Source organism: Xanthomonas graminis pv. graminis (assembly GCF_030168915.1).
In the GTDB taxonomy this organism is placed as follows: domain Bacteria; phylum Pseudomonadota; class Gammaproteobacteria; order Xanthomonadales; family Xanthomonadaceae; genus Xanthomonas_A; species Xanthomonas_A translucens.
This window is the reverse complement of record NZ_CP076255.1, coordinates 1,199,108-1,256,778: the sequence shown is the minus strand read 5'-3', so window position 1 is coordinate 1,256,778 and position 57,671 is coordinate 1,199,108. Positions and strand designations below refer to the sequence as shown.

Annotated in this window: 42 protein-coding genes, 1 pseudogene and 1 riboswitch (2 of these 44 running past the window's edge); of the genes and pseudogenes, 19 read left to right on the top strand and 24 right to left on the bottom strand. The window is 67.6% G+C overall.

Going from position 1 to position 57,671, the window contains the following annotated elements; genetic code table 11:
- Positions 1-1,621: the 3' portion of a M2 family metallopeptidase gene (locus tag KHF85_RS05510; RefSeq protein ID WP_284568816.1), read on the top strand. It extends 383 nt beyond the left edge of the window; only the last 1,621 of its 2,004 coding nucleotides appear in the window; its start codon lies beyond the left edge, outside the window; the stop codon is at positions 1,619-1,621.
- Positions 1,622-1,653: 32 nt separating this feature from the next.
- Here KHF85_RS05510 and KHF85_RS05505 read toward each other — a convergent pair whose 3' ends face one another.
- From KHF85_RS05505 to raxST, 6 genes are all read right to left on the bottom strand, one after another.
- Positions 1,654-2,184: a GNAT family N-acetyltransferase gene (locus KHF85_RS05505; RefSeq protein ID WP_284568815.1), complete on the bottom strand. Its 531-nt coding sequence runs from the start codon at positions 2,182-2,184 to the stop codon at positions 1,654-1,656.
- A gap of 4 nt (positions 2,185-2,188) precedes the next feature.
- Positions 2,189-2,599 carry a hypothetical protein gene (locus tag KHF85_RS05500; protein ID WP_284568814.1) on the bottom strand — a complete coding sequence of 137 codons (411 nt, stop codon included), beginning with the start codon at positions 2,597-2,599 and terminating at the stop codon, positions 2,189-2,191.
- Positions 2,600-2,651: 52 nt separating this feature from the next.
- A complete protein-coding gene (locus KHF85_RS05495) occupies positions 2,652-3,902 on the bottom strand; it encodes a multidrug effflux MFS transporter (RefSeq protein ID WP_284568813.1) in 1,251 nt (416 codons plus the stop codon).
- A 222-nt stretch (positions 3,903-4,124) separates the two neighbouring features.
- Complete coding sequence (gene raxB, locus KHF85_RS05490; protein ID WP_284568812.1) at positions 4,125-6,293, bottom strand: peptidase domain-containing ABC transporter RaxB; 2,169 nt, start codon at positions 6,291-6,293, stop codon at positions 4,125-4,127.
- A complete protein-coding gene (locus KHF85_RS05485; protein ID WP_345782181.1) occupies positions 6,290-7,528 on the bottom strand; it encodes an HlyD family secretion protein in 1,239 nt (412 codons plus the stop codon). The genes raxB and KHF85_RS05485 overlap by 4 nt, the downstream gene beginning before the upstream one ends.
- A gap of 43 nt (positions 7,529-7,571) precedes the next feature.
- A complete protein-coding gene (gene raxST, locus KHF85_RS05480) occupies positions 7,572-8,375 on the bottom strand; it encodes a RiPP modification sulfotransferase RaxST (RefSeq protein ID WP_284568810.1) in 804 nt (267 codons plus the stop codon).
- 429 nt (positions 8,376-8,804) lie between these two features.
- On the opposite strand from raxST, the gene raxX reads away from it, so the two are divergent.
- The 4 genes from raxX (at position 8,805) to KHF85_RS05460 (ending at position 15,231) form a co-directional block, all read left to right on the top strand.
- The gene (raxX, locus tag KHF85_RS05475) at positions 8,805-8,975 is read left to right on the top strand and encodes a RaxX family RiPP (protein WP_284568809.1); all 171 of its coding nucleotides are present in this window, start codon (positions 8,805-8,807) and stop codon (positions 8,973-8,975) included.
- A gap of 257 nt (positions 8,976-9,232) precedes the next feature.
- Positions 9,233-9,347: riboswitch (glycine riboswitch) on the top strand.
- A gap of 93 nt (positions 9,348-9,440) precedes the next feature.
- A complete protein-coding gene (gene gcvP / locus KHF85_RS05470) occupies positions 9,441-12,314 on the top strand; it encodes an aminomethyl-transferring glycine dehydrogenase (RefSeq protein ID WP_284568808.1) in 2,874 nt (957 codons plus the stop codon).
- A 373-nt stretch (positions 12,315-12,687) separates the two neighbouring features.
- Entirely contained in the window at positions 12,688-14,790 is a 2,103-nt protein-coding gene (locus tag KHF85_RS05465; protein ID WP_284568807.1) for a catalase, read from the top strand.
- A 279-nt stretch (positions 14,791-15,069) separates the two neighbouring features.
- On the top strand, positions 15,070-15,231 hold the full coding sequence (locus KHF85_RS05460) for a hypothetical protein (protein WP_284568806.1): 162 nt from the start codon (positions 15,070-15,072) through the stop codon (positions 15,229-15,231).
- 218 nt (positions 15,232-15,449) lie between these two features.
- Here the strand turns inward: KHF85_RS05460 and KHF85_RS05455 are convergent, their stop codons facing one another.
- The 7 genes from KHF85_RS05455 to KHF85_RS05425 form a co-directional block, all read right to left on the bottom strand.
- Positions 15,450-16,148 (bottom strand): glycosyltransferase family 2 protein, encoded by a 699-nt coding sequence (locus KHF85_RS05455; RefSeq protein WP_284568805.1) that lies wholly within the window; start codon positions 16,146-16,148, stop codon positions 15,450-15,452.
- The gene (locus tag KHF85_RS05450) at positions 16,145-16,741 is read right to left on the bottom strand and encodes a class I SAM-dependent DNA methyltransferase (RefSeq protein ID WP_284568804.1); all 597 of its coding nucleotides are present in this window, start codon (positions 16,739-16,741) and stop codon (positions 16,145-16,147) included. The genes KHF85_RS05455 and KHF85_RS05450 overlap by 4 nt, the downstream gene beginning before the upstream one ends.
- The gene (locus KHF85_RS05445) at positions 16,738-17,499 is read right to left on the bottom strand and encodes a PIG-L deacetylase family protein (protein WP_284568803.1); all 762 of its coding nucleotides are present in this window, start codon (positions 17,497-17,499) and stop codon (positions 16,738-16,740) included. Before KHF85_RS05445 ends, KHF85_RS05450 begins: the two co-directional genes overlap by 4 nt.
- Entirely contained in the window at positions 17,487-18,467 is a 981-nt protein-coding gene (locus KHF85_RS05440) for an acyl-CoA dehydrogenase family protein (RefSeq protein ID WP_284568802.1), read from the bottom strand. Before KHF85_RS05440 ends, KHF85_RS05445 begins: the two co-directional genes overlap by 13 nt.
- Before the next feature lie 226 nt (positions 18,468-18,693).
- Positions 18,694-19,857: a zinc-dependent alcohol dehydrogenase gene (locus tag KHF85_RS05435; protein ID WP_284568801.1), complete on the bottom strand. Its 1,164-nt coding sequence runs from the start codon at positions 19,855-19,857 to the stop codon at positions 18,694-18,696.
- Positions 19,858-20,044: 187 nt separating this feature from the next.
- Complete coding sequence (locus KHF85_RS05430; protein WP_284568800.1) at positions 20,045-20,230, bottom strand: hypothetical protein; 186 nt, start codon at positions 20,228-20,230, stop codon at positions 20,045-20,047.
- Between the two features lie 35 nt (positions 20,231-20,265).
- On the bottom strand, positions 20,266-28,962 hold the full coding sequence (locus KHF85_RS05425) for a GH36-type glycosyl hydrolase domain-containing protein (RefSeq protein ID WP_284568799.1): 8,697 nt from the start codon (positions 28,960-28,962) through the stop codon (positions 20,266-20,268).
- A gap of 129 nt (positions 28,963-29,091) precedes the next feature.
- Between KHF85_RS05425 and KHF85_RS05420 the strand changes: the two genes are divergently transcribed.
- On the top strand, positions 29,092-29,517 hold the full coding sequence (locus KHF85_RS05420) for a hypothetical protein (protein WP_284568798.1): 426 nt from the start codon (positions 29,092-29,094) through the stop codon (positions 29,515-29,517).
- 165 nt (positions 29,518-29,682) lie between these two features.
- Positions 29,683-30,033 (top strand): nucleotide pyrophosphohydrolase, encoded by a 351-nt coding sequence (locus KHF85_RS05415; RefSeq protein WP_003465565.1) that lies wholly within the window; start codon positions 29,683-29,685, stop codon positions 30,031-30,033.
- Positions 30,034-30,326: 293 nt separating this feature from the next.
- Here the strand turns inward: KHF85_RS05415 and KHF85_RS05410 are convergent, their stop codons facing one another.
- The 3 genes from KHF85_RS05410 to KHF85_RS05400 form a co-directional block, all read right to left on the bottom strand.
- The gene (locus KHF85_RS05410) at positions 30,327-32,843 is read right to left on the bottom strand and encodes an excinuclease ABC subunit UvrA (protein ID WP_284568797.1); all 2,517 of its coding nucleotides are present in this window, start codon (positions 32,841-32,843) and stop codon (positions 30,327-30,329) included.
- Between the two features lie 385 nt (positions 32,844-33,228).
- On the bottom strand, positions 33,229-33,534 hold the full coding sequence (locus KHF85_RS05405; RefSeq protein ID WP_284568796.1) for a UBP-type zinc finger domain-containing protein: 306 nt from the start codon (positions 33,532-33,534) through the stop codon (positions 33,229-33,231).
- A complete protein-coding gene (locus KHF85_RS05400) occupies positions 33,531-35,240 on the bottom strand; it encodes an FAD-dependent oxidoreductase (protein WP_284568795.1) in 1,710 nt (569 codons plus the stop codon). Before KHF85_RS05400 ends, KHF85_RS05405 begins: the two co-directional genes overlap by 4 nt.
- Before the next feature lie 324 nt (positions 35,241-35,564).
- On the opposite strand from KHF85_RS05400, the gene KHF85_RS05395 reads away from it, so the two are divergent.
- Positions 35,565-36,095, top strand: a complete 531-nt coding sequence (locus tag KHF85_RS05395) for a DUF1993 domain-containing protein (protein WP_284568794.1) — start codon at positions 35,565-35,567, stop codon at positions 36,093-36,095.
- A gap of 122 nt (positions 36,096-36,217) precedes the next feature.
- Here the strand turns inward: KHF85_RS05395 and KHF85_RS05390 are convergent, their stop codons facing one another.
- Positions 36,218-36,868 (bottom strand): HD domain-containing protein, encoded by a 651-nt coding sequence (locus tag KHF85_RS05390; RefSeq protein ID WP_284568793.1) that lies wholly within the window; start codon positions 36,866-36,868, stop codon positions 36,218-36,220.
- Between the two features lie 66 nt (positions 36,869-36,934).
- Positions 36,935-37,526 (bottom strand): annotated as a pseudogene (locus KHF85_RS05385) (alpha-ketoglutarate-dependent dioxygenase AlkB).
- A 183-nt stretch (positions 37,527-37,709) separates the two neighbouring features.
- On the opposite strand from KHF85_RS05385, the gene KHF85_RS05380 reads away from it, so the two are divergent.
- Positions 37,710-38,021, top strand: a complete 312-nt coding sequence (locus KHF85_RS05380) for a hypothetical protein (RefSeq protein WP_284568792.1) — start codon at positions 37,710-37,712, stop codon at positions 38,019-38,021.
- Between the two features lie 215 nt (positions 38,022-38,236).
- Here the strand turns inward: KHF85_RS05380 and KHF85_RS05375 are convergent, their stop codons facing one another.
- A complete protein-coding gene (locus KHF85_RS05375) occupies positions 38,237-38,821 on the bottom strand; it encodes a hypothetical protein (protein ID WP_284568791.1) in 585 nt (194 codons plus the stop codon).
- Between the two features lie 6 nt (positions 38,822-38,827).
- Between KHF85_RS05375 and KHF85_RS05370 the strand changes: the two genes are divergently transcribed.
- The 4 genes from KHF85_RS05370 (at position 38,828) to KHF85_RS05355 (ending at position 41,923) form a co-directional block, all read left to right on the top strand.
- Positions 38,828-39,928, top strand: a complete 1,101-nt coding sequence (locus KHF85_RS05370) for a sensor histidine kinase (RefSeq protein WP_284568790.1) — start codon at positions 38,828-38,830, stop codon at positions 39,926-39,928.
- Entirely contained in the window at positions 39,925-40,692 is a 768-nt protein-coding gene (locus KHF85_RS05365; RefSeq protein ID WP_284568789.1) for a LytR/AlgR family response regulator transcription factor, read from the top strand. The genes KHF85_RS05370 and KHF85_RS05365 overlap by 4 nt, the downstream gene beginning before the upstream one ends.
- A gap of 142 nt (positions 40,693-40,834) precedes the next feature.
- Positions 40,835-41,257: a hypothetical protein gene (locus tag KHF85_RS05360; protein WP_284568788.1), complete on the top strand. Its 423-nt coding sequence runs from the start codon at positions 40,835-40,837 to the stop codon at positions 41,255-41,257.
- Between the two features lie 27 nt (positions 41,258-41,284).
- Positions 41,285-41,923, top strand: a complete 639-nt coding sequence (locus tag KHF85_RS05355; RefSeq protein ID WP_284568787.1) for a hypothetical protein — start codon at positions 41,285-41,287, stop codon at positions 41,921-41,923.
- A gap of 22 nt (positions 41,924-41,945) precedes the next feature.
- Here KHF85_RS05355 and KHF85_RS05350 read toward each other — a convergent pair whose 3' ends face one another.
- Positions 41,946-42,281 (bottom strand): XAC0095 family protein, encoded by a 336-nt coding sequence (locus KHF85_RS05350; protein WP_284568786.1) that lies wholly within the window; start codon positions 42,279-42,281, stop codon positions 41,946-41,948.
- A 519-nt stretch (positions 42,282-42,800) separates the two neighbouring features.
- Between KHF85_RS05350 and KHF85_RS05345 the strand changes: the two genes are divergently transcribed.
- From KHF85_RS05345 to KHF85_RS05330, 4 genes are read left to right on the top strand one after another with little or no spacing between them, the layout of a single operon-like run.
- On the top strand, positions 42,801-45,581 hold the full coding sequence (locus tag KHF85_RS05345; protein WP_284568785.1) for a type I restriction endonuclease subunit R: 2,781 nt from the start codon (positions 42,801-42,803) through the stop codon (positions 45,579-45,581).
- A complete protein-coding gene (locus KHF85_RS05340) occupies positions 45,578-47,146 on the top strand; it encodes a restriction endonuclease subunit S (RefSeq protein WP_284568784.1) in 1,569 nt (522 codons plus the stop codon). Before KHF85_RS05345 ends, KHF85_RS05340 begins: the two co-directional genes overlap by 4 nt.
- Entirely contained in the window at positions 47,143-48,174 is a 1,032-nt protein-coding gene (gene rhuM / locus KHF85_RS05335; protein ID WP_284568783.1) for a RhuM family protein, read from the top strand. Before KHF85_RS05340 ends, rhuM begins: the two co-directional genes overlap by 4 nt.
- Positions 48,175-48,189: 15 nt before the next feature.
- Positions 48,190-49,659, top strand: a complete 1,470-nt coding sequence (locus tag KHF85_RS05330) for a class I SAM-dependent DNA methyltransferase (RefSeq protein ID WP_284568782.1) — start codon at positions 48,190-48,192, stop codon at positions 49,657-49,659.
- Positions 49,660-49,830: 171 nt separating this feature from the next.
- On the opposite strand, the gene KHF85_RS05325 is transcribed toward KHF85_RS05330, so the two are convergent.
- Complete coding sequence (locus KHF85_RS05325; protein WP_284568781.1) at positions 49,831-50,721, bottom strand: restriction endonuclease; 891 nt, start codon at positions 50,719-50,721, stop codon at positions 49,831-49,833.
- A gap of 263 nt (positions 50,722-50,984) precedes the next feature.
- Here KHF85_RS05325 and KHF85_RS05320 point away from each other — a divergent pair, with 263 nt between their 5' ends.
- Complete coding sequence (locus KHF85_RS05320) at positions 50,985-51,518, top strand: hypothetical protein (RefSeq protein ID WP_284568780.1); 534 nt, start codon at positions 50,985-50,987, stop codon at positions 51,516-51,518.
- A gap of 116 nt (positions 51,519-51,634) precedes the next feature.
- Positions 51,635-53,218 (top strand): pre-peptidase C-terminal domain-containing protein, encoded by a 1,584-nt coding sequence (locus KHF85_RS05315; RefSeq protein ID WP_284568779.1) that lies wholly within the window; start codon positions 51,635-51,637, stop codon positions 53,216-53,218.
- A gap of 182 nt (positions 53,219-53,400) precedes the next feature.
- Here the strand turns inward: KHF85_RS05315 and KHF85_RS05310 are convergent, their stop codons facing one another.
- The 3 genes from KHF85_RS05310 to KHF85_RS05300 all read right to left on the bottom strand — a co-directional run.
- Positions 53,401-54,051 carry a transcriptional regulator gene (locus tag KHF85_RS05310; protein ID WP_284568778.1) on the bottom strand — a complete coding sequence of 217 codons (651 nt, stop codon included), beginning with the start codon at positions 54,049-54,051 and terminating at the stop codon, positions 53,401-53,403.
- A gap of 105 nt (positions 54,052-54,156) precedes the next feature.
- Entirely contained in the window at positions 54,157-56,826 is a 2,670-nt protein-coding gene (locus KHF85_RS05305) for a M1 family metallopeptidase (RefSeq protein WP_284568777.1), read from the bottom strand.
- 137 nt (positions 56,827-56,963) lie between these two features.
- Positions 56,964-57,671: the 3' portion of a DUF1444 domain-containing protein gene (locus KHF85_RS05300; RefSeq protein ID WP_284568776.1), read on the bottom strand. 519 nt of this gene lie beyond the right edge of the window; only the last 708 of its 1,227 coding nucleotides appear in the window; its start codon lies off the right edge, out of view — the gene reads right to left on this strand; it ends in the stop codon at positions 56,964-56,966.

Below are 57,671 nucleotides of genomic sequence, written 5' to 3'. Positions count from 1 at the left end.
CCCGGCCAAGCTGGCCGAACTGGCCACGCTGGCCTCGAAGATGGAAGGTGCCTACGGCGCGGCCGCCTATTGCAGCGGCGAAGGCGACGCGCGCCGCTGCCGGCAGCTGGGCGAACTGGAAGACGTGCTGCGCCGCAGCCGCGACTACGACCAGCAGCTCGACGCATGGCAGGGCTGGCACGGCACCGCGCAGCCGCTGCGCCAGGACTACCGGCGCTTCGTCGAACTGGTCAACGAAGGCGCGCGCGAGATGGGCTATGCCGATACCGGCGCGATGTGGCGCAGCGGCTACGACATGCCGCCGGCGCAGATCGCCGCCGAGACCGACCGGCTGTGGACCCAGGTCAAGCCGCTGTACGAGCAACTGCACTGCTACACCCGCGGCAAGCTCGACGCCGAATACGGCAAGGACAAGGGCGAGGTCGCCGGCGGCCTGCTGCCGGCGCACCTGCTCGGCAACATGTGGCAGCAGGACTGGAGCAACCTGTGGGATCTGCTGCAGCCCTACCCCGGCGCCGGCAGCCTGGACATCACCGACACGCTGGAAAAACAGTATCAGAGCAACCTCGCCGCGGCGCTGGCGCGACGCAATAATGATTCCTCGCCGGAAGCGCGTTTCATGGCCCAGCGCGACGCGCAGCTGCAGAGCGCCAAGCAGATGACCGAGCGCGCGCAGGATTTCTACACCTCGCTGGCGATGCCCAAGCTGCCCGACAGCTACTGGGCGCGCAGCCAGTTCATCAAGCCGCTGGAGCGCAACGTGGTCTGCCATGCCAGCGCGTGGGACATGGACATGGCCGGCGACGTACGCACCAAGATGTGCATCCAGCCGAACGAGGAAGACTTCACCACCATCTACCACGAGCTCGGCCACCTCTATTACGACCTGGCCTACAATCCGCTGCCGCCGCTGTTCCAGGGCGGTGCCAACGATGGTTTCCACGAGGCGATCGGCGACACCATCGTGCTGGCGATGACCCCGCAATACCTGCATTCGATCGGCCTGGTCGAAGCGCCTCAGCGCAGCCGCGAGGCGCTGATCAACGCGCAGATGCGCATGGCGCTGAGCAAGGTCGCGTTCCTGCCGTTCGGGCTGATGATCGACCGCTGGCGCTGGGGCGTGTTCGACGGCTCGATCGCGCCGGAGCACTACAACCAGGCCTGGTGGGAACTGAAGGCCAGGTACCAGGGCGTGGCCCCGCCGACGCCGCGCGGCGAGGACTTCTTCGACCCCGGCGCCAAGTACCACGTGCCCGGCAACACGCCGTACACGCGCTACTTCCTGTCACACATCCTGCAATTCCAGTTCTACAAGGGCCTGTGCGACGCGGCCGGCTACAAAGGCCCGCTGTACGAGTGCAGCTTCTACGGCAACAAGGAAGCCGGGCAGAAATTCTGGTCGATGCTGCAACGTGGCGGCAGCCAGCCGTGGCAACAGACGCTGAAGGAACTGACCGGCAACGACAAGCTCGACGCCGCCCCGCTGCTGGAATACTTCGCGCCGATGCAGGAGTGGCTCAAGCAGCAGAACCAGGGGCAGCTGTGCGGGTGGGAGGCGGCAAAGGCCACACAGGCCGGCGCCGCCGCGGCTCCCGTGACGCCTGCGCCCAGGCCGCAGTAAGCGCGCCGCGGCGCAACCGCCAGCGCGCCGCCTCAATCGTCCGCCAACCGCGCCCAACGCTCATGGTCGCGCCACACCCCGCCGATGCGCAGGTAGCGCGGCGAATAGCCTTCGTGGCGGAAACCGGCACGTTTGACCAGCGCCAGCGAGCGCGTGTTGTCCGGTTGGATGTTGGCCTCCACGCGGTGCAGGCCCAGTTCGGAAAACGCATAGGCCACGCACAGCCGCAGCGCGTGGGTCATCAGCCCTCGGCCTTCGCAGCCGGCCATCGCGTGGTAGCCCAGGTAGGCGCTCTGGAAGCAGCCGCCGACCACCTGGCTGAAGGTGAACAGGCCGGCAGGCTCGCCGCTGTCGCGCGCGCGCGCCAGCAGCGCGACGTTGCTGCCGTCCAGGGTCTGCGCGTACCAGGCGTTGAAGCCGGGCACGTCGGTGAACGGATACGTCCACGGATGATGCAGGGCGGTGCTGGCGCGGTGCGCCTGGATCAGCGCGAGACCGTCGCGGCGCCGCACCCGTGCCAGCGACACGGCGGCGTCGGCGGCCTGGCTCGCGCTCTGGCCCATGGTCTCAGCCCGGTAGCGCCGTGCTGCCGCCACGCTGCATGGCCTGCGCGTGGCGGTCCTTGAACTCGTCGAAACTCAGCCCCTGCGCCTGCGCATCGGCCTGCGCGGCGTCCTTCAGCGCATCCGAATACACCAGCCGCACCGGCGTGCCGGCGCGCTCGTGCAATTCCGCCGCCTGCATGATCAGCGACAGCACCTGCGCAGCGCTCTCGCTGTGTCCGGCGATGCGCCCGTCCATGCCCAGCACCCATTCGCCGTCGCGGCGCACGATGCCGGCCAGCAGCGTGCGCTGCTGGTCGCGCAACTCCGCGTGCGGTTCGATCGAGGCGGCGGCAGCGGCGGCCTCGCTGCGATGGCGCAGGCGTTCGGCAAGCTTCTTGCGCACGTCGCGGCGCTGCTTGGACTGGATGGACATGCGGTTTCCTCAACGATGACCCGGCGACGATAGCCCAACCGCGGCGTCGGCGTCACACCGGATCGGCCGGTTCCAGTTGCGGCACCTGGCTGCCGGGCCGCGGCAGGCGCTTGCCGCTGCGCCGCTCCCAGCGCCAGAAGCCCCAGCCGATCAGGAACAACGCGCCCGAGCCCAGCGCCAGATGCATCGGCCGGCCGCTGAGCAGCGGCGACAGCCCCCCGGCCACCACGGTGTTGAGGATCAGTTGGGTGAAGGCCTGCAGCGACGAGGCCAGCCCGCGCTGGCGCGGATACATGTCCAGCACCGCCAGCGCCAGGATCGGGAAGATCAGCGCCATGCCCAGGCCGGCCCCGAAGATCGGCAGCACCGCCCACGGCAGCGCGATCTGCGGCGCGATCGCGGTATAGCCGATGTTGCCGACCACCGACACGCCGCAGCAGATGAAGCCGATGCGCACCTGCCGCAGCGGCCCGATGCGCCCGGCCATGCGCCCGGACAGGAACGAGCCCAGGGTCATGCCGCCGATGGTCGGAATGAACAGCCAGGCGAAATCGCGCTCGCTGCGGTGCAGCAGGTCGAGGATGAACACCGGCGCCGAGGCGATGTACAGGAACACACCGGCGAAGTTGAACGCGCTGGCGGCGGCCAGACGCTGGAAGCGCGCGTTGAACGCGATCGCGATGTAGTCGCGCAGCAGCGTGCGCGGCGCCAGCGGGGTGCGCGCTTGCAACGGATGCGTCTCCGGCATCCAGCGCAGCGTGGCCACCAGCAGCAACAGCGAGAACCCGACCAGGAACCAGAAGATCAGCGGCCAGCCGGCGCCGGTGGCCAGCAGCCAGCCGCCGATGATCGGCGCGATCGCCGGGGCGATGCCGAAGATCATCGACACCTGGCTCATCAGCCGCTGCGCGTCGTGGCCCTGGTACAGGTCGCGGATCACCGCGCGGCCGACGATCATGCCCACCCCGGCGGAAAATCCCTGCAGCGCGCGGAACGCCAGCAGCGTGCCCAGGTCGCCCGACAGCGCGCAGCCGGCCGAGGCCAGCACGAACACCACCAGCCCGCCGACGATCACCGGCTTGCGGCCCCAGGCGTCGGACAGCGGCCCGTGCGCAAGACCCATCAGCGCATAGGCCAGCAGATAGACGCTGACCGTCTGCTGGATCGCCACCGGATCGGCGCGCAGGCGCTGCGCCAGCTGCGGGAACGCCGGGAAGATGGTGTCGATCGCGAACGGGCCGAACATCGCCAGGCCGGCGAGCAGCAGCGCCATGTAGCGGGTGGAGGGAACGGCCGGGGTCATGCGCGGCAATATCGCGGATTGCGTCCACGCACGCCACTGCGCCGGCTCCACAGGCCGACCCCGGCCACGGCATCGGCACCGGCGCAGCAGCGGCCGGCGGGCCGGGACAAGCGCGCCGTGCCACCGATTGCGCCATCGCGGACCGGCCGGCGCTGGAGCCGGCGCTCCTCGCCAGGCACCACGGCCGCCCTCGCCCCGCCATGCGGCGCGCCGAGCGCGCGCTCAGGAGGCCAGACCGTCCTCGACGGGCGCCCGCGCGGTGAGCCCCAGCCAGTCCTTGATCGGGTGGTCGCCGACCACGCGGCCGTGCTCCAGGGTGATGACCCGTGCCGCCATGCGCAGGGTTTCGCGGCGGTGCGCGACGATGATCCGGGTCAGTTGCAAGGCCTGGATCGCGGCATTGACGCGGCTTTCGTTCATCACGTCCAGGTGGCTGGTCGCCTCGTCCAGGACCAGGATCCGCGGCGATTTGTACAGCGCGCGCGCCAGCAGCAGGCGTTGCCGCTGTCCGCCGGACAGCCCGGCGCCGGCCTCGCTCAACGCCGAGTCGTAGCCGAGCGGCATTCGCTCCACGTCCTCGTGCACCGCTGCCATGCGCGCGCAATCGCGCATGCGTTCATGATCCGGCTCCGGATCGAAGAAGGTGATGTTGTCGGCCACCGATCCGGTGAACAGCATGTCGTCCTGCATCACCGTGCCGACGTTGGCGCGGTACTGCGCCAGCAGCGCGCCGGTCAGGGGCCGGCCGCCGATCCGGATCTCGCCCTCGGTCGGCTCGAGCAGGCCGAGGATCAGCTTGACCAGCGTGGTCTTGCCGCACCCGGACACGCCGGTGATCGCCACGCATTCGCCGGCGCGAATCTGCAGGTTCACCTGATCCAGCACCGGCGCCGCATCGTCCGCATAGCGGAAGCCAAGCCCCCGCAGCTCGATGCCGGTGTCGTGCCAGCGCCCCGGGTCGGCCTGTTGGTCAGCCTGTTCGCGCGGGTGATGGACGATATCGGCGACGCGCTCCAGGTGGATGCGCAGCAGACGGAATTCGGCAAGCCGGTCGATCAGCCCGCTCAGCCGCAGCGCGAACTGTTCGCGATAGGCAAGAAACGCCAGCAGCATCCCGAGCGAGAGCTGATTGCGCAGCACCACGAAGGCCGCCAGCCACACCACCAGCACGCGCTCGGCGCCGAACAGCAGCAGTTTCACCGACGCCAGCGAGACCTCGCCGCGATTCAGCCGCAAGTGCGCATTGGTCTGCTCGGCCAGCAGATGGGTCCAGTCCATCCGCCGCTGGTGCTGCCGCCCGAACAAGCGGATGGCCTGCACGCCGCGCACGCTTTCCAGGAAATGGGTGTGCTGGCGGGCATCCCACAGCAATTCCTCGGCCGCCGCATCGCGCAACCTGCCGAGCCATAGCGCGCGCATGCCCGCATAGGCGGCCACCGCCAGCAAGGTGATCGCGCTCAGGCCCGGGCTGTAGGCCAGCATCAGGCACAGCGTGCCGATCACCAGCACGCCATCGACCATGGTCTGCATGAACCCGGTGGTCAGGGTGCGCTGAATCTGCAGGATGGAGTCGAACCGCGACTGGATGCCGCCGAGGTGGCGTTTCTCGAAATACGCCAACGGCAGCGCGAGCAGATGCGCGAAGACCTGCCCCATCCATTGGAACGCGAGTTGCGCCGAAAACGTGGTGATCAACCAGCCGCGCAACAGGCCGATCGCGGCCTGCAGCAGCACCAGCAGCAAAAACCCGATCCCCAGCGCGTCGATCAAGCCGATATCGGCCGATGGCAATGCCTGGTCCACGATCCATTGCAACTGGAACGGCATGCCCAGGCTGACCAGTTCCAATGCCAGCGCCAACGCCACTATCTGCCAGACCGCGCGCTTCAATCCATGCACGCGACCGATCAGCGAGGACCAGGCCAACGGCGGCGGGGCGGGCTGCGGGCGGAACTCCGCCGCCGGCGCCAGTTCCAGCGCGATCCCGGTGAAATGCTTGGCGAACTCGGTGCGGTGCAGACGACGCGGGCCATTGGCCGGATCGTTGATCTCGATGTGGCGCGCGCCGACCCGCTTGAGCACCACGAAATGATTGAGATCCCAATGCAGGATGCACGGCAGCTGCAGGTCGTCGAGCGCGTCCATCTCCAGGCGCACCGCCCGCGGCTGCAGGCCGAGCGCCTGCGCGATCGACACCAGGCTCGCCAGCGTGGTGCCCTGCCGCGACAACAGGAAACGCCGCCGCAGCGCGGCAAGGCCCACACGGCAGCCATGGTAGTGGGCGACCATCGCCATCGCCGCCAGGCCGCATTCGCCCACCTGGCCCTGCAGGACGATCGGCATGCGGCGCGCACCGGCCAGTCTGCGCAGTTGCTGCAGCCACACGCTCATCGCGCGCCGCCGCGCAGATCGGCGAGCGGCTCGAACGCCCACTGCGCAAAACGCCGCCACTCCAGCTTGAGCGTGCCCTGCACGGGCATGCCTGGCCGCAGCACGGCGCCAAGCCGGGCGCGGACGGCAGCGCCTTCGGCCAGGCGCACCCGGACCCGGTACAGCGGCTCGGCCGCCGCTCCCACGCCGGCCGCGGCCGGCTCCGGCGTCCGCGCCACCGCGACCACGCGGCCGGCGAACTGCCCGTAGTGCTGGTAAGGCAGCGCATCGAAGCGCAGCTGCACCGGCATCCCCGGCCGCGTCAGCCCCACCGCCTGCGAGGGGGCATACAGCACCACGTCCAGCGCAGTGGAGGCCGGCACCACGTCGGCCAGGCGCTGCCCTGCGGCCACCGCCTGCCCACGCAGCAGCGGCCGCAGGGCGATGCGCCCGGCACACGGCGCGCGCACCTCCCATTGCGCGGCTGCGGCCTGCTCGATGCGGTCGCGCCTGGCCTGCTGCAGGGTCGCGTCGGCGGCGAGCAGTTGTTCGCGCAGGCCTGGCTGCAGCTGGCGCAGTTCCTCGCGCGCTTGTGCCAGCGCATCGGCCAGCGCCATGCGGTCGCGCTCCAGGTCCAGGGTCCGTGCGCGCTGGTCCATCGACTCGGCCAGCTTCTCGTCGACGAATTGCTGGCTGACCAGGCCGCGCGCCATCGCGGTGCGGTAGCGCTGCTCGATCGCCTCGGTCAGCTGCTGGCGCCGGCGCAGCACTGCAAGCTCGCCATCCAGGTGCGCCAGCCTGGCCTGCATGCCGGTCATGGACTGCGCCAGCGCCTGCTGCTGCATGCGGCCCTGCGCGCGGATCTGCTGCATGGCCTCGACCGCCAGGCGCTCGCGCTCGGCCAACACCGACGCGGCCCGCGCGGTCGGCCGCTGGCGGTCGTCGCGGTGCTCGGCCGACAGCACGAACAGCACCCGCCCGGCCGCCACATCCTGCCCCTCCGCCGCCCGGATCGCGACCACCACACCGGCCTGCGGACTGCTGATCGCGACCATGCCCTGCGTCGGGGTGAGCACGCCTTGTAAGGTCTGGCTGCGCGCGAAGCCCAGGCAGAAGAACACGGCGACCAGTCCGGCCACGATCAGCGTCACCGCCAGCACGCACAGCTGCGTCGCGCGCCCGTGCCTGAGCACGATGCGCCCGAGCCCGGCGCGCCGCTGGTGGTCCACGGCCTGGCGACGGAACAGCATGCTCAGGCGCGGCCGCGCACGCGACGCCGGCCAGCGGGCACCGCGCCCCTCATACGATGCGCACGCCAGGTATTGTCTCGGTTTCCCAGAACGCCAGCTGCTGCAGCCGCTCGAACAGCTCCGGCGGCAGCACGCTGCGACGCGGCACATAGCCCACCGTGCGGCGCACGCGATGCAGGCCCGGAGTCTGCAGGGCGGCATCGAAACGCTCGGCATCGCCTTCCAGGTTGGCATAGTCGTGGGCGAAGGCGGGCATCTGCAGGAACGCGTACACCTGCTCCATCGCCTGTGCCGGATGCCGCGCCAGCGTCTCGTAGCGCAACAGCAGCAGGCGCTCGGCATGGTCGCCGTAGACCGCCTGGCGCAGGCCGTCCAGCGCATAGCCGAGCACGCCGCGCGCGCCGGTCAGCAAATCGACGCGCATGGACAGCGAATCCTCCGGATCGTAGCCGAACAGCGCCGACAGCCGCAGCGGCTGCGCCTGCGCCAGGCGCTCGAAGCTGTCCACGATCCAGCCCACCTCGCGCACGCAGCAGACGATGCGCGTGTCCGGAAACAACGCGGCCAGCGCCGGCAGGCGGCTGCACCAGGCGCGGTTAGTATCGAACACCCACTGCACCTGCCGCCGATCCTGGTAGAAGGCGTCGAAGATCCCGCGCAACAGGCGCGCGCGCTGGGCATCGTCCAGCTGCACGTTGGAGGGGTACTCCTCGCTCATGCCCATCAGCATCGCCGCGTACAGCCTGGCCAGCGGCGAGGTGACTTCGGCGTGCACGCGCGGATTCTGGCGCAGCAACGCGGCCAGCAAGGACGATCCGGAGCGAGGCAGGCCGGAGATGAAGTGGTAGTCCAACGTAACGCGTCCTTATGGCAGGTGATGGCCTCGGCTCGGCCGCACTGCGTGTCCGGCCTGCGCGCCAGCGCACGACAGATTGCGCATTGCGCGCGGCCACGCCTGCACGGCAGCGCAGATCGGTATCCATCTGCGAACCGGCCGCCTCGCCAGCGGCGGCCGTCACAGCTGCGCGGTGACCCCATCCCAGACCACAGACGGCGGCGCCGCGGCTTCGCGTAGGCGTACATGCCATCGCATGGCGCCCCGCCTCGACCGCCGCCGCCGCGCACTGTGCGACGCAGACGGGTCCAGGTATGCGCCCCACCGTCTCCGCGCATCGCAACGATGGCGCGGCGGCGCACACACGGCCATGGCATGGCGGTCGTCCGGCCCCCCCTTCGGGCCGGGCGATTCTGTCTCCGAGGGGACCATCAAGGAATCCATCAGATGCATCTACTGAACAAGCGCAAGCCGACCGGCCTTCGCCCGCTGCAGACGGAATCGCAGCCCAAGCGCGTGGCCCCGCTGGACGAAGCCCTGTGGAAGAAAGTGGGCGGCGGCGATTACCCGCCTCCAAGCTCCAACGGTAGGCACGACCCGCCTGGGAATCATCACTGACCCAATGGATCGCTGCCTGCGATATCGGCAGCGCGAGGCTGCGCTGCGGTATCGCCGAGCGATGGCAGATATGTAGGCAGAACCGGCTCCCGGGCGGGACAACTCGCCCGGGCATGGCTTGGTCTGCCGGGTTGAGGTTCGGTTCGCCAATCCGGCGGGGCGCTGGCTATATACTATCGGCGCAACATGGTGGGAGAAGCGGCATCGCCGCTGCCGAAGGCGCAACGCCCGTAATCGCTCAGGCCCAAGACCATCCGTACCACAACTCTGGAGAGACCGGTTGACTCCGGCGCCGAAGGGGCACGAAACGCAGGCAGGCCCAGGCCACGACCGCGTTTTTAAACTCTCAGGCAAAAGGACAGAGGGGCGCGAGGAAGACCTTCGCTGCGACAGGTCGCGGCACGCCACTGCGCGTGCCATGCCGGCGGCGGCGCTTCCGACCTTTCGCATGCCCTCCTGCTCCGGATGCCCGCCATGTCCCAGACCACGTCCTCGCTGCGCGACCTCGAACACCACTGCGCCTTCGTCGAGCGCCACATCGGCCCGAACGACGCCGAGATCGCGCACATGCTGCGCATCGTCGGCCACGACTCGCTGGAGGCGCTGACCGACGCCATCGTCCCGGGCAAGATCAAGTCGCCGCTGCCGCTGGCACTGCCCGAGGCGGTCACCGAAGAGGAGGCGCTGGCCAAGATCGGCGCCATCGCCGACAAGAACCAGGTGCTGCGCAGTTTCATCGGCCAGGGCTACTACGGCACCCACACGCCGAAGGTGATCCTGCGCAACATCCTGGAGAATCCGGCTTGGTACACCGCCTACACGCCGTACCAGGCGGAAATCTCGCAGGGCCGCATGGAAGCGCTGATCAACTTCCAGACCATGTGCGCGGACCTGACCGGCATGGAGATCGCCAATGCCTCGCTGCTGGACGAGGCCACCGCCGCGGCCGAGGCGATGACCCTGGCCAAGCGTTCGGCCAAGGCCAAATCGGACACCTTCTTCGTGCACGACGCGGTGCATCCGCAGACCCTGGAACTGCTGCGCACCCGCGCCGAGCCGCTGGGCATCGTGCTGCGCGTGGGCACGCCGGAGGAAGCGCTGCAGGCCGAATGCTTCGGCGTGCTGCTGCAATACCCGGACAGCTTCGGCCATATCGGTGACCACAAGGCATTGGCCGAGGCGGTGCACGCGCAAGGCGGCCTGGTCGCGGTGGCCACCGACCTGCTGGCGCTGACCCTGATCGCCGCGCCCGGCGAATGGGGCGCGGACATCGTGGTCGGCAACTCGCAGCGCTTCGGCGTGCCGTTCGGCTTCGGCGGCCCGCACGCCGCGTTCATGGCCTGCCGCGACGCCTACAAGCGCTCGATGCCGGGCCGCCTGATCGGCGTGTCGATCGATGCCGCCGGCAACCCCGCCTACCGCCTCACCCTGCAGACCCGCGAGCAGCACATCCGCCGCGAGAAGGCCACCTCCAACATCTGCACCGCGCAGGTGCTGCTGGCGGTGATGGCCTCGATGTACGCGGTCTACCACGGCCCCGACGGGCTGACCCGCATCGCGCGGCGCACCCATCGCCTGGCCGCGATCCTGGCCGCGGCGCTGCGCAGCGCCGGCGTCGCGGTCGGCGAGCGCTTCTTCGACACCCTGCACGTCAAGGCGATCGATGCCGAGGCGATCCACGCCAGGGCGCGCGCGGCCGGCATCAACCTGCGCGTGATCGACAGCGAGGCGCTGGGCATCAGCCTGGACGAAACCACCACCCGCGCCGACGTGGTCGCGCTGGCGCAGCTGTTCGGCGCGCACGCCGATATCGACGCGCTCGACGCCGCCACCGCCGATGCGCTGCCGCCGGGCCTGCGGCGCAGCAGCGCGTTCCTGCAGCATCCGGTGTTCAACACACACCACAGCGAACACGAACTGCTGCGCTACATGCGCGCGCTGGCCGACAAGGACCTGGCGATGGATCGCACCATGATCCCGCTGGGCAGCTGCACGATGAAGCTCAACGCCACCGCCGAAATGATCCCGGTGACCTGGCCGCAGTTCGGCGCGATCCATCCGCTGGCGCCGGCCGAGCAGTCCGCCGGCTACACGCAATTGATCGACGAACTGGAAGCGATGCTGGTCGAATGCACCGGCTACGACGCGGTCAGCCTGCAGCCCAACTCCGGCGCGCAGGGCGAATACGCCGGCCTGCTGGCGATCCGCGCCTATCACCGTGCGCGCGGCGAGGCGCATCGCGACATCTGCCTGATCCCCGAATCGGCGCACGGCACCAATCCGGCCTCGGCGCAGATGTGTGGGATGAAGGTCGTGGTCACCAAGTGCGACGCCAACGGCAACGTCGATGTCGACGACATCCGCGCCCAGGCCCAGAAGTATTCCGAGCGCCTGGCCGCGCTGATGATCACCTATCCGTCCACCCACGGCGTGTTCGAGGAAGACGTGGTGGCGATCTGCGAGGCGGTGCATGCGCACGGCGGCCAGGTCTACACCGACGGCGCCAACATGAACGCGCTGGTCGGGGTGGCCAAGCCCGGCAAGTGGGGCTCGGACGTGTCGCACCTGAACCTGCACAAGACCTTCTGCATCCCGCACGGCGGTGGCGGCCCGGGCGTGGGTCCGTGCGCGGTGAAGTCGCACCTCGCTCCGTATCTGCCGAAAACGCTGGGTGGCGAAGGCGACGTCGGCATGGTCAGCGCGGCCAGCTTCGGCAGCGCCTCGATCCTGCCGATCAGCTGGATGTACATCACCATGATGGGCAGCGCCGGCCTGCGCAAGGCGACCCAGGTCGCGCTACTCAATGCCAACTACATCGCCAAGCGCCTGGCCCCGCACTACAAGACCCTGTACACCGGCCGCAACGGCCTGGTCGCGCACGAGTGCATCCTCGACGTGCGCCCGCTGGAGAAGAGCAGCGGCATCGGCGCCGAGGACGTGGCCAAGCGCCTGATCGACTTCGGTTTCCACGCGCCGACGCTGAGCTTCCCGGTCGCCGGCACGCTGATGGTGGAGCCGACCGAGAGCGAATCGCAGCACGAGCTGGACCGCTTCATCGACGCGATGATCCAGATCCGCGAAGAGATCGCCGCGATCGGGGACGGCCGCCTGGACCGCGAGGACAACCCGCTCAAGCACGCCCCGCACACCGCCGCGCAAGTCACCTCCGGCGAATGGAGCCACGCCTACCCGCGCGAGCTGGCCGCGTTCCCGCTGCCCACGCTCAAGCAGGCCAAGTACTGGCCGCCGGTGGCGCGGGTGGACAACGTCTACGGCGACAAGCACGTGATGTGCGCATGCATCCCGGTGGAGGCGTACAAGGACGACGTGCTGGCGTAACGCCTCTTCGTTTGCTTGCCCACGCCAGCCCCGCACGCCGGGGCTGGCGTTTTTTTGCCGGCCGGCCGCCGCTGCGCTATGTCGATGCCGATGCCGGCGCGAACGCCGCACGCGCCGCGCCCGGCCGTGCGCGGCTATGCGTGTCGTGCGTGCCGTGCGTGCCGTGCGCGCGGCTGCGCTTTGTGCGAACTGCAACACACGCCGCGGCACCTTCCTCACGCCATGCTCGGCGAGGTTGCACGGACCGTTCACGCCTGTCGGCACAGCATCGGGCGAACGCGTGACCCACTCTCTCTCTCCTGCGCATCCTGCAGTCAATTCGCAGCGCGAATCGCTTCTGCCGTATCCGCCTCATCCCCCGGAGCGCTCATCCATGGCCAGCCCCCGCAAGCCCAGCAAAACCAGCACGCCCGTCGATACCAGCGCCGTCGCCGACCAGCGCGGTCGCGGCGACGAACTGCACCAGCAGGCCGGCGGCACGCATCCGCCGCTGACCACCAACCAGGGCATCCCGATCGCCGACAACCAGAACTCGCTGCGCGCCACGCCGCGCGGGCCAACGTTACTGGAAGACTTCATCCTGCGCGAGAAGATCACCCACTTCGACCACGAGCGCATCCCCGAGCGCATCGTGCACGCGCGCGGCAGCGCCGCGCACGGCTACTTCGAACTGACCGCCTCGCTGGCCAAATACACCACCGCCAAGATCCTCACCGAGGTCGGGGTCAAGACGCCGGTGTTCACCCGCTTCTCCACCGTCGCCGGCGGTGCCGGTTCGGTGGACACGCCACGCGACGTGCGCGGCTTCGCGGTCAAGTTCTACACCAAGGAAGGCAACTGGGACCTGGTCGGCAACAACATCCCGGTGTTCTTCATCCAGGACGCGATCAAGTTCCCGGACCTGATCCACGCGGTGAAGATGGAGCCGGACCGCGGCTTCCCGCAGGCGGCCAGCGCGCACGACACGTTCTGGGATTTCATCTCGCTGACCCCCGAATCGCTGCACATGATCATGTGGGCGATGAGCGACCGCACCATTCCGCGCTCGCTGCGCATGATCGAAGGCTTCGGCATCCACAGCTTCCGCCTGCTCGACGGCAACGGCAACGGCACCTTCGTCAAATTCCACTGGCGGCCCAAGCTCGGCCTGCAATCCACGCTGTGGGACGAGGCGGTGAAGCTGGCCGGCGCCGATCCGGACTTCCATCGCCGCGACCTGTTCGAGGCGATCCAGCAAGGCGATTTCCCGGAATGGGAGTTGGGCGTGCAGCTGTTCACGGAAGAAGAGGCCGACAAGTTCCCGTTCGACCATCTGGATTCGACCAAGCTGATTCCCGAGGAACTGGTGCCGCTGAAGATCGTCGGGCGCATGGTGTTGGACCGCTGGCCGGACAACTTCTTCGCCGAGACCGAGCAGGTGGCGTACTGCCCGGCCAACATCGCACCGGGTATCGATTTCTCCAACGATCCACTGCTGCAGGGCCGCTTGTTCTCCTACCTGGACACCCAGCTCAGCCGCCTGGGCGGGCCGAACTTCCACCAGATCCCGGTCAACGCGCCGAAGTGCCCGTTCGCCAACCTGCAGCGCGACGGGCACATGCAGATGGGCGTACCCAAGGGCCGCGTCGCCTACGATCCCAGCTCGCTGCAGCACGACACCCCGCGCGAGAGCGCGCGCGGCTTCCCCAGCCACGCCACGCCGAGCGAGGACGGCGGCAAGGGCCGCGTGCGCGCGGAGAGCTTCGCCGACCACTACAGCCAAGCGCGGCTGTTCTTCCGCAGCCAGAGCAAGCCCGAGCAGGCGCATCTGGCCTCGGCGCTGGTGTTCGAGCTGTCGAAGGTGGAGACCGCGCATGTGCGTGCGGCGGTGGTCGGGCATCTGCGCCACATCGACCCGGCGCTGGCGCAGCGCGTGGCCGACGGCCTGGGCATGGATGCGTTGCCGCCGGCGCCGCCGGCCGCGGTCGCGCCGCAGGACCTGCCACCGTCGCCGGCGCTGCAACTGATCGGCAAGATGAAGCACACCCTGCAGGGACGCGTGATCGGCATTTTGGTCCACGACGGATCCGACGCGGCGACGGTGAAGGCCCTGCAGAAGGCAGCGCGTGACGCCGGCGCCACGGTCAAGATCGTGGCGCCGAAGCTCGGCGGCGCCAAGCTCAGCGACGGCAAAAAGCTGGCCGCGGACGGGCAACTGGCCGGCACCCCGTCGTTCGTGTTCGACGCAGTGGCGGTGGTGCTGTCGGCCGAGGCCGGCAAGCAGCTGAGCAAGGAGTCGGCGGCGGTCGATTTCGTCAGCAACGCCTTCGCGCACCTGAAGGCGATCGCCGCCGATGCCGGGGCGCAGTCACTGCTGAAGGCCGGCAACGTGGCCAAGGACGCCGGCGTGCTGGATGCCGGCAACGCCAAGGGCTTCATCGAGGCGGCCAAGACCCGCCAGTGGGACCGCGAACCGAAGCTGCGCATGCTCGCCTGAGCCTGCGTCGCCAGCGCCCCCCTGCCCCGACCGCGTCATGCCTGCGCATGGCGCGGTTTTGCTTTGCAGGCGGCCGATGCCCCGGATCGCAGCGCTGGTGACCCCGCAGGGCATCGCACCGGTGCCGAGCGAGCCGCATGGTGGCGCCCGATCGGTCCGATCGGTGTCATGGCCGCGACGGCGGTCCAGCACTGTTCTCCCGCGCAGACGAACGGCGCTGCCGACCTGCGGATGGGGACCGAGGCGGGCGCAGGAAATGGTCCTGTCTAATTTTTCGCCATGTCTCTTGACAGTCTTGTGGCACGGGGCCGCGATGGGCTTATCCACACCCTTATGCAGAAGTCATCCACACCCCTTGTGGACAACCTCGCCCTCGCCGGCGCAGCAGAGGCCATGGAGCAAGTCATTGAAAAAACTAAGAAACTACTGGACGCCTATTGACAAACGCGGATCCATGCGCGGGCTGGCTGCTGTCCCGCAACAAACCCGGGACAAAACTTATCCCGAGGCGTGGCCGCTGCGGGCACGGTTCCGCGTTATTGGCTGAATGCGCGCTGCCCCGGGAGCGATCGTGCCCTGCGCAGGCCGCTGGGTGGTCGCGGTCATGAGACGGACATGGGGTGTCAGACCGATCGGCTGGGGGCATGCTCCGCGCAAGCTCAAGCCAACACGTCCCCACCCGGCGTATGCAGGAGCGATTCGGCCAGGCTGCGTTCCATCTGCTTCAGATAATCGCTGAAACCACCGCGCGCCCGCGCCACGCGTCTGGCGCTGGTGACCACCACCGGCTGCGCGCGGCGCGCGATCCGCGCCTGCACCCGCACCATCGCCTCGACCAGGGCCACGTCCTCGTGCGCGGCCAGCGGCAGGAAGCCGCCGCAGCGCCGGTACAGGTCGGCGCTGAAACCCAGATTGGCGCCATGCACGTGCGGGTGGTCGTCGCGGCGGCATTCGCCGGCGCGGTAGGCATCGCGCATCGCGCTGTGGTAGTCGTCCCAGTCGCCGACCGTGACGATGCCGCAGAACGCGTCGCTGGCGCAGTCCAGCTGCGCCGACAGCCAGTTCGCCGGCACCACCGAGTCGGCGTCGGTGCAGGCCAGCCAGCGGGCGCCGGCAGCCAGCGCGGCCTGCGCCGCCGCGGCACGGGCGCTGCCGACATTGCCGGCCTGCAGCACGATGGCCTGCGCGCCGTGCGCGGCCACGATGCCGGCGGTGCCGTCGCTGCAGCGGTCCAGGGCGACGAAGACCTGCACCGCCTCGCCGCGCAGGCCGGCGCATTGCGCCGCCAGCGCCACCGAGCGCAGGCAGGCGCCGATCAGCCGTTCCTCGTCGTGCGCCGGAATCAGGACCGCGATCACCGCAGCCGCTCCGCGGCGGCGACGGAATACGGGGTGGCGCTCCAGGCTTCGAGCAGCACGTCGTCGTCCTCGTAGCGCAACAGGCGCGGCAGCTGCAGGGTCTGCGCCAGACACGCGTGCACCGCGCGCCCGTCCATGCACGCCTGCGCGAATGGATGCAGCCAATGGCAGGCGACCAGCACGCCCTGCTCGGTCAACGAGGCGCGCAGGCGCTGGATGCAGTCCTGCAGCAGCGGCAACGGCAGGTAATAGCCGACCTCGCTGAACACGATCAGGTCGAAACGGCCCGGCGGCCAGCTGCGCGGATGCTCGGCCTGTTGCACACGCACGTGCGCAAAATCCGCATTGCGCTGCGCGGCCAGGGCCACCGCGCGCTCGGACAGGTCGGTGGCCAGCAGCGCGTCGCAGCGCGGCGCCAGCGCCGCCGTCAACTCGCCATTGGAGCAACCCAATTCCCAGGCGCGTTCGAAACGCGGGCGCGGCAGGCTGGCCAGCAACAGCGCGCGCTTGCGCGCCTCGTACCAGCGTTCGCGATAGCCGAACGGATCGTCGTCGCGGTAGATGTCGCCGAAATACCGCTGCACCGCGCTCATGCGACAAAGACCTCGAAGCGGCGCGCGAAACGTTCCAGCACCTGCGGCGGCAGGATCGGCGCCGGCACCGCCGGTTGCGCGGTGCCCAGTTGCGAGGCGAAGCAACGCAGCGCCTGTTGCTTGGCCTGCCAGTCTGCGGCATCCAGCGCATAGCGGACTGCGCCATGCAGCGCCTGCTGCGGCGCGGCGGCGTCCATCCAGTGCCAGGCCCAGACCGGGAATTCGGCCATGCGCGCATCGCAGGCGGCGACGGCGCGTTGCACCGCGCGCGCGGCGGCCTCGTGATCCGGATGACCATCGTGGCGCCAGGTGGTCAGCACCAGGTCGCCGGCGTGCAGTTGCGCGTGGATGCGTTCGGCGACCACGAACTCGCGCTGGCCGACCTGGCCGTCGGCGATGCGCAGGTGGCAGATCGCAGCGGCGTCCAGGCCCAGGCACTGCGCGGCGGCGACCAGTTCGGCGCGGCGCACGTCGCGCAGGCGCTGCGGCGTCCAGTACGGATCGTCCGGATAGCAGGCTTCGCCATCGGTCACCGCGATCAGGCACACCGGCACGCGCAGCCGCCGCGCACAGGCGACCGCGCCGCCGCAGCCCAGCGCTTCGTCGTCCGGATGCGGCGACACCACCACCAATCGGCCAGCGCCGGCGAGCAGGTCTTCGATCCGGCGCTGCGGCAAGGCGGCCAGCCACGGCGAGCGCTGCCACGCCGACTCGGGCGTGCCGTCGCCGTGGATCTGCGCCGCGCTCACAGCCGCCATGGCTGCACCTGTTCGGCCAGCGCCTGGCCCAGCGCCGCCCAATCGTGTTCGGCATGGCTCTGGCGCACGAACACCGCCAGGTCGGCGCAGCGCATGGCGTGTTCGCGATCGCTGCACAGCGGCGCCGGTCCCAGCGCGCGGCCGACGCGATCGAGCACGTCGATGGCGGCACGCTCCACGAACGAACGCAGCCGGACCACCGCATGCCGGTGATCGTGTGCGGGCGCCGCATCGATCGCCGCGGCCAGTTCGCGCAGCAGCGCACGCGCCGCGCCGAGTTGCTGGTCGATCGCGCCCAGGTGCATCGCCGCGTGCGCGTCGCGCTGCAGCCTGGGATGCGCGCGCAGGCGCTCGGCCACCGCGGCCGCGGCGCCGAACCAGCAGGCGGCGATGCCGGCGCCGCCGTGCCAGAACCCCGGACGCGCCAGATACTGGCCCGGCGCACCGATCGCGCTGGCCGGCACCGCATCGAACGTCACCGGCCCGCTGACCACCCGCGCCATGCCCACCGCCGCCCAGGCCTGCGTGTCGATGGCGATGCCGGGCTGGCGCAACTGCACCTGCACCAGCTGCTGGCGATCGTCTTCATGCGCGGTGAGCAGCGCGCCATCGACCAGGCCGGCACCGGAGCACCAGGCCTTGCGGCCGTGCACTTCGCCACGCCCGGCGTCGCGGCGATAGGCCAGACGTGCATCCGGCGCTTCGGCGGCCCACACCGCGAACAGTTGCCCAGGCGCAGGCGCCGCGGCGCCGAGTTCGGCCAGGATCGCCTGCGCGTCGTAATGCGCCTCCAGCACCTTGGCCAGGCACACGTCGGCCGCGGCGATCTCGGCCAGGATCCGCCAGCGGTCCAGGGTATTGCCGGCGCCGGGCAGCGGCAGCTGCGGATAGCGTTCGAGCACGCGCAAGGCGGCGCTGCGCAGATCGCAGGCGTCGCCCAATGCGGCAGGGGAAAGCAGGTCGGTCAAGGACGTCTCTCTGGAAATTCGGCAAAGGCACAGGCGATGGCCGCGACGCGGTGCGCGACGGGCGTTACCTGGGCGTTGCCGCGATCACAACAGGCGCGACGCCCACGCAGCGTGTGCACGCCGCACGGCGGCGTACACATCGATAAAGAGTTCATGCAGGGCGCCTGCCTTGGCCGCCGTCGGCTCCCATGGAGCGCGACGGCGGCAAGGTAAAGCGTCGAGCGCGTTACGGGGTCAGGATCACCTTGCGGCAGTCCTGTTCCTTCTTGTCGAAGATCGCGTAGCCGTCGGCCGCCTGCGCCAGGCGCATGCGATGGGTAATGATCTCGTTCGGCTTGAGCCGGCCTTCGCCGATATGCTCCAGCAGCTCAGGCAGGAAGCGCTGCACGTGGGTCTGGCCCATCTTGAAGGTCAGGCCCTTGTCGAAGGCGTCGCCGAACAGGAAGCCGTGGATGAAGCCGGCATACACGCCGGGCACGCTGACCGTGCCGCCGCGGCGCGTGGCGGCGATGCACTGGCGCAAGGCGGTGCCGCTGCTGCCTTCCAGCTTCAACGTGGCCATCACCGTTTCCACGGTGCTGCCCTTGGCCTCGAAGCCGACCGCATCGATGCTGGCGTCCACGCCGCGGCCGTCGGTCTGGCCGACGATGATGTCGGCCGGATCGTCGATCTGTTCGAAATTGAGCGGGATCACGCCATAGGTCTTCTGCGCGAAATCCAGCCGGTACTGGTAACGATCGATCATGAAGATGCGTTCGGCGCCGAGCATGCGGCAACACGCGGCGGTCATCAGCCCGACCGGGCCGGCGCCGAAGATCGCCACGGTGCTGCCCTGGCCGACGCCCGCGTTGAGCGCGGCCTGGTAACCGGTGGGCAGGATGTCGGACAGGAACAGCACCTGCTCGTCGTGCAGCGCATCCGGCACCACCAGCGGGCCGACGTTGGCCTTGGGCACGCGCACGTACTCGGCCTGGCCGCCGGCCACGCCGCCGTACAGATGGCTGTAGCCGAACAGCGCCGCCGGCGGGCGGATGCTCTTCTGGTTCAGCGCAGCCCCTTTGCCGGTATTGGTGGTCTCGCAGGCGGCGTACTCGGTCAGGCGACAGTGGAAGCACTCGCCGCAGGCGATCACGAACGGGATCACCACGCGGTCGCCCCTCTTCACCCGCGTCACCTCCGGGCCGACGTCTTCCACCACGCCCATGAACTCGTGGCCGAGCACGTCGCCGCTGTGCAGGTCGGGGATCTTGCCGCGATACAGGTGCAGGTCGGAGCCGCAGATCGCGGTGGCGGTGACCCGCAGCACGATGTCGTCGGCATCGACCAGGACCGGATCGGGAACGGTTTCCACGCGCACATCTTTGGTGCCGTGATAGGTGAGAGCTTGCATTTGGAGGGTGTCCTTTTGCGACGGCGTGGACCGCAGTGTTGCCGCAGGCGACGTGCAACCGGGGTGACCACGCCGTGAGGCCAGCGTGGCGGAATCGGCGCAACGCCATACGGCGCGGCGCTGAGGCGTGCCATCGATTGCCGAACGATCCGCACGACGGCGTACGCTGGTGGAGCGAGGACGCGATTCAGTGCGGCAGCAGGCGCGCGTCGATCGCGTAATCGGCAAGCATCGCCGCCAACGCCTGCCGCGCCTGCGCGCGATCGCCTGGATCGGCCGCGTCCAGCAGTTCCTTCGCGAGCGCGCTGAACTGCGGCCAGAACTCGGCCGGATGGCGCAGATGCGCAGTCCACTCCGGCAGCATCGCCGCCATATGCGCCAATGCCGCCTGCGTCTGCGCGCGCGTGTTCATGTCGGCGCGCGCGGCTGCCGCCATTGCACGCGATGCGTCTGGCCGTCGTCGACCAACGCGATGCGCGCGTCCTGCTGGCGTAGGCCGTCCACGAACAGGCCGCTGCTGTCCTCTGCCTCCGCAGCGGCGTCCGCCTCCCCGGCCGCCGCCTGCAGCAGCTCGATGTGGTAGGTGCTGCTGCCGTGGCGGTACTGCAGTTCGCAGCGTTCCCAGTCGGCCGGCAGGCAGGGCCGCAGGCGCAGGCTGTCGCCTTCGCGCTGCAGGCCGAGCAGCGACTCGACCAGCAGCCGGTACATCCAGCCGGCCGAACCGGTGTACCAGGTCCAGCCGCCGCGGCCCACGTGCGGCGCCACGCCGTAGACATCGGCGGCGAGCACGTAGGGTTCGACCTTGTAGCGCTCGCTGGCCGCCGCATCCAGGCTGTGCTGGATCGGGTTGATCATCCGCGCCAGTTCCCAGGCGCGTTCGCCGTCGCCGAGGCGGGCGAAGGCCATCGCCGCCCACACCGCCGCATGCGTGTACTGCCCGCCGTTCTCGCGCACGCCCGGCACGTAGCCACGGATGTAGCCGGGGTCGTGCGCGATGCGGTCGAACGGCGGCTCCAGCAGCTGGATCAGGCCGGCGTCGCGCTTGACCAGGTGCTGGTCCAGCGCGGCCATCGCCTGCTGCGCGCGCGCCGGCTCGGCCGCGCCCGACAGCACCGACCAGCTCTGCGAGATCGAGTCGATGCGACATTCTTCGCTCTGCGCCGAACCCAGCGCGGTGCCGTCGTCGAACCACGCGCGCCGGTACCAGCCGCCATCCCAGGCATGCGCCTCCAGATTGCCGCGCAAGGCATGTGCCGCCGCCTCGCACTCGGCGGCGAAGGCCGCATCGTCGCGCCCGCGCGCCAGCGCCGCGAACTGCTGCAGCACGTGGTACAGGAAGAAGCCCAGCCACACGCTCTCGCCCTTGCCGCCCTCGCCCACCCGGTTCATGCCGTCGTTCCAGTCGCCGGTGCCGATCAGCGGCAGGCCGCGTTCGCCGAGCAGGGCCATGCCGCGGCGCAGCGCCTGCACGCAGTGCGCGTACAGCGGCGCACGCTGGTTCGACGGCACCGGCAGGTCGTAGTACGACTCCTCGTCGGCGCCGACGGCGCGGCCTTCGATGTAGCGCACCTCCTCGTCGAGCACGCTGCGGTCGCCGGTGACCTGCAGGTAGCGGCACGCCGCCAGCGGCAGCCACAGGTAATCGTCCGAACAGCGCGTGCGCACGCCGCGGTCCTGCGGCGGATGCCACCAGTGCAGCACGTCGCCCTGCGGGAACTGGTGCGCGGCGCTGGCCAACAGGTGCTCGCGCGCCAGTTCCGGCGTGGCATGGACCAGCGCCATCATGTCCTGCAGCTGATCGCGGAAACCGAACGCACCGCCGGACTGGTAGTAGCCGCTGCGCGCAAGGTAGCGGCAGGCCAGGGTCTGGTACGGCAGCCAGCCGTTGACCAGCAGATCCACGCTGGGATCGGGGGTTGTCACCTGCAGCCCGCCGAGCAGTTGCCGCCAGTGGATGCGCACCGCGTCCAGCGCGTCGTGCGCGGCGTCGCGGCCGCGCATGCGCCGCGCCAGTTCCACCGCCGCGTCGTGGTCCTTGCCGGCGCCGAGCCGGAACACCGTCTCGCACTCGGCGCCGGCGGCCAGGCTCAGCGGCACCTGGATCGCCGCGCACGGATCCAGCCCGGCGCCGAGGCGTCCGGACAGGCGTTCGCGGCGCAGCGCCTGCGGATCGGCCATGTCGCCGTTGCGGCCGAGGAACTCGCTACGGTCGCCGCTGCAGCTGCGCGTGTCCGCGTCCACGTCGAAGAACGCGGTGCGCGCGGAGAACTCGGCGTTGTAGGGATTGCGCGCCAGCAGTGCGCCGTGCGCGCCGTCCTGCTCGGTGACCACGTGCATCTGCGACTTCACCCGCAGATCGCCCAGCACCCATTCCACATAGCCGGTCGCCGACAGGCGCCGGCTGCGGCCGGACAGGTTGCGCAGCTTCAGCACCGAGAACTTCACCGCCTCGTGCAACGCCACGTACACCCACAGCTCGCTGGCGATGCCGTCCTGCACGTGCTCGTAGACGCTGTAGCCGAAGCCATGACGGGTGCGGTAGTCGCCCTCGCCGCGGCGCGGCAGCGCCTGCGGCGACCACACCCGGCCGCTGTCCTCGTCGCGCAGGTAGAACGCTTCGCCGCAGGCGTCGCCGACCGGGTCGTTGTGCCACGGCGACAGGCGGAACTCGTGCGCGTTCTCGAACCAGGTATAGCCGGCGGCGCTCTCGCTGAGCACCGTGCCCAGCTGCGCATTGGCCAGCACGTTGGACCACGGCGCCGGCGTCGGCGCACCCTCGCGCAATGCGATCAGGTATTCGCGGCCATCGGCGGCGAAGGCGCCCGTGCCGTTGTCGAACAGCACCTCGGCATGCGCCGGCGCGAACGGCCACGGATCCTCGTGCGCATCGCCGCCCGCATGCGCAGGCACGGCCAGGGCCTGCGCCTCGGCCAGCGCGGCGGCAGGCAGCGGCACCAGCTCTGGCACGCCGCGCGGCGGCGGCAGATGCCGGCCGATCTGCGCGGCCAGGGTGCCGCGCTGGTCGCTGACGATGACCCGCGCCACCACCTGGAGCAGGATGCGGTCCTCCTGCGAGATGTTCTGCACCGGGCGCACGAAGATGCCGCCGGGACGCTCCAGCACGCTGGCATCCGGATCGGCCGCGACCATGCCCAGGATCTGCTCCTGCAGCTGTTGCCGGTAGCCGCTCTGGCTCTCGTTCCAGATCACCAGGTCCGCATGCAGGCCCTTGAGCCGCCAGTAGGCGTGCGCCTGCACCATCTGCCGCACCAGCTCGATGTTGTCGGCATCGCCGATCTGCAGCAGCGCGATCGGCAGGTCGCCGGAGATCGCATGGCCCCACAGCCCGGACTGGCCGCGCCGGTTCTGCAGCAGCAGGTCGCTGTCGGCGCGCAGCGCCGGGTGCACGTACACCATCAGCCCGGCCAGGCGCTCGTACAACTGCGCATCGGCCTGCGAGGCGTTGATCTGGCGGCGCACTACCTGGCTGTGGGTCCAGGCCAGGTCGAACACGCGGTCGGCCAGGCGCCGGTCGCGGTACTTTTCGATCAGCGCCATGCACGCGGCGCGGTCGCCGCCGACGCCGTAGACCATGTCGATCATCGCGGTCTGCTCCGGCGCCAGCACGATCCGGCAGCGGATCGCGACCACCGGGTCGAGCACCGAACCGGCGGTATCGGACAGCACCGCATCGTGGCTCAGCGCGCGCGGATTGCGCGCGGTATTGCCGCGGCCGAGGAAGCGCGCGCGGTCGGTCTCGTAGGAAATCGCGCCGATGTGCGCATCGTGCACCGCCACCAGATGGAACATCCACGGCGCCACCTCGTCGTGCGCGCGGGTGCGCCGGGTGCACAGCAGCGCCTGCGTGTCGCGGGCGATCTCGGTCTGCACGAACAGGTTGCTGAAGGCCGGATGCAGTTCGTCGGCGATGGCCGGCGCCAGCACCACTTCGGCATAGGTGGTGATCTCGATGGTGCGCGGCTGCCGCGAGCGGTTGCTGACCCGCAGGCGGCGCAGCTCGATGTCGTCCTCGGCCGAGATCGCCACTTCCAGGTGCGTGTCGAAGCCGCGCTTGCGGCCGCGGAACTCGGCCTTGGCATCGGAGAAGATCGCTTCGTAGTGGTCCACCTTCACCGCGGTGGGCTGATAGGCGGCCGACCAGTAGTCGCCGCTGTCCACGTCGCGCAGGTAGCAGAAACTGCCCCAATGGTCGCGGGTGCCGTCCTCGCGCCAGCGGGTGATGGCCATGTCGCGCATGCGGCTGTAACCGCCGCCGGCGCTGGTCAGCAGGCCATGGTAGCGGCCGTTGGAGAGCAGTTGCACCGCCGGCCGCGGCGCGCCCGGATCGCGGAACACGCGCAGCTGGGTCTCGTCCTCGCGCGCATCCTGCGGACTGCGTGCGGTGCCGTCGGCTTCCTGCGGATGGAACACGCCCACCCGCGGGATCCGTTCCTGCAGCAGCAGCAAGGTGGCCTGGAATTCGGCATCGGCGGCGAAGCGCTTCTGCATCGGCTGCTCGCGCAGCAGATGGTCCAGCGCCAGCAGGCCCATGCCCTGGTGATGCGCCATGTACGAGCGGATCAGCGCGTGGTCCTGGCCCGGCGGCACCCGGCTGGGGGTGTAGTCGATCGCCTCGTGCAGGCCGAAGCGCCCGCCGAAGCCTGCCTCGGTCAGCCGCTGCAGGTTGGCGCAGGCCGCTTCCGGGGCCACCATCAGCGCCATCATGCTGGCGTACGGCGCGATCACCAGATCGTCGCCGAGGCCGCGCTTGAGGCCCAGCCCGGGCACGCCGAACGCGCGGTACTGGTAGTTCATCCGCGCATCGACCGCGTTGTAGCCGGACTCGGACACGCCCCACGGCAGCGCATGCCGCGCGCCGTGCGCGATCTGCGCGTTGACCGCATGCACCGCAGTCTGGTCGAGCAAGGTGTCGGCATAGCTGGGCATCACCAGCTGCGGCATCAGGTATTCGAACATCGAGCCGCTCCACGACAGCAGCGTCGCTTCGCCATCGACCTCGGTGAGCTGGCGGCCAAGCGCGAACCAGCTTTCCTGCGGCAGCTGGCCCTGGGCGATGGCGACGAAACTGCACAGCCGCGCTTCCGACGCCAGCAGGTCGTAGTAGCCCTGGTCCAGGCGCCGCTTGTCGACGTTGTAGCCGATCGCCAGCAGCCGCCGCGCCGGATCGTAGAGGAAGCCGTATTCCATCAGCGACAGCTGCCCGGCGATATGCGCCAGGCGCTCGAGCTGGTGGATGCGCGCGCGGGCGCGCTCGGCGGCCGCGCTGTCGCAGGTCTGCGCGGCCAGCGCGCGCAGCGTCGGCAGCGGCGCGTCGGTCACCGGCAGGCAGGCGTCGTCGCGATCCGGCGCCGTCGCCCATGGCGCGAACTCGCGCAGTTCCTGCTGCGCGGCATTGCACGCGTCCAGCAGGACCTGCGGCCAGTGCGGCGCCAAGGCGTCGGCGGACTGCTCCGCGCCCACGGCCGGCGGCGGCCAGCGCTCGGCGATCGAGGCCGCCGGCACGGCCAGCGCAGCCAGTGCCTGCCAAGTCTGCGGCAGCGTGGCCGGCGGGGCCGCGCGCAGTGCCTGCAGGCGCTGATTGAAGTCGTGCAGCGCCGCCTGCGGCAGCGCCGCTGCGGCTGGATTGTCGTGTGCGGCCTCGCGCAGCACGCCGAACGTGTCGGCCAGCCCGTCGAAGCTGGCCGCGGCCAGCAACGGCGCATCGCACAGCGCCAGCAGGCCCTGGCGCAGGGTCAGCAGATGCCCGGCCAGGTTGCCGCTGTCCACCGTCGACAGGTAGGCCGGCGGCAACGGCAGCAGGGTCTCGGTGTCGTACCAGTTGTAGAAATGGCCGCGGTGGCGCGGCAGCGTCTCCATCGTCGCCAGGGTCAGCCGGGTGCGCTCGATCACCCCGCCCGGCTGCAGGTAGCCCAGGTCGTAGGCGGCCAGATTGCCGAGCAGGGCCAGGCCGATGTTGGTCGGCGAGGTGCGCCGCGCCACCACCAGTTGCGGATGTTCCTGCACGTTGTCCGGCGGCAGCCAATGGTCCTGCGCGCGCATGTGCACTTCGAAGAACGCCCAGGTCCGCCGCGACAGCCGGCCGAGGAAGGCGCGCTGCGGCGGCGCCAGCTGCGCGCGGCGCGGCGCGGCGGCATGCCCCATCCACGCCATCAGCGCCGGGGCGACGATCCACAGCGCCAGGATCGGCGCGGCGACCCACAGCGCATGCGGCTGCCGCCAGGCCAGCACGGCCAGCAGCACCAGCGCGCACAGCGCTGCCGGCGCCATCCCGCCCAGCTCGGCCGCATTGCCGCGGCCGAGGCTGCGCGCCACGTCGCTGGAGGCATGCCATTGCAGCAGGTGGCGCCGGCTGACCAGCATGCGCCACAGCGTGCGCACGATCGCCAGCGCGGCGTAACCGGCCTCGTACGGCAGGCAGGCCAGCGCCACCAGCGCGCGCTGCAGTTGCGTGACCACCGCCTTGGCCAGCGTGCCCAGGTGCATGCGCCAGGCCATGTCCGATGGCTTGGCGACCAGATCGTGCAGCGCCGGCACCACGATCGGCAGCACGAACAGGCCCAGCAGCCACGCGGTCCATGCCGCCGGCCGCGGCAGCCACAGCCAACCGAGCGCCAGCAACGCGGTGGCGGCGATGGGCACCAGGCTGCGGCGCAGGTTGTCCAGCAATTTGCCGCGCGACAGCCGTGACAGCGGCGTCCGCCGGTAGCGGCCGGTGGCATCCGGCACCCACGGCAGCAGCCAGGGCAGCAACTGCCAGTCGCCACGGATCCAGCGCGCGCGGCGCTTCACGTCGGCCGCATAGCGCGACGGATAGTCCTCGAACAACCGCACGTCGCTGACCAGGCCGGCGCGCGCATAGCAGCCTTCCAGCAGGTCGTGGCTGAGGATGCGGTTGTCGGGCAGGCGGCCGTCGAGCGTCTGCTCGAACGCATCCACGTCGTAGATGCCCTTGCCGACGAACGAGCCTTCGCCGAACAGGTCCTGGTAGACGTCCGACACGGTGCGCGTATACGGGTCGATGCCCGGCTCGCTGCCGAACAGGCGCGCGTAGCGGGTGATGCGATGGCCGCTCATGCTGCTGCCCACGCTCGGCTGCAGGATGCCGTAGCCGCGGGTCACCCGGCCCAGCGCCGGATCGATGCGCGCGCGGTTCAGCGGATGCGCCAGGGTCGCGACGAACTCGCGTGCCGCATCGCGCGGCAACCGCGTGTCCGCGTCCAGGGTGATCACGTAGCGCACCTGCGCCAGCAGCGCGGTCGCGCCGATCGCCGCACTGAAATCGGCATCGGCCGCGCCGCCGCGCAACAGCCGGTTCAGCGCCGCCAGCTTGCCGCGCTTGCGCTCGTGGCCGATCCAGGCGCGCTCGCCGGCGCTCCACAGGCGCGGGCGGTGCAGCAGGAAGAAGCGGTCGCCGCTTTCCGGCGCGTAGCGCTGGTTGAGCCGCACGATGTGCTGCGCCGCGTGCTCGAGCAGCGCCGCGTCGCCGGGCAGCGTCGCCTGCGCGGCGTCCAGGAAATCGGTCAGCAACGCGAAATGCAGCTGCGCATCGCGATTGGCCAGGAACCGCACTTCCAGCGCTTCGGCCAGTTCGTCGATCGTGGCAGTGTCGCTGAGCATGCTCGGCACCACCACCAGGGTCCGCGCGCCTGCCGGAATGCCCTTGGAAAAGTCCATCCGCGGCAGCGTGCGCGGCGCCACCAGCAGCGTCGCCGCCCAGTTGACCAACGCCACGCCCAACTCGCTGAACACCAGCACGCCCAGCAGCGCGGTCGTCGCCCACAGCCATGCCGGCACCGCGGTCAGCGCATGCAACTGCTCGAGCAGGGTCCAGGCGCCGAACGCGGCGATCGCCGCGATCGGCAGCAGGTACGCCGGCAGCGGCAGCGTGCGCCGCGCCACGTGGGGCCGCCGCCGCGCGCGCGGCAGCGCGGCGATCGCCGCCGGTAGGTCGCGCTGGCCGTCGTCGACCAGGTAGTAGCCGACATGGCGGCGGTCGTCCGCGGATGCCGCCTGCGCCAGCTGCAGCACGCACGCGGCCACCGCATCTTCGCTGGCGCCGCTGCGCCGCGCCAGCAGCTCGACGCTGTGCCGGTAGCTGTCGCGGGTCTGGAAATCCATCTGCGCATAGGTGCCGTGCGGATCGCGGCGCAGATGCGCTTCGACCACGCTCAGCTCCTCGACGAAATCGCGCCAGTCCATCGTCGCCAGCAAACGCAGGCTGGCGATGCTGTTGCTGATCGAGACCTGGTCGGCGGCCTGCTGCTGGCTCTCCGCGTGCACCATGTCGTCGATGCGTTGCCCGCCATCGGCCAGCCATTGCTCGACCCAGGTCACCGGCATCGCCAGCACCCCGCCGCGCCCGTGCAGCCCGCGCACCAGCTCGGCCACGAACGCGCCGGACAGCGGCGGCTGCGAGCGCGCCATGTCCGCGACCACCAGCACCACGCTCTTGGGATCCTGCGCGGCGGTGGTATTGAGCCGGTCGGCCCAGTCGCTGGCCAGGCGGTGGTCGATGCCGTCGCGCATCACCCGCGCCGCGACCCGGCGCAGGTTTTCCAGCAAGCCCAGGCGCAGCATGATCGGAATCGCCCACAACTCGCCCAGCTTCAGCGGCGTCACCGTCTGGTAGGCGGCGATGAAGCGGCTGGCCATGTCGGCATCGATACGGCCATCGCCATGCGCAATCGCATCCATCGACAACGCATAGACCCGCGGCAACCCGGCCGAGGCGCCCTGCGCCAGCGTCGGCAGCTGCCGGCTGTAACCGGCCGGCAGATGCCGCCGCGCGATCAGGATCTGTTCTTCGACCAGGTAGAAGTTGTCCAGCAGCCACTCGCCGGCCGGGGTCACGCGGATGTCGTCGCGGACCATCGCCGCGAGCATCGCCAGGGCGTCGCGCAGCACGTCCTCGTTCTGTTTCAGCCGCGCCAGCAACACCTCGGGGCTGCGCCCGCCGCGCACCCGGTGGCTGCGCGCCAGGGCTTCGCCGTGCGCGGCCATCTGTTCGGCGCTGAGCAGTTGCGCGCGCAGCGGCTCCTCGGCCAGCGGCCGCGTGCGGCCATGCTGCAGGAACATCGCACGCATGCCGGAAAGGCCACGCCGATAAGGAAGCAGCCGTCTACGCAACGCACGCCAGGGGGACGCCATGATGATCCAGATGGGGCCAAAGAGCCCGCTTGGCTTCATGCTTAACAGGGGCCGGCAGCGCCAGGCGTGAATGCGCGCAGCGCAGTGCGCGTGATTGCCGATCGTGCTTGCGTGGCTGCGCGAGACACAGCCGCACTGCGGTTGACGCTGCGGCCCATGCACGGCGCGCCGCTGGCGTTCAGGTGCCGATGCGTGCGGTGGCGGCGGTTGGCGCAATATGCCGCGATTGCGCAGAAGGCAGACGCCGCAAAGCGAGGCGAATACGCCCCGACGATGGCCAATGGCAGCGACGACACGTCGCACACGCACCGCGTACGCGCATGCCGCCGCAACGCCGACAACGGAGGCGCTACGTCAGCAACGGCGCCCGGCTCAAATCCGCGTGGTGACCAGGAAACGCGCGCGGTCGCGCCGGGTGCGGCGGTGGATCTCGGCCAGGGCCTGGCTCTCGGTGGCTTCCAGCATCGACCCGAACAGGCGCTGGAAACGTGATGTCGGCGATGTTTGCGCATCCCGCGAGCACGGCGCAGCGGTCTCGCCTGCCATCGCCCGCTGGCGCGCGGAAAACGGCGACCGAGGCCGCGCCGGCGCCGGCTGCCGCCATGAGCGGATCCGGCGCTGCATTACCATGCGGCTTCCCGCCCGCGACCTCATCCCATGCCCGACAGCCTCCACGACCTGCAAGCCGCCCAGCGCGCATTCGCCGACGCACGCGAGTGGGGCCAGTTCCACACCCCACGCAACCTGGCCGCGGCGCTGTCGGTCGAGGCATCGGAACTGCTCGAGCATTTCCAATGGCTCACCGACGAGCAGAGCCGGCAACTGTCGGACGACAAGAAGGCCCAGGTCGGCAGCGAAGTGGCCGACGTGCTGCTGTACCTGCTGCAGCTGTGCGACAAGCTGGGCATCGACCCGATCGAGGCGGCGCGGCAGAAGATGCAGGTCAACGCCGCCAAATACCCGGTGGACCGCGCCAAGGGCCGCATCACCAAATACACCGAGTTGTAGCGGCGGCACTGCCTGCGTCCGCCCTTGCACCTTGTAGGAGCGGCTTCAGCCGCGACAGGCACCATCAGTAAAGCCCGTCGCGGCTGAAGCCGCTCCTACAGGGGACAACGCGCTATCACTGCAGCGCCTGCGCCAAGAACGGCGCAGTGCGACTTCCTCCGCATGCCGCCCGAACAGCACCGGTTGTGCATGTCGGCGGAAGCTGCGTTGGCGATGCGATGCACTTGCGCGAGCCATCCGCAGCAGACACACCACAAGGTTCACTGCCTGCAACAGATGAGAGAGACGGCGCGCTAGCCTTGCATCGCCTCAGCGAGAAATGGCGCAGTCCGACTGCCCGCATGCCGCGCCACCGCCTGCGGCACGCCGGCGACGACGACCTTGCCGCCTGCGTCGCCGGCGCCCGGCCCCATGTCGATGATCCAGTCGCTGGCCGCGGCCACGCGCATGTCGTGCTCGACCGCCACCACGGTATTGCCCGCCTCCACCAGCCCGTGCAGCTGGCGCAGCAGCGTGTCCACGTCGGCCGGATGCAGGCCCGTGGTCGGCTCGTCGAGCACGTAGACGGTGTCGCGGCGCTGCGCGCGTTGCAGCTCGGTGGCCAGCTTGATGCGCTGCGCCTCGCCGCCGGACAGTTCGGTGGCCGGCTGGCCCAGCCGCAGATAGCCCAAGCCCACCTCGCCCAGTACCTGCAACGGCCGTGCGATCGCCGCGTCGTCGGCGAAGAACGCCGTCGCCTGCGCCACGGTCATGCGCAACACCTGCGCGATGCTATGCCCGCGCAGTTCGATCTCCAGCGTCTTGGCGTTGTAGCGCGCGCCGTGGCAGGTGGGGCATGGCGCGTACACGCTGGGCATGAACAGCAGTTCCACGAACAGCGCGCCCTCGCCTTCGCAGGTCTCGCAGCGGCCCTTGGCGACGTTGAACGAGAAACGGCCGGCGTCGTACTTGCGCTTGCGCGCCGCGGGGGTCGCGGCGAAACGCTTGCGCACATGGTCGAATAACCCGGTATAGGTGGCCAGGTTGGAGCGCGGGGTGCGGCCGATCGGCTTCTGGTCCACCTGCACCAGGCGCCGCACGTGCTGCAGGCCATCGGCGATGCGTCCGTCGGTCGCCGCTTGCGTGCTGCGCTCCAGCGGATCCACGCCTTCTTCCGGATCGGCATGCTCCTGACCAAGATGCGCGCCGAGCAACTCCACCAACGCCTGGCTGACCAGCGACGATTTCCCGGAACCGGACACGCCGGTGACCGTGGTGAACACGCCCAGCGGGATGTCCACGTCCAGCGCGGCGACGTTGTTGCGGCTGATCCCGCGCAGCTGCAGCCACGCGCCCGGCGCGCGCGGCGCATGCGCGATCGGCGCCTGCGCGGCGAACAGGTAGCGGCGCGTGGACGAGGCCGCAACCTGCGCCAGCCCCGCCGGCGGTCCGCTGTACAGCACCTGCCCGCCCTGCTCGCCCGCGCCGGGACCGACATCGACGATCCAGTCGGCATGGCGGATCACATCGATCTCGTGTTCGACCACGAACAGCGAATTGCCCGCGGCCTTGAGCTGGTCCAGCGCGGCCAGCAGCGCCTGCGCATCGGCCGGATGCAGGCCGGCGGACGGCTCGTCCATCACGTAGACCACGCCGAACAGCTGCGAGCGGATCTGCGTTGCCAGGCGCAGCCGCTGCAGTTCGCCGGGCGACAACGTCGGCGTGCTGCGTTCCAGCGTGAGATAGCCCAGGCCCAGCTCCTGCAGGATCTGGATCCGCGCCAACAGATCCTGGGCGATACGCTGCGCGGCGATGGCCTGCTCGGGATGGCGTTTGGCGTCGCGCATGCGGCCGTCCGCGGCCGGGCGCAGCAACTCGGCCACCTGCGTGAGCGGACGCTGCGATAACGCGCCGATGTCGAGTCCGGCGAAGGTCACCGACAGCGCCTCGCGGCGCAGGCGCTTGCCGTCGCAGGTCGGGCACGGCGTGCTCAGCAGATACTGCGCCACGCGCTTCTTGATCAGCGCGCTCTGCGTGCTGGCGAAGGTATGCAGCACGTAGCGGCGCGCGCTGCTGAAGGTGCCCATGTAGGCCGGTTCCTGCTTGCGCCGCAGCGCGCGCTGGGTCTCGGCGAGGGTGAAGCCCGGATACACCGGCACCGTCGGCTGCTCGTCGGTGTACAGGATCCAGTCGCGGGTCTTCTTCGGCAGCTTGGCCCACGGCACATCGACGTCGTGACCGAGCGTGGTGAGGATGTCGCGCAGGTTCTGCCCATGCCAGGCCGGCGGCCACGCGGCGACCGCGCGCTCGCGGATGCTCCGCGTGCGGTCCGGCACCATCGACGCCTCGGTGGCGTCGTAGATGCGGCCCAGGCCATGGCAGGTGGGACAGGCGCCGGCCGGCGTGCTCGGCGAGAAGCCATCGGCATAGATGATGACCTGCCCCGGCGGGTAGTCGCCGGCGCGCGAGTACAGCATGCGCAGCGAATTGGAGATGGTGGTGACGCTGCCCACCGACGAACGCGTGCTCGGCGCGCCGCGCTGCTGCTGCAGCGCCACCGCCGGCGGCAGGCCTTCGATGGAGTCCACATCCGGCACGCCGGCCTGGTCGATCAGGCGCCGCGCGTAGGGCGAGATCGAATCCAGATAGCGGCGCTGCGCCTCGGCGAACAGCGTGCCGAACGCCAGCGAGGACTTGCCGGAGCCGGACACGCCGGTGAACACCACCAGCGCATCGCGCGGCAGTTCCACGTCCACGTCCTTGAGATTGTGTTCGCGCGCGCCGCGGACGCGGACGAAACCGGAGTCGGGGGAAATGGGCGGCTTGGGCATTGGCTGAAAAATTGGCAAGAGCTTGCGCAAGCTTAGCGGGGTCGGGCGGAGGTGGCCGTGTATGGGATGGCGCGATGGGCGCGGCGTCGCCTTCGCGACCACGCACACCTGTCCATCGACATGTACTCTTGCAGAAGGAAATTCAGTTTCGGCGCTGTCCGAAGCTATCAGAGGTCCACCGCTTCGCCTGTCGTGGCTGAAGCCGCTCCTACAAGAGCCGACAGGCCCCAACCAATACTCCCTGTAGGAGCGGCTTCAGCCGCGACAGGCAGCGTGGAGATCGATACATCCCGGTCGCGGCTAAAGCCCCTCCTACAGAAAACTTGCGGCAGACCGACCGGATGCACTGTGGGAGAGACTTCAGTCCCGACGCTGTCCCCTTCCGCTACACATAACGCGGAATCGGCCCCAGCTGCGGCGTCTGGTCCGGCAGCTCCACTTCGGTCTCGTCCACGTAGCACCAGCCCCAGCCTTCGGGCGGGTCGTAGCCTTCGATGATCGGGTGCGCGGTCTGGTGGAAATGCTTGGTGGCGTGGCGGTTAGGCGAATCGTCGCAACAGCCGACATGGCCGCAGCTGCGGCACAGGCGCAGGTGCACCCAGCGGCTGCCGATCTTCAGGCATTCCTCGCAGCCGCGCGCGCTCGGCGTGACTTCGACGATCGTGGAAAGATGCGAACACGGCCCGGTCATGGGGCGGCTCTCTCGACAATGGCAGGCACGGCACTGCGCCGCGCCAGGAACTGGTGGATCTGCGCGACCACCGCCGCGCCCTCGCCGACCGCCGCGGCCACGCGCTTGACCGAACCGGCGCGCACGTCGCCGATCGCGAACACGCCCGGCCGGTCGGTCTCCAACGGCAGTGCCGGCACCTGACCCGCCCCGGGTTCGGCGCCGGTGACGACGAAGCCGGCGTGGTCCAGCTGCACGCAGCCATCCACCCAGGCGCTGTTGGGATCGGCGCCGACGAACAGGAACACATGGTGCAAGTTGCAGCGATGCGTGGCGCCGCTGGCGCGATCGCGAAACTCCGCGCTCGCCAGCCGCTGCGCGGCATCGCCCTGCAGCGACACCACTTCGGTGCCGGTATGCAGCTCCACGTTCGGCAACGCGGCGATGCGCTCGATCAGATAGTGCGACATCGACGCCTCCAGCCCGGCGCCGCGCACGATCAGGTGCAGGCGCTTCACCTTCGGCGCAAGGAACACCACCGCCTGGCCCGCGGAATTGCCGCCGCCGACCAAGGCGACCTCCTCGCCCTCGCACAGCCGCGCCTCCACTGGTGAAGCCCAGTAGGACACACCGTTGCCTTCGAACGCAGCCAGATTGGCGATGTCCGGACGCCGGTAGCGCGCGCCCGACGCGATCACCACGCTGCGCGCCTGCACGCGCAGGCCGTCGCGCATCTGCAACTGCAGCGGCGCGGCGCTGCAGTCCTCGGCGTTAGTCGCATCGCAATGCAGCTGCGCCACTTCCAGCGGCAACGCCAGCTCGGCGCCGAACTTCAGCGCCTGGTTGTAGGCGCGCCCGGCCAATGCCTGGCCGGAGATGCCAGTGGGAAAGCCCAGATAATTCTCGATCCGCGCCGACGCGCCGGCCTGGCCGCCGATCGCGCGCTGGTCCAGCACCAGCACCGACAACCCTTCGGACGCGGCATACACCGCGGTCGCCAGCCCGGCCGGGCCGGCGCCGACGATGGCCACGTCGTAGCGCTTGTCGGGATCCAGCTCCGGGGTCATGCCCAGGCAATGCGCGGCCTCGGCCTCGCTGGGACGGCGCAGCACGGTGCCGCTGGGGCAGACCATCAGCGGCAATTCGTCGTGATGGATGCCCAGGCGCTCGACGAGCGCGCGGCCCTCGTCGTCGTTGGCCGCATCCAGGAAGGTGTTGGGATAGCCGTTGCGGGTCAGGAAGCCCTGCAAGCGGGTCAAGCGCGCCTCGCCCGGCTCGCCGATCAGCACCGAGCCGGCGGTATCGCCTTCGATCAGCCCGACCCGGCGCAGGATCAACGCGCGCATTACGATCTCCCCGACGTCGGCAGAACTGATCATCAGCGAGCGCAGATGCGCCGCGTCGAACGGCACCGCCACGCAACCCTGCGCCCCGGCGCGGCCACCAGCCAGCGAGGCGCGACCGGCCAGCTGGCTGACCTCGCCGGTGAACTGCCCGGTGGTGTGCTCGGTGACCGGCTTCTCGTGGCCCAGCCCGTCGCGCCGCACCACCGCGATCGTGCCCTGCAGTACCAGCCACACCGGCGCCGGATGGTCGCCGACGGCAAAGACCTCTTCGCCTGGTGCGAACGTGCGCGGCGCGCCGCTGGCGAAACGGCGCGCGGTCTCCACCTGCGCCGGCGCGAGCACCGGGAACATCTGATGGCGACGTGTATCGGCCAGGCTCATCGGCATCCTTGTGGGTAGCGGGCGACAATACGCACAGCATGCGATGCGTGCGCGCTGCCGGCAATCACCCATTCAGGGAGGCACACACCTCTCCTCTTCCCACCGGGAGAGGACCGGGGTGAGGGTACGGGCGCAGCCTCGTGCAAACCAACGGACGCGGCCGCTTTTCTGTCGCCACACACACCTCCCAGTACACGCAGGGATGACGCGCGCCGCGACCATGGCAGCAGCGCTCTTGTGTTCGCACCCGCAACGCCCCATCCAGTTGTTGTTGCGCCCATGCCGATGCCTACCCGGCCCCCCTTCTTTCTCAAGGAACCGCTCATGTCCGTCTCAATGTACCGCCTCAGCGTCCCGGTATTGCTGCGTGGCCTGGGCGTGCTGCAACGTTACGTCGACCTGGCCGAGCGCCATGCGCAGGACAAGGGCCTGGATCCGCAGACGCTGGTCGACGCGCGCCTGGCACCGGACATGTTCGGCTTCGCCGCGCAGATCCAGCGCGCCTCGGACACCGCCAAGAACACCATCGGCCGCCTCAGCGACATCGTGCCGCCGAAGATGGCGGACGACGAAACCACCCTGGCGCAGCTGCGCGAGCGCATCGCCGCCACCCAGCGCTTCCTGCACAGCGTGGATGCTTCCGCCCTGGACGGTGCGCAGGACCGCGCGGTGTCGCTGAGCGCCGGCAAATTGAAGGCCGACTTCATCGGCAGCGACTACCTGCTGACCTTCGCCCTGCCCAACTTCTTCTTCCATGTCGCCACCGCGCACGCGATCCTGCGCCAGCAAGGCGTGGCGGTGGGCAAACTCGACTACCTGGGGCCGTTCGACACGAAAGAAACGGCAGCCGCCTGAAGCCCCTCTCCCCTCGGGAGAGAGGTTGGGGTGAGGGTCCGGCGCGAAAGCGACTCGCTAGATCTAAGCGCACAACGCTGCGCCTGTCAGCGTCGGAGACCGCGCCTGTAGGCGCCAGGCGACTACGCCAACGAAGGCGCCACAAGCGCGCCGGCATCGGCCGCAGCAAACGCCTCCCCCGCCAACGCATGCATCCGCGCCACCGCCGCCGCTAACGGCCGCAGCACCGCCACGCCGCGCTCGGCGAACACCGCATGCAGCGCGCCGTAGTACCACAACGTCCCCTCGCGGCCGGCAGTGAAACGCTCGAACACCTGCATACCCACCGCGGGATCTTCCAGATCCGCAACGATACTGCGCGCGTTGTAAAGCTTGTCGCAGGCCGATACCAACAGCACTACATCCGGCGCCTGGCGCAGATGCGCCAGATACGCCTGCTTGCGGATGCGCCAGGCACGGCGCCTGGCCGGCACGTCCTCCTGCGCCGCCTTGCGCTCGGCGCTGGCGTCGGTACAGCCCATCACGATCGCCGCCACCGCATCGCCGAACTGCGCGCGGATCACCGCCTCGTGGCCGGCGCCGCAGTCCTCGACCACGTCGTGCAGCAACGCCGCGATCGCCTGGTCTTCATTGCCGCCGGCTTCCAGCACCAGCGTCGAGACCCCCAGCACATGGCTGAAATACGGCACCGTGCCGCCCTTGCGGAACTGGCCGGCGTGGGCGATGCGCGCATAGTCCACGGCACGTGCATAGCGTTCGGTGAGAGCGGTCATGCGGTCTTCCTGACGGGGCAGACCCGCATTATTGCGGAATCCGCACGCCGTCGCGGCGCAAACGGTTCAGACCGGCGGCGGCCGCACCCGGAACACCACGCTCATCCGCGGCGCCACCGGCCTGGCGGTCTTGGGGATGCCGTGCGCGTGGGTGAGTTGCGAGGCATGGCGCATCGCCAGCAGCCTGCCCGGCGCCAGTTCCACACCGATGCTCCTGCGCGCGCCGGCCTTGGCGCGCAGGTTCATGCGCCGCGGCGCGCCCAGCGACACCAGCGCGATCGGATGCGGCGCCAGCAGCGTATGCAGCGTGTCGTGATGCATCGCCACGCTGTCGCGGCCGTCGCGGTACAGATTCAGGCCCACATCGGTGTACGGCGCCGGCACCCGCACCTGCACCTGCACCGCGGCGTGCAGCGCGCGCAACGGCAGCGCCTCGGGCAGCGCCTGCAGGCCGTACGCCGCCACCAGCCGCGGCCACGTCCACCACGCGGTCGTACATCGGCCGGCGCAGCTGCTGCCACTGCGCGCCATCGCGCAAGGCGGCGAACCAGGCCTGCGCCAGCTCCGGATCGAGCAGGCGTGGCCAATAGCGGATACCGCCCTCGGCATCGGCCACCAGGCAATGCGGCGCGTCGTCGGGCTGGGCGAACAGGTCCATGGGCACAAGATGGGGAGCGGCAAAGAAGACGCCATCCCGGCATCTGAACGGATCAGCGGCTGCGACGCGGCGCAATGTCGCAGCCCGCGATGGGGAATTCTTACTTTTCGCCCGCGCTGCGTTAACGTTGCGCTTGGGAGCATGCAAAATGTACCTACATCACAGCACAGGCGAGACGCACGCATGACCGCAGCGCGCAGGACGACGGAAAGCATGACCACAGCAGCCGCCACGCCCCTCCACAGCGCCAATGGCGCCCACGCAGACGCCCCAGACAGCGGCGCCAAGGCGCCAGCCAAAGCGCTCCGCGCACGCGGCGCACCGGGCACCCGCAGCGAGGTGTTCCAGTCGCCGCTGTCCGCAGGCGGCACCGACAGCGACCTGCGCCGGCGCGCGCAGCGCACGCAATTGGCGACCAGGGTAGCCGCCGTCGGCACGATTGCCGCCGTGGCGGCGGTCGCCGCGCTGATCGCATGGCGGCGCGCGCGGCGCTAGCCGATCGCGACGACGGCATGCTGCTGCCTCGCTGCAGCAGCATGCAAGAGCGCCTGAACATGTCCATCGGCTCTCAGCCTGATGCGGGGATGCCCTGCCTGCTCGGGAGCATGTGGGATGGGACACCGGCTATTCGAATAGCTTTTAGCCATCCCGAGCCGCTACCGCGCAATCCCCCAAAGCGGCAGCCGCCACAGCACACTCATGCATGCCCCCTAGCGGGCCATCGACACCGTGAATTGCGTTGCGGCGTCCACTCCCTTGCGCGGCAGCGGCCGGATCCGCACCAGGCCGTAATGGCACACGTCCAGATCCTGGTAGACCAGGGTGCGGCCATCGTCGAACGCGAAACGCATGTCGTAGCGGCAGCCGGCGCCATGGATGCCGACGGTGGCCGAGTCGCCGCCGCCACGCAGCCGATCCACTGCCACGTCCCGAAATGCACCGCTACCGGGGTCGGCGACCGACAGCTTGGTCACGCTGTCGTGCGCGCGGTTGACCAGCATGACGTAGTGCGTGCGGCTCGCGTCCTGCGCATGGGCGGTGGCCGTGGCGGCGAGCAGCGCGATGGCAAGGCAGGCAGTGGGCAATGGAGACATGTCGGGGATCTCTGGCAGGAAGGGATACCGCCCGGCGCATCGCGCAACGGCAGCGGTGCGCACATCTGGCGCGCCCACCCCGCCCTGCGCCCAGCGATCCGGGACGAATCGTCGTAGCGGCGTGACCAATCGTCGCCATTGGTCGCCGCGCTTCTCAGCGCGCACCACCGCGCTTAGGATCGGCGCATCCCGTTCGAGCATCGCCCGATGAAGATCCGCCTGGGTTCCACGGAAATCGGCCTGACCCGATACCTGAGCCTGTGGACAGCCGTTGTGGTGGCGTTCGCCGTGCAGGGCTGTCTGTACGACTCCGTCAACAACGGCCAAAGCTGGCAGCTCGGCGACTACCTGCGCTGGTCGATGATCCAGTGGTACACCTGGGCCGCGCTGGCACCGCTGGTGTTCCGCCTGGGCGAGCGCTACCCGATCCCCACGCCGCTACAGCTGCGTTCGCTGGGACGGCAGCTGCTAGCCAGCATCGGCGTCACCACGCTGGCGATGTTCATCGGCGCAGTCGTCTCGCCAGGCGCGTTCTTCGACCAGCTCGGACAGTTCATCGGCAAGCACTTCGCGATCGGCCTGCTGACCTACTGGGGCCTGCTGGCGATCCAGCAGGCGCTGCACTACCGCAGCGAGAGCGACCGCCGCGAACTGGAAGCCAGCCGCCTGGCCACGGAACTGGCGCAATCGCGGCTGCAGGCGCTGAAGACCCAACTGCAACCGCATTTCCTGTTCAACACCCTGCACGCCATCGTGACCCTGCTCGACGACGACGTCGCCTCGGCCGAGGACATGCTGCTTCGCCTGAGCGAACTGCTGCGCGCCCTGCTGGAAGAATTCGACGGCCAGGAAATCACCCTGCGCCACGAACTCACCCTGCTCGACCTGTACCTGGGCATCCAGCGCAAGCGCTTCGGCGACCGCCTGACCACGCGCCTGTACATCGACCCGGCCACCCTGGACTGCGCCGTGCCGAGCCTGCTGCTGCAGCCGATCGTGGAGAACGCCATCCAGCACGGCATCGGCCGCCACGCCGGCGCCGACTGCGTGGAGATCGAGAGCCGGCGCGAAGACGGCCAGCTGCGCATTGAAGTGCGCAACCGCAACAGCACCCTGGGCGACGGCAGCGGTAACGCCGGCCACGGCATCGGCCTGTCCAACACCCGGCTGCGGCTGCAGGAACTGTATGGCGACGCCGCCGAGATCCGCCTGGACATGCTCTGGCCGCAAGGCGTGGCGTGCCGCATCCGCATGCCGTTCCGCGAACTGGAAGACGCCGAAGGCGCGCCGGAGCACGTGCCCGCATGAGCATCGCCGCACTGGTCATCGATGACGAACCGATCGCCCGCCACGCCATCGTGCGCCTGCTGCGCGAGCACGCCGACATCGCCCTGCTCGGCGAATGCGGCGACGGCGCCGCCGCGGTGGCCGCGATCCGCGAACACTCGCCAGACCTGGTATTCCTGGACATCCAGATGCCGGAAATGACCGGCATGGACGTGGTCGCGCAGATCGGCGCCGAACGCATGCCCGCCACCGTGTTCGTCACCGCCTACGAGCAGTACGCCGTGCGCGCCTTCGAAGCCAACGCGCTGGACTACCTGATCAAGCCCTTCAGCCGCGAGCGCTTCGCCGCCACCCTGCAACGCGCCAAGGCGCGGCTGGGCGGCGCCGGCAACAACCCGGCGCACCTGCTTCAGGCGCTGGACGCATTGCGCCAGCGCGACGCCTACCTGCAGCGCATCGCCGTGCGCGTGGACGAACACGTGGTGTTCGTCGCCGTGGACGACATCGTCTGGATCAAGGCCAACCGCAACACCGTGCAACTCCACGTGGCCGGCGCCGTGCACGAACTGCGCGAGACCATGGCCGCCCTCGGCGCGCGCCTGGACCCGCGCCACTTCGCCCGCGTGCACCGCTCGGCGATCATCAACGTGCGCCGGGTCAAGGCCATCCACCCCTGGTTCAACGGCCACCACGTGGTCACCATGGACAACGGCCAGCAACTGCGCATGAGCCGGTACCAGCATGAGGTGTTTCTGCGGTTGGTGACCAACGGCAGCGGTGAATGAACGATCGCGGTAGGCGATAGAAGCCTGCGCCAGCGCTGCCCCCGGACCGGATCGACAGGCGTGGTCCACCCAATTACATTGGGCGTCTCGCCTCACGCCGCGCCACCGCAGCGCCACGCGCAGGACATCCCAGGAGAAGCACATGAAGCCGTGGCGCATCACCGTGCAGATTGCAGGGATCTTATTTGCCGCAGGCGCATGCAGCATGGCCGAAGCCGCCCCCAAGACCCCGATGGCTTCCGACGTCCTGGCCCTCCCCGCCGACCAGCCGACCCAGCGCCTGTTCGACTGCGCCGAGACCAGCATCGCCCACTTGTCCGAGACCAGCAGTTCCTGGCCCAAGGTCACGCGCAAGGACGCCGCCAACGGCGTGCTGGAATCGGGCAACTTCGAAGACGCCAACCGCAGCGGCTTCCGCATACGCATCGAGCGCGCGCAAGGCGTCGGCCAAGCCAAGATCGCCCTCAAGGGTGCAGGCGCCTACTTCGCCGACCTGGGCGTGGCGCAGGCGATGCAGGACCTCAAGACCGCGCTGGGCAGTTGCATCGCCACCCCACCGCGCTAGTCTCGAGAAGACGGAAAGAAGAGCCCCATGCGCCACCATTCGATCGAAGCACGCTTGCTCTGCATTGCCGGCATCGCCGGCCACGCCTACTGGGTGCTGCGCGACGAGCGCGGCAACGCCCTGGCCGAACTGCACGGCCTGGCCACCGACCGGCACACCGGCACGCCGATCCCGATCGGCACCGACGCGCGCAGGCACGCGCTGCGCGCCTGGCACTACCCGCACGACGCCGATTACGCCAACGCCATCGGCGCCCAGCCCGACCGCACCAGCTACCTGAGCGATGGCCAGCCGGCGCGCGCCGCCGCCAGCGGCGACAAGCACGAAATCCTGGCGCGCTGGCACGCGGCGCTGCGTGCCATGCCCGAACTCAACGCCCAGGACCTGGACTACCCCAACTACGGCTTCAAGCTGCTCGGCGCCACCATCAACAGCAACTCCGCCTTCCGCACCTTCGGCGAACTGATGGGCGTACCGGTGCCAGGTTTCTCCCGCAGGCTGCAACCGGGCATCGGCAACTGCATGTTGCCGCGCGAGCGTATTGCGGCGCTGTGTTACCGCGAGCGGACGGCGCAGGACCTGCAACGCGTCTGCACACCGGGCAGCGATGCCATCCGCCAAGACGCCCGCAACCACTCCATGCCGAGGCAAATCCGCAACGTCTAAGGCGACGCAATCGAAGACCGGTTCATGGCGCCTCCCAATCGGCGCCATGGCCCTGCGCCTGATACGGGGACTGACGCTGCGCCGGCCACGACACCTCGCGCAGCACCATGTCCAACTGCTCCGCGAGCAGTTCCATGCACACCGCCAGCTCGCCCGCACGCACCTTCGGGGCGGCCTCGCGCTCTTCAGCCACGCTGCGTGGCTCTGCCAGTAGTGCGAGGAACTTGATGAACTCGGCCAGCCGCACCAGCCGGAACTGGCTATCTTCGGGCAGGAAATAGCCCGGCATTTCAAGATCGTCCGTTCTGTACTCCGACATCGTCGCCTCTCCTTCCATGAAGTGGCCGTCCGCCGCCATGGCGGACGGGAAGTCGGGAGGCTAGAAACCGCGTATAGCCGGCGGGTTTATTCCCCTTTCGGGTGTTGTATTCACCGCCCTCCCGACGCAGAACTTCGCGTCGGTTGCACCTGCGAAGCACGCAGGCACAAAAAACCCACCAGTTTGTCGGAGGTGGGTACCGCTATACGAGGAGTTTCTAGGCTCCGTTTAGTAATTTTGCTACTGGCCGAGTGGCGCGTCAAGAGGCTGGGGCGAGTTCGACTCTCACAGGAAGTCAGCGCAAGTTAGAGCTGGCGCGACGCTTATCCAAGGCGGCAGCGATCCGCTGCCAGGCAGCACATCCTGGCTCGTTGCCTCAGTACACATGGCATCAAGACCGTGAATGAAAAGGCCAAGAACCCAGGAGCAAAACGGAAGACGTGCAAGCCCCGCATCCATGAAAACCCATGCCTCCGATCTAGATCTACACGCACCCGCCTACGCCATCCAGCCCATACAATCCCCTTTACCAAAGACTTGGCCAATCGGGGGAACGGCATGACGCCAGAAATCAAGGCAAGGCAGCTCATCGACAGCAAGCTGGAAGCGGCGGGCTGGCTGGTTCAGGACGCCAAGCAGGTCAACCTTGGGGCTGGCAGAGGCGTCGCGGTCCGCGAGTACCCCACCGATAGCGGCCCGGCCGACTACGTCCTGTTTGTTGACCGCGAGTCGGTCGGCGTCATCGAAGCCAAACGTGATGAGGCTGGTGAAAACCTCACCATGCATGAAGCCCAGACCGAGCGCTATGCCAATGCCACCCTGAAATGGCGCAAGAGCAAAGAGCCTCTGCGCTTCCTGTACGAAAGCACCGGCCAGATCATTCACTTCACGGACGGACGCGATCCCCATCCCCGTGCGCGCGAGCTGTTCCACTTCTTCCAGCCCCAGACCCTCGCCGATTGGGCAGCCGAAGCCGACACCCTGCGCCACCGGCTCGCCGAGCGCATGCCGGCCTTGCCCGAGGAAAACCTTCGCGACTGCCAAGTCAGCGCGGTCACGGGGCTGGAGCGCTCCTTGGCCCAGAACAGGCCGCGCGCACTGGTCCACATGGCAACCGGCGCAGGCAAGACCTTCACCGCCATCACCTCGGTCTACCGCCTGCTCAAGTTCGGCGGGGCCAGGCGTATCCTGTTCCTGGTGGACACGCGCAATCTGGGCAAACAGGCACATCAGGAATTCATGGCCTATACGCCGCCCGATGACGGCCGCAAGTTCACCGAGCTGTACAACGTCCAGCGCCTGACGAGCAGCCAGATCGACCCCCATGCCCAGGTGTGCATCAGCACCATCCAGCGCATGTATTCCATCCTGTCCGGACAACCAATCGACGAATCGGCTGAGGACGTCTCGATGGCTGAACTGCCCTCGGCGATCAAACAGCCCAGGCCGGTCGCGTACAACGCTGCCGTCCCCATCGAGACCTTCGACTTCATTGTCATCGACGAATGCCATCGCAGCATCTACAACCTGTGGAAGCAGATGCTGGATTACTACGATGCCTTCCTGATCGGCCTGACGGCCACCCCGGACAAGCGCACCTTCGGGTTTTTCAACGAAAACATCGTGGCCGAGTACAGCTACGAGCAGTCCGTCGTGGACGGTGTCAACGTCGGTTACGACGTCTACGAGATCGACACCAAGATCACCAAGGCCGGCGCCGAGCTCAAAGCCAAACAGTGGGTGGACCACCGCCATCGCGAAACCCGCAAGAAACGCTGGGCCGAAACCGATGAAGACGTGGCCTACACCGGCAAGGAGCTCGACCGCTCGGTGGTCAACACCAGTCAGATTCGCAAGGTCGTCCAGGCGATGAAATCCGCCGTAGAGACCAGCATCTTCCCCAACCGCAAGGAAGTCCCCAAGACGCTGATCTTTGCCAAGACCGACAGCCACGCCGACGACATCATCAAGGCTGTCCGGGAGGTCTACGGCCAGGGCAACGCCTTCTGCAAAAAGGTGACCTACAAAGCCGATGAAGATCCCGACACTGTCCTGTCCAATTTCCGCAACGACTACCACCCGCGCATCGCCGTCACCGTGGACATGATCGCCACCGGTACCGATGTGAAGCCATTGGAAGTCCTGTTGTTCATGCGCGATGTACGCAGCAAGGGCTACTACGAGCAGATGAAAGGGCGCGGTGTCCGCAGCCTGGACATGGAATCGCTCAAGAAAGTCAGCAACAGCGTGGACAGCGCCAAGACCCGCTTTGTCCTGATAGACGCGGTGGGCGTGGAGAAGTCCCTCAAGACCGAAACCCGCCCGCTGGAGAAGAAGCCCGGCGTCAGCCTGGACCAGCTGCTCAAGAGCATCGCCGTTGGCTGGCAGGACGAGGACACCGTGCTTAGCCTTGGCAATCGGCTCATACGCCTGAACAAGCAGTTGGATGACAAGGCGCTGGCCCGCATCAGGCAGACCGCCAAGGGTGCCAGTCTGTCCGAGCTGGCCCGTGGGCTGGTGAGCGCGGCAAACCCGGACCTGGTCCTGGCCGACGCGCTGGATGCGGCACAGGCAGCGGGCATCACCCGCAGCGCAGAGACGATCACTCCCGAAGAACTGGACGCCGCTCGCACCAAACGCATCGCCGTCGCCTGTCGCCCCTTCGACGATCCAGCGCTGCGCGATGAGATTGAGTCGGCGCGCCGTGAGCGCGAACAGCTGATCGACCATATCAACCTGGATGAGATCACCTTTAGCGGCTACAGCAAACAGGCCGAAGCCCAGGCAAAGACGACCGTCCAGGCCTTCCAGGACTACCTGCAACAGCACAAGGATGAGATCGCCGCGCTGGGCTTCTTCTACGCCCAGCCCTACCAGCGCCGGCCACTCACTTTCGCCATGATCGAGGAACTGCACGAAGCGATGGGGCGCCCGCCGCTGATGCTGACCACCGATCGGTTGTGGTCGGCGTACGCCCGCGTGCAGGCCAGCAAGGTGACGGGCGCCAATACACGCCGCCAACTGACGGATCTTGTTTCACTGGTGCGCTTTGCATTGGGACTGGACGATGAACTGCGCCCCTACGCCGATAGCGTGGACAAGCGCTTCCAGACATGGATTTTCCGGCACAATGCGCGCCGCACCACGTCGTTCACGGCAGAGCAGACCGAGTGGCTGCGCTTGATCAAGGACCACATCGCGTCCAGCTGTGCGATCAGCCGCGAGGATTTCGACTACGCGCAACTGGCTGGCAAAGGTGGTCTGCAGAAGGCGTGGAATGTGTTTGGTGAGCAGCTCGATGGATTGCTTGATGAAATGAATGAGGAGTTGGTGGCTTGAAAGAGACCTGTCTGCCCGCCAATTGGGCAATTGCTTTCTTGGATGACCTTCTGTCACGTATCGAAGCCGGGAAGAGCTTTAAGTGTGAAGAGCGCCCTCCTGCTAGTACGGAGGTTGGTGTAGTTAAAGTCAGCGCTGTCACTTGGGGCGAATACCAAGAAGCAGAGAGCAAAACCTGTACCGAGCAGTCCCGAATCAACTCCACACTATTTATCCAAAAAGGAGACTTCCTCTTCTCACGCGCTAACACCATTGAACTGGTTGGCGCATGCGTTATTGCAGAGCAGGCCAGCCAGCGAATCATGCTTAGCGACAAGATTTTACGATTGCATTTCGCTGACGAACACTACAAGCGATGGGTTCTGCATTTCCTGCGAAGTCATTCTGGACGAACTCAAATTGAATTACTGTCCTCAGGAAATCAGGACTCTATGCGCAATATTGGGCAACAGCGCATTAGCCTGATCCAAATACCTATTCCACCGAAGTCCGAGAAGGATCGCATCGTTGAAAAGCTCGAAGAGCTGCTGTCCGACCTCGATGCCGGCGTGGCCGAGTTGAAGGCGGCGCAGCGCAAGCTGGTACGGTACCATCAATCGCTGCTGAAGGCTGCCGTGGAAGGCACCCTTACCGCTGACTGGCGTACTGCCCGCGCGCAAATCGGTGAACAGCAGGAGACAGGTGCCGAGCTTCTGCAGCGCATCCTCACCGAGCGCCGCGCCCGCTGGGAAGCCAAGCAACTCGCCAAGTTCGCTGAGCAGAGCAAGGTTCCGCCGAAAGCCTGGCAGTCCAAGTATCCCGCACCTATTACGCCTGAAACTTCCGGTTTGCCCATCCTCCCGGAGGGCTGGGTGTGGGCTTCTGTTGAGCAGTTAGGCGAAGTCCAGCTCGGGCGTCAACGCTCACCGGATAAGATGAGCGGACTGTGCCCCGTCAAGTACATCCGTGCAGCAAACATTACAGAGCAAGGTGTCGATTTCAATGATGTGCTGGAAATGGATTTTAGCGCAGATGAGATTTTGACATTCAAGCTCAATGCGGGCGATGTTCTTTTGACTGAGGCATCAGGAAGCCCACATCACGTTGGGCGGCCTGTAATTTGGCCAAACGTGACTGGAGTCTTCTGCTTCCAGAATACAGTCATTCGATTCACTCCCCGAGCTGTTAGTCCTGACTATGCATTCTGCATTTTTCAGGCGTGGCAAAAACTAGGAATTTTTCAAAAACTATCTGGCGGCGTGGGAATTAATCACCTGAGTGCAGGAAAATTTTCAGCTATTCCTGTGCCGTTACCTCCAAGGAGTGAACAAGCTGCGATGGTCGGTGCGATCACCACCGCATTGGAATTAGTCTATCGACAAGAGCTGGCAATAAAGCAGTCACTCATGCAGTCCAACGCACAACGCAAAAACATCCTCAAAGCCGCCTTCGCCGGCCAGCTCGTTCCCCAGGACCCGAACGATGAGCCCGCTAGCATGCTGCTGGAACGCATCCGCGCCGAGCGCGTCGCAGCCGATGCGAAACGCGCAGGCAAAACTACGCGAAAGACCAAGGAGCGCATATGAGTGACAGCCAGGGCGAACTGATCCTGTACCGCACAGAGGACGGCCAGGCTGATATCCAGCTACGGGCAGTAGACGGCACCGTGTGGCTGAATCAGGCCCAGATTGCCGAGCTGTTCGACACCACCAAGCAGAACATCAGCCTGCATATCCGCAACGTGCTGGACGAAGGGGAATTGACCGCCGAGGCAACTGTCAAGGAATCCTTGACAGTTCAAACAGAGGGCAAGCGCCAGGTCAGCCGTGCGGTTCAGACCTATCGCCTGGAGATGATCCTGGCGGTGGGCTACCGGGTGCGCTCTCCGCGCGGCGCCCAGTTCCGACGCTGGGCCAGCACGGTGCTGGCTGAGTACCTTGTGAAAGGCTTCGCCATGAACGATGCCCGCTTGAAGGATGCCGAGCGGGTCGATTACTTCGAGGAACTACTGGCGCGGATCCGCGATATCCGCAGCTCGGAGAAGCGCTTCTACCAGAAGCTGCGCGACCTGTTCAAGGAAAGCAGCAGCGATTACGACGGCACGGCACAGATGGCCAAGACCTTCTTTGCAACCATCCAGAACAAGCTGGTCTTTGTCATCACCGGCAAGACGGCCGCCGACCTGATCGTGAGCCGCGCCAATGCCGAGGCGGAGAACATGGGCCTGACCAACTGGCCGACTCCGCGCATCCGCAAGGCCGACGCCATGGTGTCCAAGAACTACCTGCACGCCGACGAGCTGGACCAGCTCAACCGACTGGTGACGCGGTTCCTGGACTTTGCCGAGGACCGTGCGCTACGCCGCATGGAAACCCGCATGGCGGACTGGATTGCACAGACCGACCGCTTCCTGGCATTCGACGAGCGCCCTGTCCTGAGCAATGCGGGCCAGATTTCCCACGACCAGATGGAATCGGTCATCGGCGAGCGATTCACCGCTTTCGATACCCGCCGACGCGATACAGAGCGGCTTGCCGCCGAGCAGGAGGCTGCCGCCGACTTGGCACAACTTGAATCCGAAGCAGCCAAGCTGCTTCCAGGCAAAAAAAAATAAAGGAAAGGCCAAGTGATGAACAGCAATACCCTGGTCCAGAAGCTCTGGAATTTCTGTCACACGCTGCGCGATGACGGCGTTGGCTATGGCGATTACCTGGAACAGCTGACTTATCTGCTATTCCTGAAACTCGCCCACGAATACTCGCTTCCGCCCCACAGCCGAGGCACTCACATCCCGCGTAGCTGCAACTGGAACAGCCTGAGGAAACTGACCGGTGAGCCGCTGGAGGCGCACTACATCAAGGTGCTGCACACGCTAGGCGATGAACCCGGGATGCTGGGCGCCATTTTCTTCAAGGCGCAGAACAAGATCCAGGACCCAGCCAAGCTGGCGCGCTTGGTACAGATGATCGATGCGCAGGAGTGGCTGAGCCTGGACATTGACGTCAAGGGCGAGCTGTACGAAGGCTTGCTGCAGAAGAACGCCGAAGACACCAAGAGCGGCGCCGGCCAGTACTTCACGCCGCGCCCGCTGATCCAGGCGATGGTGGAGTGCGTGCAGCCCGAGCCCAAGAAGACCGTTGCGGATCCGGCCTGTGGAACGGGCGGCTTCTTCCTTGGTGTTCACGAGTGGCTGACACGTCCGGGCAACCGCCTGAATCCGTCCCAGGCGAAATTTCTACGGCACGAAACCTTCCATGGCAACGAGATCGTGGCTGGCACGCGTCGCATGTGCCTGATGAATCTGTTCCTGCACAACATCGGCGAGCTGGACGGGATTCCTGCCGTCGAACGCTCGGATGCGTTGATTGGCGAGCCCTCGAAACGGGTCGATTATGTGCTGGCCAATCCGCCCTTCGGCAAGAAGAGCAGCATGACGATCACCAACGAGGACGGCGAGGAAGATCGTGATGCCCTGACGTATGAGCGGCAAGATTTTTGGCAGACCACCTCTAACAAACAGCTCAATTTCCTGCAGCACATCGTCTCGATGCTCAAGACAACGGGACAGGCCGCTGTGGTGCTACCGGACAACGTCCTGTTCGAAGGCGGGGCCGGCGAGAAGATCCGCCGCAAGCTGTTGCAGAACTGCGATGTGCACACGCTGCTTCGTCTTCCAACGGGCATTTTTTATGCGCAGGGCGTCAAGGCGAACGTACTGTTCTTCGACAACAAACCCAAGGACGGCAAGGTTCACACCAAGGGCGTATGGATCTATGACCTGCGCACCAACAAGCACTTCACCTTGAAAACACGTCAACTCAAGCGCGAGGACCTTCAAGATTTCGTCGATTGCTACAACCCTGCCAACCGGCATACGCGCAAGGAATCGGAGCGCTTCAGGTACTTCGACTACGAAACGCTGACCAAAAGCGACAAGGCCAGCCTGGACATCTTCTGGTTGAAGGACGACAGCCTGGATAACCTTGATGATCTGCCACCGCCGGATGTGCTGGCACTTGAGATCATTGACCACCTGGAGGCGGCGCTGCTGTCTTTCCGTGAAGTCAGTGCGGCACTCCCTCGCTCAAGCGCCGAGTAGCTATCGACAGCTGGTATAAAAAGGCCCCGTTTTCGCGGGGCCTTTTCCGTTGTTGCTGTTATGAGCTCTGCCCTTAGGCGCCCTCAACCAAGACTCAATCCAAGGCAAGCATCCGACGCACAGTTTGACGTGGGTCTGGATGCAAACAAGTCGCCTGGCAGAGCCCGCCACTCACTCGTCCCCAGCAAGGAACCACACCGGCTTGAGCGGCATGCGGGTGCGTGCGACGTCGTCGAGCTGGGCGTAGTGCGCGGTCCACAACCCCAGCAGCTTGCGCGCATCGATCAGGTTGATGCGGCGATGCGACTGCCGCGCCTCGTAGTCGGCATCCTTGGTGAAGCCGGACAAGGCCACGAACAGGCCCACATCACCCTCGCCTAACACGGCCATGAAGCTGCGCAGGCCCATCACATCGATGCGCGGGGAGTTGGCGTTGCGCTTGACCTGCACCTTGATGCGCGGCGGCCGGGTGCCGAGCGGGTCGTTGTAGGCGATGATGTCGGTGCCGCCGTCCTTGCCGGGCGGGGCAATCCAGGCGACGTGATAGCCCATCGCCTTCAATAGCGAGCCGACGAGTTCCTTGAAATCGTAAGGCGGCATGGCCGCCAGATACGCCTCGATCTCGGTCCAGGCCCTCTCCTCGGCTTCTTCCAGGGTGATGGTGGCCGAACCCTCGCCGATCTCTTCCTCGCCTTCTTCGCCCTCGGCCGGGTCGGGCTGGGCGCTCTTCCATTTTGTGTAGAGCTGGCCGACCGCGCGGTTGAACTGCTCCGGGTCGGGATAGGCCTGCAAGGCGGCCTCGCCGTCGGGCGTCAGCGTCCAGATGCCCTTGTCCTTGACCAGCCAGCCCGCCTTCACGGGCTCCACGGTGCTGAACCGCACGATCTTCTCGAAGCGGCGGCCGCCGGTTTCGTAGTTCCCTTCTTCGTACTCGGTCAACGTGGCCTGCTTCGCCAATATCTCCAACGCTTCGCTGGCTCGCATCCCCTCCGGCTGCGCCTTCAGGATCTGGAACAGCATGCGAATCAGCTCGCCTTTGCGGCGCTTGGTGATGTTGGCCATCGGCTTTTCCATGACTCCGGTGTCTCGGGTGCGGGACGCGTACTCAATGATAGCCGCCTTCACGCTGGGGCTTAACGCCGGAAGCCCTCCCTGGCTTAGCCCTCGTGCGACTTGTCCAACCGGACACCGCCCATTGCGATCCAATGGCATCTGCCTCCCTCCGCGTCCGGATGTGTTGGGCGGCAGGGCGTTCCGGCTTTCGCACCCATGCTCTTTAACCCATCCGGGTACCATGCCGACACTTCCCGCGATATGATTCCCCCATGCTTCACTCTCAGCGGGTGGCCTTGACGCCTGCTGACTCAATTCAACCCAAGTATTGCGAGGATGCGATGGACCGCGGACTGCAAGAAGAAACGGTGGATCGGTTGCGGCGGGCGGTGGAGAGGTTAGCGCGTGGCGCGGGCACGCCCGACTGGGCACCATCATTAGCCGACATTGCCAGGGAAACCGCAGCCGCGTCATCGGCGACGCTGCCGCCAAGTAGCGAACACCCCCTGTACCAACGCGCTGTCTCAGACCTTTCCGTTCTTCAGGAGGCGCTCTCCGAAGTGATGGCCGTCATGAGCGATCCACAGCGCTTCCAGACGCTGCTTGCGTCGAAAGGCCAGGTTCCCGTAGTGATGCAACAGCATCTTGCATTGATGGAGACGCTGGATCGGGCACTCGGCTGCATCGTGGGGCTCATGCAATACGACGTCCACGACCGCTACCTGCTCGCCCCGGAGGATGGCTTCATGATCTCCAGCGGCAGTATGAGCTACGGGCGCAGCCGCTTCCGGGGCCGTGCCGGCTAGGCCCTAGCCGCGCTACGCAAAGACCAAACACAAGGATTGCCCATCCCGGGCAGTGAGCACGGGCACTACGAGCCCGATGCAGTCGCCGCGTTGTATCGAGACAAGGAGAAGTTATCGTGACATCGAAAATGCGTGCGTTATTTCCCATGGGAGCCCTGCTCTTGGCAGGTTTAGCCATGCCAGCACTGTCCTATGGGGCGGAAGTCGAGCCAAAGGCCTTTCCCGAGCCCGCGCTCCTGAACAAGGCAACGCAATTCTCAGATCAGATGGTGCAGGAGCGGCCCGAACTTCGGCTCATCCTCAACAAGCTTGGCTTGCAATACCTACATCAACTTGACCCTGACACGGTCTATCAGCTCGATATGCGAACAGGCGAGCTGAAACGATTGAGCCACGCACAAGCCGCGTCGGGAAAGGATGCCAGTCCGGCAGGAATCTTCTGGGGATTCGGCACTCCCGCGGTGCGCATATCCGGTGGAGCCGGCATCAATGGTGAGGCCAGCACTACCGTGACCTGCCCGTTTTCGGCACAGACCGCAGAAGTCAGCGGCTTCATGGCCTCCACGGTATCCCGCGATCCCATCGCGGGAATACGCAACGGCATCCTTGTCATCGACAACGAGCTGGATAGCAAAGCGCAAGTGCGTTTCGGCGTCCTTCGGCTGGCCGGCGGCGCACGCAATCCCGCCAACCGCACCGCCCTGGAATCAGTACACATTGGCAGTTGCGGCGACGAAGTACGTGTCAATGCGCTGGTGACAACGTGGCCACCGAACCGCGTGGAGCTGGCGATCGACGATACAGGCTCGATGGACACGCAGCTCAATGGCGTAAAGTCGGCACTCGCCAGTTTCGTGGAGAACAACAATAGTGGCGAGCAACAGCGTGCCACGTCTTACGAGTTGATCAGCTTCAAGGATGCGCCGACGTTACGGCTTTCCAATACCGAAGATACTGCCGCTGTGATCAATGCCGTGCAGGCGCTCACCGCGAGCGGCGGAGACGACTGCCCAGAAGATTCGCTGGGCGCGATATCTCTTGCACTTTCACGCATTGCGGAGGACGAGGATGCCGAAGGGTCAGTGATTCTGGTCACTGACGCCTCCCCGCATTCTGGCGATGTGGATGGATTGATCGCCCAGGCCCACGCCAGTGGGACACGCGTACATGTGTTGCTATCGGGCGATTGCGTGGCCAGCGCAGCCGGACGAACCCGTGCTGCCAACGGGAACAGCGGCGAGTCCGTTGCGGCGACTGAGTCCTCCCGCGACGTGTTCTCGCGCCTAGCACGGGAAACGGGAGGCCTGTATTTCTATGCGCCGGATGCCACATCCGAGGTGTACGCAGATCTTCTGGGAGAAATTTTCCAAAGTGTGGCTGAGGGTGTCACCATGCTTGAGCCGGCTGTACCGATAACCGGTCTGGAAGGTGCAGCAGGCACCGATCACTTGTTCCGGCTGGAGGTGCCGGTCGGCACAAGCAACTTACGTGTATTGAGCTACAGCGGCAGCGGCAACGTATCGCTCTACATGAAGCGGGGAAGCATCCCTACAGCCACGCACCATGACGTGTTCTCGACACGTCCGGGCAACAACGAAACACTGAACGTCGCTACACCTGCCGCTGGCACCTACTATGTCCGGCTCAGAGGCGAATCGGCGTATTCCGGCGTTTCATTGCAAGCCAGGCTGACCGAATAGCGCACTCTCTGCCCAACCAAAGGAGAAGGCCCCTCGGGCCTTCTCCACTTCGCATAGCACCGAATCGCTCCTGGAACAGGAAAGGCGTGACCTAGGCGGGCAGGCCCGAGCGCGTCAGGCCTTCCAGTTCGCGCGGGTCGGTCGGTTCGGCGCTGAGTTGCTTGCCGGGGCCGGACAGGTTTTCAAGTGGCGAGGTCATCCATTCCTCCGATCACCCAGATCTTGGGTTGCTGCAGCACCCGCTGCAGGAATGCGTTTTCGTCGCGCAGCCGCTTGGCGTAATCGGCGCGCGTGTACAGCGTGGGATTGACCGGGCGGCCCAGCCGCGCCTGCATGCCATCCAGCGCGCGCATCAGGTCGGCATAGCCCAGCGTGTCGGAGATCACCATCAAGTCGATGTCGCTGCGCGCGGTGTCGCTGCGCTTGGCGACCGAGCCGTAGACGAAGGCGGCCACGATGTCCGCGGCGATCGGCTGCAAGGCCTCGCCGAGCGGGCCGGCCAGGCCGATGGTCTTCTGCACGATGCCGAGCAGCTCGTCGTGGATGGGCGAGTGCGGATTGGCCTGGTAGCGCTTCTGGTTTCCTATGCGCTGCACGCTGAGCAGGCCGGCATCGACCAGCTTGGCCAGTTCGCGCTGCACCGCGCCGTTGCCGGCGCCGGCGGCCGCGATCAGTTCGCCGACCCCGAAGTCGCGCTGCGGCTGGCCGTACAGCAAGGCCAGCACGCGTTGCTGGGTGCGGGTGAACAAGGCATCGGCCAGGCCCGATGGCCGCATGGTTGCGGCACGCGGCGCTTCGGTCTTTACAGTGGCGGTGGCGGCCTTGTTACCCATAATGGGTATGTTATTACCCAATCTGGGTATTTGCAAAGCCTTTTGGCTGGGCCGGGCGAAGGCTCCCTGGTCGGGAGCCAGCCGCACTCGACCAGCCACCCACCCTCACCCCTTCCGCCCCGCCAACCACGCCTTGATCTGCGGCACCCGCTGCGCGCGCAGCTTCACCCGCGTGCGGATGTCGGCGATGGCCTTGTCCGCATCCCGGCGCGAGGTGGCAGCGAGGTAGCGATCGGCATAGGCCTGGATCTTGTCGACCATCTTCAGGTCATCCGAACCGGACCCCAGGTAAGGGTAGTAGCGGGCGCGCGAGGTGGTGTCGACCAGGGTGTCCACCTGGTCGCGGTGGGCCACGGCGAAATCGAAGGCCAGGTCCGGGTGCTTGTCCGAGACCGCCGAGATCATGGAGGCGCTGTTGGTGGCGCCGGGTTCGTCGGTCAACGCCATGTCCAGGGCGCGTTGCGCGAGGGTGGCGTCCTTGGCGGTAGCCAGCAGCAGGTAGTCCTGGTCGCGGATCATCGAGGACGTCTCCTTCTGCGCCATCCGGTGCAGTGCGTCCCAGGTGGCGGCGTCGGCATGGCGGGCGACGATGCCCAGCACGCTGTTGCGCAGTTCCGGCGACAAGGCGCTGGGATCGGCCTGGAATGCGGCGAAACGGCGGCGCGCTTCGGCGATCACCTGCGCGTCGCCCATGCCACCGAGCGTGTCGATCAGGTGCGCGCGCAATTTCTTGTCCTGGGCAGAGTCGCTGGCGCGGTCGTCCCAGCCCAGGGTGGCGAACTCCGGCGCAAGCCGCGACAGCGCGTAGTGGCGCCAGACCGCCTGGTTCTGCGGGTCGTTCTGGAACAGGTCGTCGATGCCGGCGTAGACCTTGGCGACAGTGGCCCACAGGTCCGACGCCGCGCCCACCGGCACCTTGTCAGCCAGGCCGAGCAGATCCGCTTGCGGCTGCAGGCCGACGGTGGCCAGGGCGCTGGTATCCAGCAACACGCCGAGCTGGTCCACCACCGGCAGCGTGGCGAAGCCGTCGGCCAGCGCCTTGAATTGCGCGGGCGCGTACAGCGTGCGGTAGTAGCCCTTCTGCCCGGCGTTGACCAGCACCGGGGCGACGCAGCCAGGCAATTGCAGCTGCGCGCTGCCGTCCACCAGCACACGCACTTCTTTGTCGCCGCTGCGCACCGCCACCGGCACGTGCCAGCGCAGCGGTTGTTTGTCGGGGCGGTCCAGGGTGTATTCGCCCTGCTCCAGGCGCACGACGGTGGTGCCGGCGTTGCAGCTGGTCGCGACCTTGATCAGCGGCACGCCGGGCTGCAGGGTGAAATCGTGCGCCACCTGCAGGAACTGCTTGCCGGGGGCGGCGGCGTCGATTTCCTGCCACAGGTCGCCGGTGACGGCGTTGCCGTAGGCGCGCTTGCCGATGTAGCGGCGCACGCCGTCGCGCCATGCCTCGGCGCCGACGTAATCCTCCAGCATGCCGATCACCGCCGCGCCCTTCTGGTAGGTGATGCCGTCGAAGGCCTGGCTGGCCTGTTCGACGGTGGTCACGGTCTGCACCACAGGGTGAGCGGTGGCGTAGGCGTCGCGGCCCATGGCGGCGCGGCTGACGTAGGCCGGGCCGGTCTTGTCGATATCCCATTCCGGGTGCAACTTGGCGGTGGTGCGGCCTTCCAGCCAGGTGGCGAAGCCTTCGTTGAGCCACAGGTCGTCCCACCAGGCCATGGTCACTAGGTCGCCGAACCATTGGTGCGCGATCTCGTGCGCGGCAGTGGTGAACACGCGCTGGCGGTCGGTCACGTCCGACACCGCCGGGTCCAGCAGCAAGGAATGTTCAAAGGTGAAGATGGCGCCCCAGTTCTCCATGGCTCTGAAGAACTGGCTGTCGCCGGGCGCAGCGATGTTGTCCAGCTTGGGCAGCGGATAGCGCACGCCGAAGTAGTCGTTGTATTCGCGCAGCACGTCGCGGCCGGACTCCAGCGCGAAGCGCGCCTGCTCGGCCTTGCCCTGCTGGGCCATCACGCCGATCTCGGTGCCGTTGTCGCCCTTGAGCGCGGTGCGCTCGAACTCGCCCACGCCCAGGAACAGCAGGTAGGTGGACATCTTCGGCGTGGTCTGGAACGCGACGCGCTTGAGGCCATGGCCGAGGTCGGCGGTGGCCGCCACGGGCATGTTGCCGACCACCATCTGCGCGGCCGGTGCGTTCACCGTCAGGTCGAAGGTGGCCTTGAAGTCGGGTTCGTCCCAGGACGGCAGGACGCGGCGCGCGTCGGAGTTCTCGAACTGCGTGTACAGCGCGCGGCGCTGGCCGTGCGCGGTGGCGTAGTCCAGCGCGAACAGGCCGTTGGCCTGGGTGTTGATGACGCCGCTGTAGTCGATGGACAGCACGTAGCTGCCCGGCGCCAGCGGCTTGGCGAACACGAAGCTGGCGGTCTGCGCGTTGGCGTCGGTGGCGACCTTGGCCACCAGCGCCGCCTTGGCCTTGCCGCCGGTCAGGGTGCTGCGGCCAAAGCGCAGGTCGGCCGCCTGCAGCACGATGCGGTCGGTGGCCTGCAGCACGTCGAGCGCAATGCGGACTTTGCCGTCGAACGTCATCTTGTCGGCGTGCGGGGTGATCTCCAGCGCGTAGTGGCGCGGCCTGGCGGTGCGCGGCACTTGCGTGGGGACCGCGGCGGCCGGCGCGGCGGCGGCAATGGGTGCAGGACTGTCCGGCTGGGCGAACGTGCACGGCGAGACGCTGGCCAAGGCCAGGGCGATAGCGGTCGTCAGGATCTGGCGCATGGGGGACTCTGCGAAGGGGCCGGCGCAGGATACAGAAGGCGTGGCGCATTCGGCGCGGCCACCTGCAACGCAGACAGCGGACGATCAGGTCGAGCCGTTAGCACCCCGCCAATGCCGATCCGATGGCAGCGGCCAGGTCATGCCAGTTGCCTGAGTTGCGCCTCGCTGGGAAAGTCGCGCACGCGAAAGCGCGGCGGATAGAAATCGGGCTGCTGCTGCATCAAATCGGCGACCACCGCGACGGCCTTGTCCCACTCCACGACCACCACATCCGCATCGCCCTCGTCCTTCGGCACGACGAAGGCGATGCGATCGGTCTTCGGCAAGGAGGTGTCGACATCGCGGGTCCAGGTCGCCAACGAGAACTGCCGGCCGCTGCCGTCGTTCTCCTCGAACACGCGGTAGGACGCGACGAAGATGTCGGTCTGGTTTGCGGCATGGATCTTTTCCAGCAGTTCCTTCTGCAGGGAATAGGCCGGCGCCTCCAGCATGCGCTGCAGATCGGCCTGGCGGCGCCTGTGCGCGGGCTGCGGCAGCGCGAACGGCACGATCCGACGCGCGTCGTCGTAGGCGAAGGCCACCGAGGAGATGCAGCGGCCGTGCGCGGCCGCTTCCAGGCTCAGTTCCAGCATGCCGGCCATCGCGGTTTCGTCGCGGTCGCCCACCACCAGCAGGCAATCGCGGGTGGGCAGTATGAACACCGGCCGCCCCTTCACCGGGACGCGTTGCAGCACGTCGGGCAGCACCACGCGGCTGGTGTCGTACGCATCCTGCCATGCGCCCTGGTAGATACCTGCGGCGACCTCGACGAAGCGGTCCGGCGTGGCGTCGCGCAGGTTGTCGTG

Excerpts from the sequence above, each read along its gene's own strand:
- KHF85_RS05310 (WP_284568778.1), bottom strand. The coding sequence starts at position 54,051 with ATGGGTAACAAGGCCGCCACCGCCACTGTAAAGACCGAAGCGCCGCGT.
- KHF85_RS05395 (WP_284568794.1), top strand. The coding sequence starts at position 35,565 with ATGTCCGTCTCAATGTACCGCCTCAGCGTCCCGGTATTGCTGCGTGGC.
- KHF85_RS05445 (WP_284568803.1), bottom strand. The coding sequence starts at position 17,499 with ATGGCGGCTGTGAGCGCGGCGCAGATCCACGGCGACGGCACGCCCGAG.
- KHF85_RS05410 (WP_284568797.1), bottom strand. The coding sequence starts at position 32,843 with ATGCCCAAGCCGCCCATTTCCCCCGACTCCGGTTTCGTCCGCGTCCGC.
- KHF85_RS05500 (WP_284568814.1), bottom strand. The coding sequence starts at position 2,599 with ATGTCCATCCAGTCCAAGCAGCGCCGCGACGTGCGCAAGAAGCTTGCC.
- KHF85_RS05390 (WP_284568793.1), bottom strand. The coding sequence starts at position 36,868 with ATGACCGCTCTCACCGAACGCTATGCACGTGCCGTGGACTATGCGCGC.
- raxB (WP_284568812.1), bottom strand. The coding sequence starts at position 6,293 with ATGAGCGTGTGGCTGCAGCAACTGCGCAGACTGGCCGGTGCGCGCCGC.
- KHF85_RS05350 (WP_284568786.1), bottom strand. The coding sequence starts at position 42,281 with ATGGCGGCGGACGGCCACTTCATGGAAGGAGAGGCGACGATGTCGGAG.
- KHF85_RS05435 (WP_284568801.1), bottom strand. The coding sequence starts at position 19,857 with ATGCAAGCTCTCACCTATCACGGCACCAAAGATGTGCGCGTGGAAACC.
- rhuM (WP_284568783.1), top strand. The coding sequence starts at position 47,143 with ATGAGTGACAGCCAGGGCGAACTGATCCTGTACCGCACAGAGGACGGC.
- KHF85_RS05330 (WP_284568782.1), top strand. The coding sequence starts at position 48,190 with ATGAACAGCAATACCCTGGTCCAGAAGCTCTGGAATTTCTGTCACACG.
- KHF85_RS05465 (WP_284568807.1), top strand. The coding sequence starts at position 12,688 with ATGGCCAGCCCCCGCAAGCCCAGCAAAACCAGCACGCCCGTCGATACC.
- KHF85_RS05370 (WP_284568790.1), top strand. The coding sequence starts at position 38,828 with ATGAAGATCCGCCTGGGTTCCACGGAAATCGGCCTGACCCGATACCTG.
- KHF85_RS05305 (WP_284568777.1), bottom strand. The coding sequence starts at position 56,826 with ATGCGCCAGATCCTGACGACCGCTATCGCCCTGGCCTTGGCCAGCGTC.
- KHF85_RS05495 (WP_284568813.1), bottom strand. The coding sequence starts at position 3,902 with ATGACCCCGGCCGTTCCCTCCACCCGCTACATGGCGCTGCTGCTCGCC.
- KHF85_RS05365 (WP_284568789.1), top strand. The coding sequence starts at position 39,925 with ATGAGCATCGCCGCACTGGTCATCGATGACGAACCGATCGCCCGCCAC.
- KHF85_RS05375 (WP_284568791.1), bottom strand. The coding sequence starts at position 38,821 with ATGCTCGAACGGGATGCGCCGATCCTAAGCGCGGTGGTGCGCGCTGAG.
- KHF85_RS05400 (WP_284568795.1), bottom strand. The coding sequence starts at position 35,240 with ATGAGCCTGGCCGATACACGTCGCCATCAGATGTTCCCGGTGCTCGCG.
- KHF85_RS05460 (WP_284568806.1), top strand. The coding sequence starts at position 15,070 with ATGTCTCTTGACAGTCTTGTGGCACGGGGCCGCGATGGGCTTATCCAC.
- KHF85_RS05325 (WP_284568781.1), bottom strand. The coding sequence starts at position 50,721 with ATGGCCAACATCACCAAGCGCCGCAAAGGCGAGCTGATTCGCATGCTG.
- KHF85_RS05320 (WP_284568780.1), top strand. The coding sequence starts at position 50,985 with ATGCTTCACTCTCAGCGGGTGGCCTTGACGCCTGCTGACTCAATTCAA.
- KHF85_RS05415 (WP_003465565.1), top strand. The coding sequence starts at position 29,683 with ATGCCCGACAGCCTCCACGACCTGCAAGCCGCCCAGCGCGCATTCGCC.
- KHF85_RS05430 (WP_284568800.1), bottom strand. The coding sequence starts at position 20,230 with ATGGCGGCGATGCTGCCGGAGTGGACTGCGCATCTGCGCCATCCGGCC.
- KHF85_RS05355 (WP_284568787.1), top strand. The coding sequence starts at position 41,285 with ATGCGCCACCATTCGATCGAAGCACGCTTGCTCTGCATTGCCGGCATC.
- raxX (WP_284568809.1), top strand. The coding sequence starts at position 8,805 with ATGCATCTACTGAACAAGCGCAAGCCGACCGGCCTTCGCCCGCTGCAG.
- KHF85_RS05450 (WP_284568804.1), bottom strand. The coding sequence starts at position 16,741 with ATGAGCGCGGTGCAGCGGTATTTCGGCGACATCTACCGCGACGACGAT.
- KHF85_RS05425 (WP_284568799.1), bottom strand. The coding sequence starts at position 28,962 with ATGCGTGCGATGTTCCTGCAGCATGGCCGCACGCGGCCGCTGGCCGAG.
- gcvP (WP_284568808.1), top strand. The coding sequence starts at position 9,441 with ATGCCCGCCATGTCCCAGACCACGTCCTCGCTGCGCGACCTCGAACAC.
- KHF85_RS05405 (WP_284568796.1), bottom strand. The coding sequence starts at position 33,534 with ATGACCGGGCCGTGTTCGCATCTTTCCACGATCGTCGAAGTCACGCCG.
- KHF85_RS05360 (WP_284568788.1), top strand. The coding sequence starts at position 40,835 with ATGAAGCCGTGGCGCATCACCGTGCAGATTGCAGGGATCTTATTTGCC.
- KHF85_RS05345 (WP_284568785.1), top strand. The coding sequence starts at position 42,801 with ATGACGCCAGAAATCAAGGCAAGGCAGCTCATCGACAGCAAGCTGGAA.
- KHF85_RS05380 (WP_284568792.1), top strand. The coding sequence starts at position 37,710 with ATGACCGCAGCGCGCAGGACGACGGAAAGCATGACCACAGCAGCCGCC.
- KHF85_RS05505 (WP_284568815.1), bottom strand. The coding sequence starts at position 2,184 with ATGGGCCAGAGCGCGAGCCAGGCCGCCGACGCCGCCGTGTCGCTGGCA.